Genomic DNA, 51,331 nt, shown 5'->3' with positions numbered 1-51,331 from the left:
AGTGGTTAAACCAACTGCGTGAAATCTATTAAAGATATCTGGTAAATCTTCAATTCTGATCCCCCGTAATTGGATATTCTGTCTCGTAGTAATATCAGCGCAGCCATCATCCCCCTTAATCCGAAGATTCTCCATCCCTGCGCCCAAGTTCATAAATGCCAGCGCCCATACAAGCTAATATACCTGTACTAATTCCCCAACTCTCACCTAAACTAATTTCCAGAACCCAGTTACATAAAGCACCAATTACCAAAAAAGGCACAATGCTAAATAATGAAGCGTAGAAGGAGTTTTGGGATTCTCTGGCTTTACGAGTCTTTTCAAATTCTGACTGGCTGGTATAAAGCGATCGCTCGGCAAAGTTAAACCAGCGATTGAGTTGCTCGATTACCCATTCATTGACTCTTGATAAAGCTAGATATAGCGCCAATGACCACAAACTCGCTCCAGCGATTGCGATCGTGTCTAACTCAAAGGAAAAAGGCAAAATTTCAGTCAGCATTGCTTATGGGAGTCCTGCAAAGGGTTGACTTTAGCTTTTAGTAGATGCTAAATAAACCTCTTGTGCAATTTTAAGCATAAAGGTTGACAAGATTTCAACTAGTTGACAGATATCCTACTCCTTTTTATTGTCCAAGCGAAGATCCTAGCTTCTTGACTGATGCCTATTGTGTTATTTCAGCAGGTGGCGCACCTTTGGAGATAATGAGCCAAATAATTGATGTTGTCCGGAGGCGGAGCGTCTCCGGCTCCGCAAAAACTCAACTAACTGTTTACTTGTATAAGAAGCGGTAAAATTTAGTAACAGAGCGTTTCGTTTTTGACTCGCTTACATCCCCTCTTTGCCTTGTCTACGACACGCTGCGCGAACGGCTGAGGAAGGGGAATTACGCGATTAGGTTAAAAATTAACTTTTGCTTTCACGTTTCGGTGTTTCGCGCAGTCTGTAGCAGCTTCCGTCTTGACTGTAGTAACTTCTGCCTTCACGTTTCGGTGTTTCGCGCAGTCTGTAGCAGCTTCCGCCTTGACTGTAGTAACTTCTGCCTTCACGTTTCGGTGTTTCGCGCAGTCTGTAGCAGCTTCCGCCTTGACTGTAGTAACTTCTGCCTTCACGTTTCGGTGTTTCGCGCAGTCTGTAGCAGCTTCCGTCTTTCCTGTAGTAACTTCTGCCTTCACGTTTCGGTGTTTCGCGCAGTCTGTAGCAGCTTCTGCCTTGAAGATAGCTACGAGTATCAGATGGTTGGAGGTATTCGTAAAAGCGATGTCTACGACGGGCTACGCCTACGCAAACACAGGTTCCAAAAAATATAAGTAAGTGGGCTTTGCTAACCAAAATCACCTTATATTAATTCGCTATGAAGATGCACTTAATTATTAAAAAATACATACAAGGATCTTGAAAAGCCGTCGTAGAACGACGGGGTTTTAAACCCATTTTTTCGATAACAATTTATGGACTGTTATCGATTTTGGTGCTATTTTCGCTACCTCAACACGCAATGCATCGGTCTGCATTGTTAAAGAAATGCGGTATCTCAATCCAGATTTTGCAGCCCCATCGCAATTTTACTATGCTTCTCAATTTGCCCCATCACTTGTTTTGCTCGTTGAATAACTACGGCTGGTAAACCCGCCAATCTTCCCGCCTCAATTCCATAAGACTTATCAGCGCCTCCCGGTTGGACTTGGTGCAAAAAGATAATTTGGTCGGGTAATTCTTTGACTGTTACCTGATAGTTAGCCACATTCGGCAGAATGCTAGCCAGTTCGTTCAATTCATGATAATGAGTAGCAAAAATCGTTCGCGCCCGAATATCCACTGCTATATATTCCGCCACCGCCCAAGCTATGGAAAGACCATCAAATGTTGCTGTTCCGCGACCAATTTCATCTAACAGTACCAGCGACCTAGATGTGGCATGGTTGAGAATATTCGCCGTTTCATTCATCTCCACCATGAAGGTAGATTGACCAGTTGCAAGATCATCTACTGCACCTACACGGGTGAAAATGCGATCGCATATTCCCAATCTGGCAAACCTAGCTGGTACAAAACTACCAATCTGCGCCATTAACTGAATCAATCCCACCTGACGCAAATAACAACTTTTGCCACTCGCATTTGGCCCGGTGAGGATGATCAAATCGGGATTGTCATTTGTCATTTGTCCTACCCTGCGGGAAGCCGCTGGCGCGTCTATGTCACTTGTTATTTGTCCTTGGTCATCTCCCAATGACAAATGACTAATGACTAATGACTCTTCTCCCAATTGAGTCGAATTCGGCACAAAGAAACCCGCAGGTAAAGACTGTTCCACCACCGGATGACGCCCATCAACTATGTTTATTTCCCTTCCTGACAACATTTCTGGACGACAGTAACCTTGATGCACCGCCAACTCAGCCAAACCACACAACACATCCGCCGCCGCCACTGCACGAGACAAATTGCGAATCACTTCCGCCTCTTGTGCTACCTCTTCCCGCAACGCCGTAAAAATCTCATACTCCAACTGATTTAAATCATCCCGCGCTGTGAGAATCCGGGCTTCCCGTTCCTTCAAATCTGGGGTGATGTAACGTTCCTCATTGGTCAGGGTTTGCTTGCGGATATAATTAGCGGGTACTTGGTCAGCTTTGGTGCGGGAAATACTGATATAATAACCAAAAGTTTTGTTAAATCCTACCTTCAGAGTGGAAATACCCGTTTTAGCTCTCTCATCAACTTCTAAATTGGCAATCCATTGCTGATCTGCTTCTACAGTCGCCTTTCTCTCATCTAACAGGGGATTTACACTAGGGCGAATCAATCCGCCTTCTTTGATTAGTATGGGTGGCGACTCTACAAGATGTGCATGTAACTTTTGTGCTAATTCTTCCAACACAGTTGGGACTTTCTGCAAAGCTTTGAGGAATGGAGAACGCGCTTGGGTTACTAAGCTGGATAATTCTGGTAAGCGTGAGAGAGAATCTGCCAAAGCTACTAAATCTCTAGCATTAGCTGTACCAGAACCTGCCCTTCCCGTCAAGCGTTCTAGGTCATAAATTTGGCGTAACAACTGCCGCAAATCTTGACGCAGGGGCGTATTTTCCATCAATTCTTGGATGGTATCTTGCCGGGCCCGAATGCCTTTAATATCGAGTAGGGGTTGCAACAACCACCGCCGCAAGGCACGCCCACCCATCGCTGTACTAGTTTTATCTAATGCCCAAAGTAGAGAACCGTGAAAAGTGCCATCCCGGACAGTTTGGGTAATTTCCAGGTTACGGCGGGTTTGATTGTCAACAATTAGGTAGTCGGTGACAGTGTAGCTGCGGAGTCTTTGAAGGGTGACAGGGTTTTCTTTTTGAGTATCTTCCAAGTATTCCAGAAGACCGCCAGCTGCACGAACGGCGAGGGGAAGATGATCGCAACCGAGTCCTTCGAGCGATCGCACCTTAAATTTCTGCAATAATCTAGGTCTAGCTTCAGCTTGGGAAAAGGGAACTTGCGATCGCAAGCTATAGCAAAATGATGGTGGTAAACACTGGGGGAGATGGGGCGAAGTTTCTCCTGGACGTAGCAAACTACCTAAATCGGGCGCATTTGTTGGAACTAGCACCTCGGAAGGTTGCAAGCGCATTAATTCCTGTGTCAGATGTTCTAAATCACTACCTTGAGTTGTGAGAAATTCGCCTGTGGATATGTCTGCATAGGCTAAACCCCAATGATTTGCGGCAATTACTACTGCTGCTAGGTAATTATTGCGACTTGATTTGAGCATTCCCTCTTCCAGCAAAGTGCCAGGAGTCAGGATGCGCGTTACCTCGCGTCGCACCAATCTACCAGCAGCTTCAGAAGCATCTTCTACTTGGTCGCAAATTACGACTGCATAGCCTTTTTCTACTAGCAGCGTCGCGTAGCGTTCCCAAGCGTGGTGCGGAACACCAGACATCGCTACTCGTCCCTGTTCGCCAGCTTGTTTGCTAGTGAGAACTAATTCCAATTCTTGCGCTAGTTTTACAGCATCTTGGAAATAGCATTCAAAGAAATCTCCTACCCGATACAGCAATACCGCGTGAGGATATTTATCCTTCGTCTCGACATAGTGCAGGTACATTTGACTTAGCTTACTCCGATCCACCTGTTGATGGTCAGAAATAAAAGTACTTGCATCCGGCTTGGTAGATGGAGTTTCAGAGTGAGAGGCGGTCATAGATGCTATCGAGTTACGCACGGAAATTCCACAATATTTGATGATAACGTGATGTGAAAGTTGAATGGCGATGCCTGCGGCGGGCTTCGCCTACGCTCAAGGATATTTTACCTTTTTGTTCGACTGCTACGACGTGTAGGTGCTGGGGTAGCTGGTTCATAAGCCTTGAGTCCCCCATCGCCCGTAAAAATTTCTACTTGAAATGTGTTACTGGTTTTGGCATAATATTCAGCCACAGTCTTAATTGTCGCATCTCCGATAGAAATTTTTCTAGATGCTAGAGTAGGCCATTCAGCAGCCAACTGTTTCAATTGCTCTGAATTCCAAAGTTCACCTACTTGAGTTTCAAAAACTCCCCAAGGTATGACTCCATCCGCTACTTTCACTAAAATATCACCGAAAGCTTGAGCAATTTCATATCGCTTAGAGTTAGCTTGTGCAATGTGATTACCAGTTTCTATAATTGTTGCTATTGGTAGTATAAACTTTGCACCTTGTTTTTCTTCTTCGTGAAAACGGGTTTCAACTCTTTTTCTATCCCATTTATCATTATCATAACCACAAGTCTCTTTGCCAGGGACACCTAAGTAGACGCCAAGTATTGATGTGTCAATAATCAAAACCTTTCTCATATTTAACTTTGCTTATTATCAGAAAGGCTCTTTTCAATTGCGCCTTTAGTTGCTAGTCTGCCTAAACTTCCCGATGCTAACAAAAGAGGAAGATTTTCAATATCTTCTAAAAGGGTAAGTTTGCTTTCTCCAGTTTCTCGATCGCGGTGTGCGACAACCACAAAAGGAACTATCTCTGGGCCTAAAGCATCAAGTAAAGCTGGGTTATGCGTAGTCAGTAAAATATCAATTTTTCTTTTACTGCCAATTTCCCGCAGTATTCTTACAAGTAATTCCGCACGCGAGGGATGAAGACCATTATCTATTTCTTCAATTACTAGTTGACTTCCTTCTGGTCGAGTAAGTAATGCTGTAATAATTGCTATAAAACGGAGAGTTCCATCTGACATAGTTTTAGCATCTATTAGTGTCATCTCTCCAGGTTTCCATTCTTCTTCACAGTAGAGCATTGCATCAGTTTTCAGTCTCCCAACTGGCTCTGCAAATACTCTCTTAATATCACCTTCTGGAAAATCCTTAATGTAGGCTGATAGAGTTGATTCGACTTCTGATTTTTGTTCACTATCTAATGCTGCTAGTACACCGGCAATATTTGAACCGTCGCTTTCTAAAGTATCAGAAAGAGAGGAATACTCTCGCATTTTTGATGGAATAGGATTTATAAGTAAAATTCTGTTGATACTCAAAGCAATCCTATCTTTGATTCGATTTTTTAAAGGTAAATAGTTTTTATTTAGTTCTGTAACTAACTCATTGATATTAATATTATTTAATTTAGAAGATATTTCTTCCAGTAATTTAGGCGGCATTCCTGATATATCGATAATAGATTCTGCTCTTTTTAAATTACTTTTATTATCTGATCTATCTAATAAAGTAGGTGGCGAAAATAATTGAAATTTTTCTATGTAACTAGTAGAAAAATCTCCTTTAACTCTCTGGGATTGTATATATTCTTCACTAACTTTTACTTCAGGTAGTGTTTGTATTCTAATAGCATATAAATAATCCGTTTTCTCATCCTCACCTGCAACTAGTATTTTTAATATAAACTCTGTTTCTGGTTTAAGTGCAGCCCACTCTACACCACCTCGAATAGATGGAAAAATTTTATCACCTACTAAAGCTGTTTCAATTTTTTCACCTCTAGCAACTCTTTGTAAAAATTCCAAAGCCTCAACAACATTAGATTTACCACTTGCATTTGTCCCAATAAGAACAGTCAACGGGTCAAGTGGAAGCTCCGCATAACGGAAACTTTTCCAATTCTCAAGAATGAGTTGCTTAAGCATGACCAACTCCAAAAATGCTAAAATTTTATTTTTACTAATACTTTTGATAGCAACTTAGGGTGCAAATTGCAGAGTTTAATACACCTTTAAAGTTTCACTCACCTAACCATTTTTCACGAGAAACTCCAGCTTGTCGTAATAGCCGCGATCATAGACCCACACTAATATCACCCTCATAAGGATTGGTAATAATTACAGTAACATCACCTCGCCGCATTTGTGGATGCTTTCCTCCGGCATAGGGGCCTTCAAAACCCAACTCTTGCAGACGTTTTACTAAATCCCGCCAAGAAACAGGGGTTAATCTAGACATTTTTATACAGGTTTGGTCAGTTCATTGAGGTTGATACCAGCGATTACCGGAATCGTTAACCCCAAATGTAACCGTAGCGCTAGCCAATCACTTAAAGCCTCTCTTAATTCCCGCCTACATCCTTCTAGAGTTTGATGATTTGCCCAGACTCCTTGTAAGCTTGGAATTTCACCCCAATAAGTTTGCTCATCTTCAATGATCTCATAAACCGCTAGTTCCATCGCTTGGTCAATGTAGCTTGCCAGCATAATAATTAAACAATCCAGTATCTATCTAAATTTAGCTCCTAACAGTGGCGTAGGCAAAGCCCGCCGCAGGCATCGCACAAGTTTTTCATCATTCAACATCTCACCAAAAACAACAAAGCCAGCAGAAAAAGTAAAAAATTGCGTAATTACTCTATCTAACTGGCTATATTTCGCTAAGTTTTTGATGTTTATTTTTCCGGCGGTAAATCTACACTGTAAACGATTTTTCCTACCAAGTTACGCAGTGTTACCGTCATCACTTTTGTATTTCCATCAATTTTAACTCCTCCAAAGAATTGCAAACCTTCACTTGGGGGTCGATTTGCTTTCGTACCTGGAGGAAGACTTTGAAATACCAATTGTGGGCCAAAGGTATTTTCCAATTGATTGGGGCCAAATGTGCCAGAGTTAAGAGGCCCAGCAACGAACTCCCAAAAAGGCTTAAAGTCGGTAAACTGTGCTTTAGCGGGGTCGTAATAGTGGGCTGCTGCATAATGTACATCAGCAGTTAACCAAACAACATTCTGGATATTTTTATTTTTGATAAATCGTAGTAAATCAGCAATTTCTAATTCTCTTCCTAAAGCTGGGCCATCTCCATTAGCCCAAGCTTCAAAGTCCGTGCTACCGTCTCGAATTATCAGTCCCAGAGGCATATCACTAGCAATCACTTTCCATGTTGCTTTTGATGATAACAATTGCCTTTTTAGCCATTGTATTTGTGTTCTGCCCAGCATTTCTGTTTCTTTACTTGGTACTGGCTGACGATTAGGCGTGTTTGGCCCCCGGTAAGTGCGTTCATCCAGCATGAAAATGTCTAATAATGAGCCATGCTTAAAAGAGCGATAAATTTTCGCTTTATCTAGAGCATTTGTTTCATACCCAATAGGCAGATATTCTAAAAACGCTTGCCTTGCCCTTTTTGCTAACAAGTTAACATCCTTAACTGTGTAGCGCTCATCGTTCAGGAGAAATTCTCCAGGATACCAGTTATTTGTGGTTTCGTGGTCGTCCCACTGTGCCAATATGGGAACTTCAGCGTTGAAACGCTTGATGTTGTCATCCAGCAAATTATAAATATAGTTGCCACGATATTCTGTGAGAGTTTCTGCTACTTTGGATTTTTCTGGTGTAGTAATGTTTTTCCAAATAGTGCCATCGTCTAAAGTGACTTCTGATTGAATGGGGCCATCGGCGTAAATATTATCGCCAGAATGAATAAAAAAGTCGGGATGAAGTTGGCGCATAGTTTCGTAAATTTTCATCCCACCGAAATCAGGATTAATCCCCCATCCCTGACCGGCGGTGTCACCACCCCACACAAAGAATACATCTCGCCCAGATTTGGGGGGAGTGCGGAAAGTGCCTTTGACAGGAGCGCTGTAAGTGCTTTTATAATCTAAATCTTGGAAGATTACCCGATAAAATAATTGTTGGTCTGGTGGCAAGTTCTTCAGATAAAGTCGTGCTGTAAAGTCGCTATTTTGTAAAGCGTTAGGCCCCACAACTCGCTGCACATTTCTAAAAGATTCGCTGGTAGAGTATTCTACGATCATTTTGGCGGGGCGATCGCTGCGACTCCAAATCACAATGCTATCTTTGGAAATATCTCCGCTAGCTACACCATAAGGTATAGCAGGACGCATTTTGTCAGAGGTGATAATTGCAGGCGCTTGGGCAAAAACTTGTGATTTCGATACAAGATTTGTGGCAATAATTCCACCTGCGGTGATAGTTGAACGCAGCAAAAACTGGCGACGGTTTAGTTGCAATGGGCGATTAGATTCCATGATAAATAATGGCAAGCTTAAGAAGTATTACAAAATAAGTGTTTAGCACATTCTCTTATCCAACAAGTAAAGATTGGGTTATTCAAGGGTTAATAGACCTCTTGCATAAATCAAAAATAAGAACCCCACCCCTTACTCCCCTTCCGGATGCTTTGGCTACGGTGTAGACACAAGTCGGAAAAACTTCATCTACCAAAGATTTGCAGTTCGTTACGCTGGCGTGACAAAGCTAAATTCTTGCAATCATGGCGAACGCATTTGTTATATCGCAATACAGTTCAGTTAAGCATTTCTTTCTTCTCTTCCTTTGCGTTCTTTGCGTCCTTTGCGGTTCGTTAAAAAAATTGACTTTGACTAATATTTAAGCCTTAACTGAACCGTATTGTGTTATATCGGCGAACGCATTTATTATTTCGGCGACCGCATTTATTATTTCGGCGACCGCATTTGTTATTTCGGCGACCGCATTTGTTACTTCGGCGACCGCATTTGTTACTTCGGCGACCGCATTTGTTACTTCGGCGACCGCATTTGTTATTTCGGCGACCGCATTTGTTACTTCGGCGAACGCATTTGTTACTTCGGCGAACGCATTTGTTATTTCGGCGAACGCATTTGTTATTTCGGCGAACGCATTTGTTATTTCGGCGTGTCCATAACGCACCCTACGAAACTACTAGAATTGAAACCTATGCTGGTCATACTTGTGTGTACACCGTAGGATGCTAAGGGGAGGGGTTGGGGGTAGGGTGTTAGGAACTTTTACAAGAGGTCTAATAAAAAACTAAAACTTTATTTAAAATTACAATTATTATAAATTAACTTATCCCGATTACTTGTGAGGTTGCACTAAGCGAGTCAAGGAAATCATTCTTTCCTCAATAAATTTTTATCGTCTCGAGTGGCTCGGGAATTCCACAAACTTACCAAAACCAATTGTTTGACCCCTTTTTCAGCACTAAACCAGTTGGCAAATGAACTGGATTAGGTCTATCTATCAGCTATCAAATTGTTGTAGAAAAACACGGTGGTCAAAATAATTCGTAATTTATAATTCGTAATTCGTAATTATTACCTCACGACTGAAGTCGCTTGCTCTAAAATAAGTAATAAATTTATTTGTCTCCATAAACTTTAGTTATATCATGTCCGCTTGATTACTTATTAAACCCGAAGAACCCCACCCCGCCAAAGCTATGCTTTGTCTCCCCTCCCCGCAAGCGGGGAGGGGTTGGGGGTGGGGTGCAATGACTGTGGGAATCATAACTATTTATCCGGACATGATATTAGTTGCTCTGTACCTTTAATTACGAATTACGTTAGCGTAGCGGTAGCGAGGAACGAGCGTCATTACGAATTAGTAATTATTTGGTCAACTGCAATGCATATCGGCTTTTGGCGAAGGGACTGAGTTTATTATTAAAATTACCGATCCACTTAATTCTTAACAAATTCAGGAGAGCTTACCGTAAAACTTTAGAGTAAAAAACAAGCAATAAGCAAAGGATAGTCAATATTGTCAATTCCCCTTAACTTACATATTTATTTTTAACTATAAGTTCCTGCTGTCTCACTTGTAATCTTTATAGGTTCTGCCACGATATCATCTATCTTGTTAAACTCTCCAGCCCGCCAGCTATCTGTTATATCTTTGATAAAACTGGCAATAGGAATCGCAATTAACAAACCCAGAACTCCTCCCAACTTTGCCCCCAACAGCAAAGAAATTACTACCCACACGGGATTTAGCCCAGTCAAATTGCCGAGAATTCTCGGTGCTATAAAATTAGAATTAACTTGGTCGATCGCAACAGCTACACCTAAGACTTCAACTCCTAACCAAAAGTTTTGCAGCGCTACCAACAAACTTACTATAGCGATACCTACTCCTGTACCAAAGGGGAAGAGAGAAAATAAACCAATACCAATGCCAAAAAGTAGAGCTAAGGGAACTTGCAGCGCCAAAAACGCCAGTGTAATTGTCACCCCTAAGACAGCTCCTAATGTTGCTTGACCGATGAAGTAATTGTGGAAATCCTCTCGGAGTAATTCCCGCACTCTTAACCCAATACTAGGGGGAAGCCACTGAAAAACTCCGTCCCAAAGACGTTCACCGTTCAATATTAGGTAGATAGTCAGTACTACCGCCAGCAGCACGTTCAGCACAATACCAATGGTATCGACAGCAAAACCAAGAATTCTACCAGTGAAGGACTGAAGCTGGTTAGATAATCGCTCAAGAACTTGGGTAAATAAACCACTTAAATTAATCGGAAGTTGTTGTTGGCTTAACGCCCAATCTTGGAAAGTTTGCAACTGTTGAGTCCCAGAATCAATCCAACTGGGCAATATATTAGCTAGCTCAACGAGCTGTTGGATAATCAGGGGAACCAAGGTGATGCCTAAAGCCACTAAAACCACTAGAGTCAAAAGTAACACCCCTGCGATCGCCAGGTTGCGTTTTACCCCTTGTTCCTGAAGAAACTGGATTGGATAGTTCAAGACAAAAGCTAGTAGGATGGCGGCGGCGATAATGCTGACCAAGGGTTGAAAATACTGTACAACCTGGAGCAATAGCCAGCCATTGAGAATAATAATCGGAAATGCCAATCCTATAGTTAACCATCGCGGTAGTTTATTTGCTGATTGCATTAGTGATCACTCCACAAGAGTTCTAACTTTATTTTGGCTTCGATTTTGATTTATGAAAAAGCATATAATCATTTAGGAGATCATGCTGCAATTGCAATATACGCAAGCAGGGATAAACTAGTACAGAACGAAGTAAATAGAGCAACCATTTAAAATCCCTAAAAAGCTTATTCGATAATACTTTTGAATGCGTGACTTCTGCCTTGCGGCACTAGGTTTGTTGGTTTGTCTGAATAAAATCCAACATAATTTTTTGATGCACATTCCCCAAAGGTCGCACTTCTCTAGCGTTTTGGGAATAACAGCTACCTTGGTAAATATTTTCTGTGGTCAATAATCCCATATCCCAGCCTTCATTCAAAACCAGTTGATTTAATTCCACCGAGAGTGGTGCATGAAAGACATGACGAACAACTCTTTCGTCGGGATAACACCCAAATTCAACAAAGGGTGGTATAGTATAGCCGATTTCTTCTAAAATTTCTCGCTTCAGTGTTACCTCTGGCGTTTCCCCAGGTTCGATATGACCGCCAAATAGCGCCCAGTAACCAGGGTAGAGAATACCGGGGATGTTATCTCGCAGTTGCATAAGAAACTTGTTTTTTTGGTAGAGAATTGCGATCGCTACATGTATCGGTTGATTGTTCATGTCTTATTTTTAATTGCTAATTATTCTTCTAGATAAACTTCCCCCAATTCTTTACCAGCTAAGGGGATACTTCGGTAGCGAATTTTACCTTTAATAACCACTTGTGCCCCCTCGCCTAGATTCTTTTGATTGGTGACAACCCAAATTTTGCCAGTCGAGTCACTAATTTGATAAGCCCACTGCTTCATCAAAGGAGCTTTCTTTTCCACCTTACCTTGGATGTAAACTGTAGCCTTATTGTCTTGTTCTGGTTTAATTTCTCGAATTGGAGTGACATTAGTACCAATTGTAAAATTAGTCCCATTCAAACCAGACGAGGTTAAACTACCACAGCTACAAAGTCCCACCACCAATAAAAAAATCAACCCCAGGCGGTAGGGAACAATACTGTGCCCGTACAAGAGACCTCTTGCATAAATCAAAAATAAGAACCCCAAAGAGCCAAAGCTACGCTTTGTCTCTCCTCCCCTTGCTAAGGGGAGGGGTTGGGGGTGGGGTATTGGGGACTTTTGCAAGAGGTCTAAGAACGAAAGGGACATTCTCGTTTGTTGCATGAAAGCCACCGATTGAGCAAATTTTTGCTTCACTGCTTGCTTTGTCGCCAGTTTCATCAGGTCTGTTCCCATCTATACTATTCTCTCCACTTTCAGAAACACACTCTTAACTGAGCAAAAAATGTTCTGAATTTCATCCTTAATTCTTTATTCTTCAGATAACGCCATTAATCTGAGAAAATAAAGATTATGGATTCACTGTGAGAAAAACGCTACGACACCAATTAAGAGGCAGGGGGCAGGGGGAAAGACTTGTTGCAAGTGTTTTGACAAAAGGCGAATATAGCTGGGAATTCTCATGGAAACAAAAACTGCCAAACTCCTTGATGGTAAAACAATAGCTGCAAAAATTCAGCAAGAACTTTCTGTTGCCATTACACAATTACAACCAAAAATTGGGCGATCGCCTGGTTTAGCAGTGCTGATGGTTGGCGATAATCCAGCCTCAGCAGCTTATGTTCGTAATAAAGAAAAAGCTTGCGCTAAAGTTGGGATCGCCTCTTTTGGTAAGCATTTTCCCGCCCAAACTACCTTTGAAGAGTTAGAAGAGGTCATAGCTGCACTAAACCACGATGAACGGGTGGATGGAATTCTTGTGCAGCTGCCCTTACCTAACCACTTGGATGCTGTGGCTCTGCTACATCAAATTGATCCCGATAAAGATGCTGATGGACTGCACCCAGTTAACTTGGGGCGACTAGTACGGGGAGAAAGCGGTTTACGCAGCTGCACCCCAGCGGGTGTGATGCGGCTTTTAGAAGAATATGAGATTCCTTTGCAGGGAAAACAGGCAGTAGTGGTGGGACGCAGTATTTTGGTGGGTAAGCCAATGGCACTGATGCTACTAGAAGCTGATGCCACAGTCACGATCGCTCACTCGCGATCGCATGACCTCAAAACCATCACCCAAAATGCTGATATTCTAATTGCAGCAGTAGGTCGTCCCGGACTGATCACTGCTGACATGGTAAAACCGGGCGCTGTTGTGGTAGATGTGGGAATGAATCGTGTCACTGATGCTAGTGGCAAAAGTCGCTTAATCGGCGATGTCCACTTTGAATCAACATCTGCTGTAGCAGAATTTATCACCCCCGTTCCTGGTGGTGTTGGCCCTATGACTGTCGCTGTATTGTTGCAAAATACATTTGCCAGCTATTCCAAGGCGGCAAGAGAAGAAAAAGAGTGAGGAGTGAGGAATGATGAGTTAAAAGTTAAGAGTTATTAATCCTAATTCCTGTACAGACGCGATTAATCGCGTCTCTCCTAATTCTTCATTTTTTCAGCGCCATAGCACCTTAAAATTGTGACGTATAAGACAAAAATCCCAAAATGTCAGGAATTTAAGAATGGTAGCAACTGATAACGTTCAAAAGACACCACCAGAGGAAGCCACGTTTAACTTAGCAGCTTATCTAAAAGAGCGCCAAAAGCTTTGTGATACTGTTTTAGATCAGGCTATCCCCATCATTTATCCAGAAAAGATTTATGAGGCGATGCGCTACTCGTTATTAGCTGGAGGCAAGCGTGTACGTCCCATTCTTTGCCTTGCTACCTGTGAAATGATTGGTGGAACCATCGAAATGGCCATGCCAACGGCTTGTGCTGTGGAGATGATGCACACAATGTCGTTGATTCATGACGACCTACCGGCGATGGATAATGACGATTATCGTCGTGGGAAGCTGACGAATCATAAAGTTTATGGCGAAGATGTGGCGATTTTGGCTGGGGATGGCTTGTTGGCTCTCGCTTTTGAGTTTGTTGCCATTCAAACCCCCCAAAGTGTTAACAGAGAGCTAGTCTTGCAGGTTATTGCCCGTCTTGGTCGGGCGCTGGGGGCAGCTGGTTTGGTCGGCGGTCAAGTTGTCGATTTAGAGTCGGAAGGTAAATCAGATATTTCCCTAGAAACGCTAAATTTCATCCATCAACACAAAACAGCCGCGCTTTTGGAAGCTTGCGTAGTTTGTGGCGGGATCATAGCTGGGGCATCATCTGAAGATGTGCAACGACTGACCCGTTATGCTCAAAATATTGGGCTAGCATTCCAAATCATAGATGATATTCTGGATATCACTTCTACCCAAGAGCAATTAGGCAAAACTGCGGGTAAAGACCAAAAAGCGCAGAAAGTGACCTATCCTAGCCTTTGGGGACTTGAAGAATCTCGCTCAAAAGCCCAAGAGTTAGTTAAAGCAGCTTGTGCGGAATTAGAACCATTTGGAGAGAGAGCCAAATCACTCCAAGCGATCGCTCATTTTATCATCAGCCGCAATAACTAGTAACGCTTTAGGTAATTCGTAATTCGTAATTCGTAATTCGTAATTCGTAATTCTTATACCGCAAGCGTTTCATTGATTTGGAATGGGTGGTTTATTTACGCCATGCTATACTACACCGCCCAGCGAAATTCAAAATTCACTCATATCAAAATCCAAAAAGCTGATTAAGTACGCTTTTGGGTGAATTTGAATAGTTGGTCTGTTTCCACCGTGATGTACTAGGTTAATTTTGGATTTTGGGTTGAATCTAGATGTTTCCTCAACCAACAACTGCTGCTAATATTTACTAACCTAACCAAAATACCATGCAGGACATAGGCAACATTTTAGACAACCGGGTGCTGCTGGTTGCTTTGATAGCTTGTTTAATTGCTCAAGCCCTAAAGCTCGTAGTCGAGATCGTCAAAAATCGCAAACTGAATGTGCGTGTTTTGGTGACAACCGGAGGTATGCCCAGTGCCCATTCAGCTTTAGTTACAGCTCTAGCCGCCGGTGTAGGGCAAACACTCGGTTGGGCATCTCCTGATTTTGCCGTTGCAATGATTTTTGCCATCATCGTGATGTATGATGCAGCCGGAGTTCGCCAAGCGGCTGGTAAGCAAGCTCGTATCCTGAATCAAATGATTGATGAATTATTTCATGAAAAACCAGACTTTAGCCAAGACCGTCTCAAAGAATTACTCGGACATACACCAGTTCAGGTAATAGCTGGGTCGGCTTTGGGCATAACGATCTATTGGTTAGCTAGGTCTGCTTATTAGTCAATAGTCTACAGTCTACAGTCTACAGTTTATTAACGAATGACTAATGACCAATGACTAATGACTAATGACTAATGACTAATGATTACAACCGTACAGTTGAGCGCAGCAGAATTACCTTACGACTATCTACTATGCTGGCAACAAAACCGCCATTGTTCAGCTTCTGCAAGGTATTATATGCTTCAGTTTGGTTAGTCGTATAAACTGCCAACAAGTAAGGGCGTTGTCCATAAGAAACAAAACCTACGTTCCCTCCCACTACTTGTTGCACACTATTTACTAGTTCTGGACGGTTGTAATAATCTACCAGAACTGCATAACCTTCTCCTAATGCTTGAGGATTATAAACTGTCTGCTGAGGTTGCTGTATTGGTGCCTGTTGCTGTGGCTGCACATCTGGCGTTGTTGGTCGAGTGGTGATGATAGCAGACAAGCCAACAATATTGCTGACATACCTTGCCCATCGATTGGCATCATCAATTTTATTAAAGCCCCCTATCCGGGTCACAGTTTCGTTGAGATATTTGCAGTTAATCGTCTTCAGTTCTGGCGGTAAGGCACTACGCAACTGCTTTTGATTATCTGCTGTGGGACTGACTACTAATAAAAGATACTCACCTGCATTTGGTGGTTGACAAAGGGGAATAGCTTGTTGGGCAAAAACAGGACTCATGCCACCAATCAACCCTGCGTAAGCGAAGCTCATCGTAGACATCGCTAATCCTAAAACACTTGGTAAAGTCTGAAATCTATGCACAAAAGTTAGATTATGTAAATCAAGGTGTCTTAGAAGATTTTATAAGAAAAAAGCTGAAAACCCAGTTACTTCAGTATGGGGATAAAATGAGTGTCAAAAAATATATTTTTTTACTCAAAAATAAAATTAGGGAGTGGGGAGTGGGGAGTGGGGAATAGGAAGCAGGGGCAGCAGGGGGAGTAGAGGAGAATAATAAATAACCAATGCCCAATGCCCCATGCCCAATGCCCCATGCCTAAGAGACGGCAGCTAACGATGCCAAGGCATCTGGTATTGTCTCAGAAGGAGCCTGGAATTCACCAGTACTGACGTACTCTAAACGCAGCTTTAACCAAGTAATAAATTGGGGATTAGTAGAAATAATTGCTACTGCTGGTTGGGGACACTTCGCCTTTAGCTCTGTAAACTGCGGTGTTTCCAAGAAAGCTGGTTGCGGAACCAACCAGAAATCTATTTGTTTTTCTTGTTCGTGGTAGTGACGAGTGCGCTCTTTGAGAACTTCGTGTGTCGGTTCTTCTTCAAGAAGAAATTTTTGACTAGCCAAAACGTAATAATATGTTTGCATTTTCATCCTTTGGTTGCTATGTGAATAATTTAAGGGCACAGTGCTGCACTCTGTACCCCTAAACACTAACTCTTGTGCAATTTCTTGAACCAAGAACTGAACGGACAAGCACTTCCCTGCTTTTGGGCATTTATCTGTTTGCCACCAGATGTTAGCTTTTCCAAGAACAGATTATTGTCGAAGTAGTGTTCCAAGGAAATAACCTTCAAGTCATCGGTAACTTTTGCAATGCTCATGCCGATAATTTCTACTGTCTCTCCAGTAGGTGCATGGCCTTTGTATTCTCCTTTAAAATGTCCCCAATGCCGCCATTTGAATGTGACATTTGGTGGCCCTGAGAAAACTTCCAGCACTTCCCAAGGAAATCCTTGGGGAAATGTTGTGTGGAAGACTTTTGCGGATGATTCAAAGCTTTCTTCTGAAGACTTGTAATGTTCTGAATCAGCCATAAATAAATTGTAAGTACCTTGGGCTGATAAATCTGCTGCTGTGTACTCGACTCCGCCATTGGTACTTACACGAAACTTGTCATTCACAATAGATAACCACTGTTGCGGGTTAACTTTGAAGGATACCTCCATCTCGAAGGTTCGCACCAAGTTTTGCACGATCGCTTCCAGTGTACCTTCAAGGTGATTATAAGTACTTTCTTGAGCCAGATTCTCTTTGGAACGGGAATAATCAGGCGGTGTCTGATAGCGCCACTCGACATCAGTGCTTTCTGCTATCACCTTATCCCGATCCTGTACCCAAAGCGGCAGGTTGTTAGACTGTGTTGCGCTCATAGAAGTTTTTGCTGAAGGTTTGCTCTCAATTTCTAGATTTCGCAGTAGACAACCCCTCTTTTAAGATGTGGGGAGTGGGGAGTGGGGAGTGGGGAGTGGGGGGAGCAGGGGAGGCAGGGGAGGCAGGGGGAGTAGAGGAGAATATTTAATAATCAATTCCCTATTCCCTATTCCCTACTCCCTATTCCCTATTCCCTACTCCCTACTCCCTACTCCCTATTCCCTCTTATAGCTTGTTTCATCTCCCGGACTGCCCTTTCCATACCTACTAATGCTGCCCGACTGATGATGGTATGACCAATATTCAGTTCTTCCATACCTGGAAGCGCAGCTACCGGATAGACGTTCCAGTAGGTGAGTCCATGACCAGCGTTGACTCGCAATCCAGCTTGAATCGCTTGTTCACACCCTTTAGCTAATATGGCTAATTCTCGCTGGCGATTTGTTTCATCCTTAGCCTCAGCATATTGTCCGGTGTGCAATTCAATAAATCGCGCCTGCACCTTGACAGATGCTTCGATTTGTGGTGGTTCGGCGTCGATAAATAAACTAACTGGAATGCTAGCGCTTTGCAATTTATCGACTATCTCACCTATTCTAGCAATTTGCCCGATAATATCTAATCCGCCTTCTGTTGTGACTTCTTCGCGCTTTTCGGGGACTAAAGTTACATAATCTGGTTTGATATCGAGAGCGATCGCTAGCATTTCATCTGTAGCGGCCATTTCTAAATTAAGATGCGATCGCACTGTTTCTCGCAATATACGCACATCCCTGTCTTGGATATGCCGCCGATCTTCCCGCAGATGTACCGTAATCCCATCAGCACCCGCTAATTCTGCCAGCACCGCCGCCGCCACGGGGTCTGGTTCCACTGTCCGCCGTGCTTGCCGGATGGTGGCGATGTGGTCAATGTTAACGCCAAGTGTAGGCACCCCAAATTTCTCCCAAATCCACAGTCCTCAGAATTTGATTTTACCGGAAATACTGGTCTTGCGTAGCGAAGTAGTCAAAGTAAAGATTAAATATAGCAGGAGGCACAGGAGTGGAATTATGATCTGCGTTTGCTAAGTATGAAAGGCTTATTAACGGAATTCTAATAAGACTTAAACACGACTTGGAACAATGTCTGCATCAGTGGGAGAATTCCGGGATGATCGCACCTCTACAATGCACAAATTTACTCACTTTTGTGTTGAACATTATTAGTACATATTATTACTAGATTCTTTTTTTACTTTGTACACTGTATAAATGCTAGAATCCTCAAGTAGACAGTTAGGATACTTAGATGCCAGTTGTAGCTAACTCAATCAAGTTTGGTACAGACGGCTGGCGGGGCGTTATTGGTGACGAGTTCACCTTTGAACGCCTAGCCCTGGTCGCGCCAGTTGCCGCAAAAGTATTATATGATACATATTTTTCTACAGTGGGTAGCCGGACAATAATTGTCGGTTACGATCGCCGATTCATGGCAGAAGATTTTGCTCGTGCTGTTGCTGATACTGTCACTGCTGTCGGATTTGATGTGCTACTGAGCGAAACTTATGCCCCAACCCCAGCTTATAGTTGGGCAGCAAAACAACTCAATGCTTTAGGGGCGCTGGTAATTACAGCCAGCCATAATCCTGGAACATATTTGGGTTTAAAAGTCAAGGGTTGTTTTGGTGGGTCGGTACCGCCAGAAGTCACAAAAGAGATAGAAGCGCAGTTGTCGGTTGGAGTAACATTAGCAGCTACTCCAGGGAAGCAAGAGAAATTTGATCCTTGGCCTAGCTATACAGAAGCACTAGAAGGTAAAGTTGATATTGCCAAAATTCGAGAAGCGATCGCATCTGGCGAATTGACATTATTTGTCGATGTTATGCATGGCGCGGCGGCTGGCGGATTGGCGAAGCTACTAGGTAATCAAGTCAAAGAAATCAACTCAGAACGCGACCCCCTATTTGGTGGAGGTGCGCCGGAACCCTTGCCAAAATACCTTTCAAAGCTATTTGAAGTCATCAAAACTCACCGAGAAACAGATAAATCAGGTTTAACGGTGGGGTTGGTATTTGATGGAGACTGCGATCGCATTGCAGCAGTTGATGGAGAAGCCAACTTCCTAAGTTCCCAAGTATTAATTCCAATATTAATCGACCACTTAACCCTGCGGCGTGGCTTTAGTGGTGAAATAGTCAAAACTGTTAGTGGTTCCGACTTAATGCCCCTTGTAGCAGCACTACATAACCTGTCGGTATTTGAAACAGCAGTTGGTTATAAATACATCGCTGATAGAATGTTAGTAGCAAAAGTGTTGCTGGGCGGTGAAGAGTCGGGCGGAATTGGCTATGGCAGCCATATTCCCGAACGCGATGCACTGCTGTCAGCATTATACGTCCTAGAGGCGATTGTAGAATCTGGTTTGGATTTAGGTGAGTATTATCGCTACTTGCAGAAACAAACAGGGTTTATTTCAGCTTATGATCGCATTGATTTACCCTTAGCAAGTATGGAAGTGCGATCGCGTCTTTTGCAACAACTGCAAACTCAACCCTTAACAGAAATTGCAGGGTTAGCAGTAATTGATTGCCAAACAATTGACGGCTACAAGTATCGCCTCGCTGATAAAAGCTGGCTAATGATTCGGTTTAGCGGTACTGAGCCAGTTTTACGCCTCTACTGCGAAGCCCCGACAATTGAGCAAGTGCATCAAACTCTTGCTTGGGCGAAACACTGGGCGGAGTAAAATTAGTGAGGAGTTGAGAGTTAGGAGTTAGGAATTAATTAACTCATAACTCATCACTCCTAACTCCTAACTAATAATTTGTAATTCATGACACTACTTGTAGTAGCTACAGGAAATCCAGGTAAGTTGCGGGAAATGCAAGCTTATCTGGAAAGTTCTGGTTGGGAATTAACCCTCAAACCTGAAGAATTGGAAATTGAAGAGACAGGCGAAACCTTTGCCGCCAACGCTTGTCTAAAAGCGTCACAAATTGCTAAAGCTACAGGAAACTGGGCAATTGCTGATGATTCGGGCTTGCAAGTAGATGCCCTAAATGGCGCACCAGGGGTCTATTCTGCACGTTACGCCAAAACCGACTCAGAGCGCATTGCTAGGCTATTGAGAGAATTAGATAACGAAGTCAATCGACAAGCTCAATTTGTTTGTGCAGTAGCGATCGCTCGTCCTGATGGTGCGATCGTATTACAATCTGAAGGTATTTGTCGTGGCGAAATTCTCCATGCACCGCGTGGTAATGGTGGTTTCGGCTACGATCCAATTTTTTATGTGCAAGAGTTGCAATTGACCTTTGCTGAGATGACACAAGAGTTGAAAGGATCAATTAGCCATCGAGGCAAGGCTTTTGCAGCTTTACTCCCTCAACTGGAGAGAGTTAGGAGTTAGGAGTTTGGAGTTTGGAGTTTGGAGTTAGGAATTGGGAGTTAAGAGTTTGGATTTATGAATTTTGCTAAATCTTTACTCATTTAGTCTTGACTCACAGATCATAACTCTTAACTCATAACTCTTAACTCATAACTTTTTTAAACTGCTTCTGTGTTCTTTTCGCCGGTGCGAATCCGAATCACTTGCTCAACAGGCGAGATGAAAATTTTACCATCGCCGATTTCACCAGTGCGGGCAGCAGCAATAATTTTGTCCACCACCATATCAACTTGATTGTCATCAACTACGATTTCCACTTTGAGTTTTTGTAGAAACTCAACAGTGTACTCAGAACCGCGATACCGTTCAGTTTGGCCTTTCTGCCGTCCGAACCCCCGGACTTCAGAAACCGTCATGCCGACAATACCAGCGTTAACCAAGGCAATTTTTACCTCATCTAGCTTAAATGGGCGGATAATAGCTTCTACTTTTTTCATCTTTTTGACTCCTGACTTCTACTAGCTTCGTTTATATATCTAACCAGATCCGTTGTCTGAAGCTGTAACTAGCAGTGCTTTTCCTAAAATATATGTAATAATTACCACTTTTTTAAGTGTAGATGCTCTGCCTGAGGGTTTGGGACATAAAAAGCGGCAAGGATTTATTAATTGGATAATCTTTGAGGTTCTAACATAAAGAAGTTGCTGTCAATTTAGCATTTTATGTAGCTTTTATAACCTAAAAATAAATAAATTCCGCCATTTAGCAGATATGCTCAAATATTTTAGAGAGTGATTACAGAGAAATTGCTCGGTAGCTCGAAAGCTCGTTGCTGCTGACTGTGGGAGTGTCAACTAACGTTTCTGATGTTCAAACAAGGGACGCACAACAAAATATCCAGCACTAAAGGCAGTAAGCATGATTAACAATATCGTGATAATTAACCACCAACCATTGATTCCCTTGGGATCTGGCTCAGTAGTGGAATAATAACTTACTTGTTGCTCTTCTATAAAAACTGGTTCTGGGATGGGGAAATTCATTTCCATTACAGGTGGAGAAAAGTCTTGGCGGCGGCTTTTTTCGGGTGGCGTCTTGGGGATAACGGGTGGATGCGAACCAGAAACCTGCTGACGTGAACGCCCTTGTGTTACTGGCACTTTAGCGGCATTTTTAACATCACTAGAAGCTTGGGGGACTTGGTGATAACTAGGCGTAGTATGGGAATCCACAAAATTTTGCAAGTGAGACAAAGACTCAACAACTTTGGTAATTTCTTGGCGTAGTAGTTGATTTTCTTGTGCTAGTTGCTGATTTTTAGTGGTAAGTGCATGTAGCTTCGCCTGCGCTGCTTGCAACTCTGTTGACAATTCCCTATATACAGATAATGGTACAGAGGGAGGGTAGGCTTGAGTAGTCGGTGTTGGCGAATTGCTGTGAACAGAACCTATGGTTGTTCGCATCGGGGGCTTGGTATTAAAAATCAAAGTAAGTAAGTCGTACAGAGATGCTAACAGAGATAGTCAGCCCTGAAACTATGCCCAAGAATAATAGAAAAATGGCGAAAGGGCAAAGATTTATTATTGGGTATTGGGCATGGGGCATGGGGCATGGGGCATGGGGCATGGGGCATGGGGCATTAGTTATTCTTTCTCCCCCTGCTTCCCCTGCTTCCCCTGCCTCCCCACTCCCCTTGATAAGATTAATTTCGTAACAACGGGAAGAAATGTCCTACTGGGCCTTGCCCTTCACCAATATCTAGGGCGTAAGTGAGTGCAGTAGTCACATACTCCTTTGCCTCTTGCACTGCTTGCCACAAGTGTTTTCCCTTGGCCAGATTAGCAGCGATCGCAGCCGAGAGTGTACAACCAGTACCGTGGGTATTTTTTGTCTCTACTTGCTGGCAAGTCAAAACTTCCAACTTGTCCCCATCAAACCAGATATCAACACCACGTAAATCTCCCTGCATACCTCCGCCCTTGACTAAGACAGCCTTCGTCCGTAAAGTCTTGTGAATAATTTCAGCAGCAGCTTGCATATCCTCCAAAGAGTTAATTTGTAAACCGCTTAAAATCTGGGCTTCGTAGCGATTCGGCGTGATTACAACCGCCTTGGGAATCAGGGCATGGCATAGAGTCTTCACAGCATCATCATCAATCAATTGTGCCCCTGTACGTGACACCATTACTGGATCAACTACTAAATTATCGATTTGTAAAGCTTCCACCTGCTGGGCAACAGCAAAGATAATTTCCTGATTAAGCAACATTCCCGTTTTGACAGCTTGTACGCCAATATCCTCTACTACTGCCTGAATTTGCGCCACAACAGCCTCTGTTGGCATGGCATCAACCCTATTCACTCCTAAAGTGTTTTGTGCCGTGATGCAGGTTATAGCGCTAGTACCGTGGACACAGTGAAAAGCAAAGGTACGTAAATCAGCTTGAATTCCTGCACCGCCACCGCTATCTGAACCACCAATGGTTAAAGCAACGGGTATTCTAAAGTTTATTTCAGTGTTCATATTATGAAGATTAAGCAAGTTGGCATCATCAAACCAAACTATCTCAAAGATTGATGATCTAGGCTAAAACCCTCTTCCTTCCAGCCTCCTTTCTGATCGCAACCACAAAAATTTACGACAACCTGACTTGAAAGTGCTGTTAGCGGTAGCGGGGCGTTTGGTAAAGAAGGCATCGCTTCTTTAAAAATTTTTAGAGAAATTTCATCAAATCCTCGCGCAAAGCGCTCTCCACTCCCATATCACTTTGGAAATTAACAGGACTCACCACGACATCTCCATAATTTTTTTGCTTTTGTTGTAAAAAAAATAACTATATTCAGAATATTTACGGATTTATATCTCCTATACAAAAGTTAGTTTTAATACATGAGTTCACAAGGCTCAGTTACACCGCGTACAACAGGTTCGACTAAGTTGTTACATTAGTTCCCTTAAGTTAAAGGGTAAATCTACTAAAGTTTCAACCAATTCAACTTTGACCACTCAAAAAACGCAGAGATGACAGGAAACGTCTTTGGCTTTGCACTGCCTTGTCTGCGTGCAAATTGTCCGATCACCCTCAATAAAACACTGACGATTGACGGTATCGACATCCCTACTTTAACCATCAACGGTTAATAGAAGAAAAATTTTAAGTTTTACAAAAGTTTTTCTACAAACGACGCAATTTAAAGTTGCGATCGCACAACTGCGACTGTCTTAAAAAGTCCAGATAAATGACCCATTCAAATAACTACTTAGCAACATAGTTTATTGCTGAGAACGTACTACCAATTCACCTTATAAACATTAGGAGTTAATCTCATGGCTGGCAAAACATATTACGTTTCTGGAACAGGCAGTGATAAAAATGATGGCTTAAACGAAGGAGCCGCATTTCGCACCCTCCAAAAAGCCGGGGACTTGGTAGCCGCAGGTGATACCGTCTACGTCATGAATGGTACTTACACAAATACTTACCCTAATATCCTGAGTATTTCAGATAAGCATGGTACCGCTAATGCGCCGATCACATTTACTGCTTATCCTGGACACACACCTGTTTTAGAAGCTCGCATTAACAATTGGAATGCTATCTCAATTACAGGCTCTTCTTATGTAGTAATTGAAGGGCTGACGCTGCTGGGAGCACGAGATGAAATTACATTAGAATATGCGCTCCAGCAAAAAAATAATTTGAGTAATCCAGCAACATCTGGAAATGGTATTAACGTTACATATATCGATGACAACGAAAATCAGCATTCACATCACATCACAATTAGCAATAACAAGGTTTCTAACTTTTCAGGAGGTGGGATTACAGCAATAGAAGCAGACTACATTACAGTAGAAAACAATGTCGTTTCTGGGAATGGTTGGTATTCTCCCTTTGGAGTCCAAGGGATTACAATGCTGAACCTCTGGAATTCTGATGATAATCTCACAGATTACAAAGTAATTATTCGTGGCAATACTTCCTTTGATAACAAGCAGTTAGTACCTACTGATTCAACGGGAAAAATACAGGAAGGCCATGGGATTATGCTTGATAGAAGCTACATTGGCACTGAATATTATGCAGGCAAAGCCTTAATTACCAACAACCTAGTCTACAACAATGGTGGCGCAGGTATTCAAATTTTCAAAGGAGAAAACCCTGTAGACATTGTGAATAATACAACTTACCAAAACTCACAAGAAATCTCAGCTGGAGAAATTTTCCTTAATAGTTATAAAAATGTTCATGTTTCTAATAATATTATGTATGCAAGTGACGGAAATGCAGCTAGTGCTATTCCTAATTCTAGTAATGTTTCATTTGACAATAACCTTGCTTACAACGGAGTTTTTAAAGGTACAGGAACAGGAAATGTTTTGAACAAAGACCCGTTGTTTGTTGATGCAGCGAATCATGACTTTAGGCTCAAACCTGGAAGTCCTGCAATCGATGCTGGCTCCAATGCTTTCAATAGCATCACTAAGAACGTTCCCCTAGATGGCGATGGCAACGGCAGTGTATTTATTGATGCTGGTGTATACGAAGCCCCCACCAATAATACTCCTACCCCCGAAATTCAAGTTCTCGATGGCACAGTTGATATTGTAGATGACAGCACTACCGCGATTAACTTTGGCGACACCATTGTTGGCAGCACCCTGACCAAAACTTTTACCATTAATAACACAGGTATAGCTGCACTCAACCTGAGTAATCTCAAACTACCTGACGGCTTTAGTTTGGTAGGAACTCTTCCAGCTACTTTGGCTGCCAAGACTTCGGCGAATATAACGGTGGCACTAAATACGACCACTGCTGGAACCTACACTGGCAACTTCAGTTTAAGCAACAACGATAGTAACGAAAGCCCCTTTGACTTTGCTATTAGTGGTAAAGTTAATGCTCCCGAAATTCAAGTTCTCAATGGCAAAGTTGACATTGTAGATGGCAGTACCACTGCCATTGACTTTGGCAACGCCGCTTTCGGCAGCACCGTTACCAAAACTTTCACCATCAAGAACACAGGTAAAGCTGTACTCAACCTGAGTAATCTCGAACTCCCCGACGGCTTTAGTTTGGTAGGAACTCTTCCAGCTACCTTGGCTATCAATAATTGGGCGAATATAAAGGTGGCACTCAACACGAAAACACCTGGAACCTATGCTGGCAGATTCAGTTTGAGCAACAACGATACTGACGAAAGCCCCTTTGACTTTGCCATTAGCGGTAAAGTTAAGCCCGCTCCTGCCCCCGAAATTCAAGTTCTCAATGGCACAGTTGACATTGCAGATGGCAGCACCACTGCGATTAACTTTGGCAACGTCGCTTTCGGCAGCACCGTAACCAAAACTTTCACCATCAACAACACAGGTACAGCTGCGCTAAAGCTAAGTAATCTCAAACTCCCCGACGGCTTTAGTTTGGTAGGAACTCGTCCATATAGCTTGGCTGCCAAGGGTTCGACGAATATAACAGTGGCACTCAATACAAATATACCTACACCTGGAACATATTCTGGCAGTTTCAGTTTGAGCAACAACGATAGTGACGAAAGCCCCTTTGACTTTGCCATCAGTGGCACAGTTAAACCCCCTCTTGCTAACGAAATTTATCTTCTCAATGGCACTGATAGTTCTGAGTACTTAAAAGGCAATGCCCCAGCCAACAAGATTTATGGGTTTGGGGGTCAAGACAACATCGTAGGTAATCTAGGAAATGACCAACTTTTCGGAGGCGACGGAAACGATACTCTCCGGGGAAATGATGGTAATGACCTGCTCTATGGCGATAGCGGTAATGACAAGCTTTGGGGTGATAGCGGTAACGATACGCTATTTGGTGGTATCGGAGATGACCAACTATTAGGGGGCGCAGGCAATGACTGGCTTTATGGGGGCAATGGCAAAGATGTACTTACAGGGGGGAATGGCACTGATACTTTTGTGTTGGCTTTAGGTGAGGGCACGGACTCCATTACTGACTTTGAAGTTGGTAAGGACAAGCTTGCGTTGTCAGGTAGTCTCCAGTTTGGTCGATTGTTGATACAACAACAAGGAAGTCAAACCTTCATTATGGATAGTTCTGATAATCAAGTGTTGGCGAAGTTGGATAATGTCACTGCAAGTATACTTGTTGCTCAACCTTCCAATTTCATCACTATTTAGTTGTGTGTTTTGATACTAAGTCTCTTATGTACGAGAGGCTGCGCCAACGGAGCAGGTGTAGAGGAATAACTAGACAAAGAAGATTTAATATTGAGCAACTAAATTCTTTACTGGGCTTCTCTACACCCTATGACTGTAAGGGGTTGGGTTTAAAAACTAGCATTAGTCTGGTAAAAGTACAAAAAAGGGGAATATTTTGCAACACCAAAAAATAGACCTCACGGCCAGTGTTCAACTTCACTACGCGATCGCTCTCATTCATACTTTAACTGGTTTGGGTCATAGCACAGCTAATCTGCTGATTACATCTTTGACTTTCCTCTATCTTCAATTAAATATTTTGATTATGATACCTACTGCCATAAATAATTAGCCAGACTTGATATAACTACTGATTCGCTTGCGATCGCAAACTTTCTAACGCCCTCTGCAAAAACTTACCCCATTCTGCTGCCAAAGGGATTTCTGTAAACGGAACCCGAACTGAATCAGTAGATTCGGAAAATAGAAATTCTAACTCTATAGAACGACCTTTTTCTGGTAGATTTTCTAAATCTACTTTTTTGTCATCTACTAAAAGATATATTTCCCTAACATCAAGCAAAGAGAATGTTTCTAGTTTAATAGGCCCTTTAGGCGTGGGTTTTCCCCAAGTTAGATTGTTACCTTTTTGACCCAATACTGAATAAATATCGTACTTAGCCCGTTCAAATTGCTCTGCCCAAGCGCGATAGGCTTCAACTTTTTGATACTCCTTCGAGCCTTGCCAAGCCAACCAGAAAAACATTACTAATAAGGGCAACCACAAAAGACCACGTTCCATCGTTTAAAAAAGTCCTGAGTGAAACTTGTAACTAAAAGTGCAAAATCCACCACTAAAGGATGGAGATAAGTTATGGTAGTGAGCAAACTGGCAAAAAGCGGTGATGAGTTAATATGAGAAAACTTATATTATTGTGCTTGTTTGTCATTGGGCTGGGATCTGCCATATTTGGTTTCCTGAATTTCCAGGGATTGGCAGCTAAAGGAGAGTTTGAGACGATTTTGCTTGATTTTCGGGAAGATATTCCATCACTTGTGGTGGAACAGGATCTGCAAGCGATCGCCAAACAATACAACGTTACACCCCAATTAGACAACAAGTTTTCCAAAAAAGATAATGTCTATATTATCAAGGGCGATCGCCAACGGCTCAAAGAACTGAAAAAATCTCAGTTTGCCCAAGCTACAGAATTCATTGAACCAAACTATATCTACAGCAAAATTCCACAACCCGGTCAAGCAGCAAGGCTTGGAGAATTTTTGAGACCCCAAGAAGATGATGATCAGACAACCCCCTCATTAACTGGCCCCAATGACCAGTATTACAGCAAGCAGTGGAACTTGCACAAAATTGGTATTGAAGGCGCATGGAGTCAAACCAAAGGCAGTGGCATCACAGTTGCAGTAATTGACACCGGTATTACCAAGGTGCGCGACTTGTATGAGACAAAATTCGTCAAAGGCTATGATTTTGTTAACGACCGAGAAGAAGCCAAAGACGATAATGGTCACGGTACCCATGTTGCCGGAACTATTGCCCAAGCCACAAATAACAAATATGGCGTAGCTGGAATTGCTTACCAAGCCAGTTTAATGCCGCTCAAGGTACTCAGTTCGTATGGTGGCGGTACTGTTGCCGATATTGCCGAAGCGATTAAATTTGCTGCTGATAAAGGCGCAGATGTGATTAATATGAGCTTAGGCGGTGGCGGTGAAAGCAAGTTGATGAAAGAAGCGATCGAGTATGCCCATAGAAAAGGCGTAGTTATCATTGCCGCAGCCGGAAATGAAAACGCCAATGGGGCAAGCTATCCAGCCCGCTATCCGTATGTAATCGGCGTTTCCGCAATTGGCCCAGATGGTGAAAGAGCGCCCTATTCTAACTTTGGTGCTGGGGTAGATATCTCTGCTCCTGGTGGTAGCGAAGCTGGTAAGATTCTGCAAGAAACTATTGACGAAAAGGGCGAAGGGGTATTTCTGGGTTTCCAGGGTACAAGTATGGCTTCTCCCCACGTTGCTGGTGTTGCGGCATTAATCAAAGCTGCTGGCATCAAAGAACCAGATGAAATTTTAAAAGTCCTTAAACAGTCGGCGCGAGTTATCCAGGATGATGGTTTGAACTATTATGGCGCTGGACAACTCAATGCAGAAGCAGCAGTCAAACTAGCCTTTAGCGGACAAATCAGTTTTCCAGATTTCTTTCGATGGTTACGGGATAACGGCTATCTTAACCCCGGCTTTTGGATTGATGGTGGTGCGGTAGCACTGTTACCCAAAGTTTTAATGGTAGTTGGTTCCTATCTGCTGGCTTGGTTTTTACGGGTTTACTTCCCCTTCACTTGGAGTTGGTCTTTATTTAGTGGACTAATCGCTGGTAGTTCCGGGTTATTCTTCCTCAAGGGAATCTATATTTTTGATCTTCCCCAATGGCCTTTCCGGGTTTTGGGCAGTTCAATTCCCGAGCTAGGCAATACTCTCCAGGGAACCGATGCATTGAATCCCCTATTTGCTAGCGTACTGATTCCCATCGTGTTAATGGCATTGCTGCTGGGACATCCTAGTTGGAAATGGTTTGCCATTGGTTCAACATTAGGTGTCGCAGCCTGCCTGACGGTAAGTGCATTTTTAGATCCAGCAGTTTTGGGTTTGGGAAGTGGTCACATCGCACGCCTCTTCCTGATCGCCAATGCCCTAATCTGTTATGGACTTGCTCGTTTAGCATTGAAAAATGAAGAAAAAATAGCATAAATGGAGAATTGGGAATTGGGAATGGGGCATTGGGCATGGGGAATAAATTTTTATAACTCCCAACTCCTAACTCCCAACTCCCAACTCCCAACTCCTAACTCCCAACTCCCAACTCCCAACTCCCAACTCCTAACTCCCCCACTCAGCACTATTTATGAGCATTACACTTACAGGTACGATCGAACACCGTGATATTGGCACAGGCGCATGGGCGTTAGTCACAGAAGAGGGCGTTACTTACGAAATCCTCAGAGGGGCTGACAAAAACTTACTCAAAGCCGGACAAAAAGCAAAAGTAAAAGGACAGGTGCGTGAAGATATCATGACTACTGCCATGATTGGCCCTGTCCTAGAGGTCAAATCTTTTGAGGTAATTTAGTTCTGACTAGCTGGGGAATTCAGAACTTCTTGAAGACGGCTTCTAAACTCCCCTTTGGGATGACCTCCTTTTACTTCACCCACAATCTCAAATTCCCCTTCTGGAGAATTGCAGATGATGTAAGTAGGCCATCCCATTTCTGATTTATCGGGATACTGAGTTAATAAAATCTTGCGATACTTGCGGTAAGCAGCCGTATCCTGCATTTTTACATCGATAAATTCTAAACCCAGTTCTTCAGCCACTTTTTTGTCATAAAAAGACATTTTGTGGCAAATGCCGCACTCTTCTGAAGAGAACTTAATTACAGCTAAACTCATGGGTTGGGGACTCTTTGATTCTAGGCAAAGTTTTTTAGCATAACGCCATAAAATATTACCATATAGCTGGTCATTCTTGGCAACTTAATAGTGAAACCCTAAACCAGTAACTTTTTCTCCTTCCCTGCTTTTAGTAGGGAGGGCGATTTTTTGGGAGTAAGGGTCAAAATGTAGAAAAAAAATTAAGAATTATGATTAAATATCATAGCAATCATTTTGCTATGGCATCTCTAGCTCATAATAAAAAGAAAGCGATTCAGGGATGGCGTGATCGGGTTATGCTTTATCCTGGCAACAGAAGCATACTCAAGGTCTACCAGCAATAACAACAAGTATAGTGATGCACTCCAGTTATGTGGGCGATGTCTAACGACAAGCCGCTACGCGTCTAAGCCAAAAAAACCCCCAGTGGGTGTTAGCCAACCAGGGGAGTTAGTTATCAGGGTGCATCTACCAATTAAATGTTCTCAGGTTGAACACCATACTCCGGATAAATTTGTACAAAGGTCAGTTATTTTTTAAAATAAAAAAACCCCAGTTGGTGTTAACCTAACTAGGGGAGTGAGTTATCAGGGTGCATCTACCAGTAATCTTTTCTAGGGGCTACCAGTATTTTCCGGAGAAAATCGTCAAAATGGGGGTTGATGGCAATTTCTACGACGGGCTACGCCGAAGCAAGTAAAAAAAACCCCAGTGGGTGTTAGCCAACTAGGGGAGTGAGTTATCAGGGTGCATCTACCAATAATCTTTTCTAAACAGGACTTACGCAAACAATAGCTGAAACCCTTATTTTCACGTAGGGGCAATTCATGAATTGCCCCTACAGCGTGTACTTTTGCGTAAGTCCTACTAAAGTAAATGGGTCGCTACCGGATAAATTAGCATTGAAGTTGTTAGTGTTTGTTTATCAGAGAAAAACCTCAGAGGGGTTAGTTATCAGGATTAATTTGCCAATTAAATGACTGGTGCGCTGCCTTAAATAATGGGTGTGTCAAGCATGATTGCTGCTTTAGGGCTTATGCACAAGAGATCCCCCAAACCCCTGAAAAAGTTGGCTCTTAAAGTTCCCCCTTTTTCAGGGGAGCCAGTAGTCATTGGTGTCAACAAAAGCCTAGAAATGGCAAAACTTTCGGCTTGACTCACCCGCCTTGAACTAAAGTTCTTTGGCTTTTAGCTAAAGTCTACTGAAGTAGACTAAAGATTTTTGGTTATATTTAGTCAGCTTCAGATGACTTTTGCTATTAGCAAAGAACTGAAGTTCCTTGCGGGGCATGACTTTTACGTTAAGTTGACACGTATGGCCAGTAGTTTGCTCTTAGCGTAACGGTAGCAACGTAGGAATGCGTAGGGTAGGAACTACTCAAAGGGTTCCCCGACTCTTAAAGCTTGCTAGCAAGAGCGTCTTTGAACAGCAAAAGCAACTGGCGTGGGTTTATTCAGATATAGGTTTCAAGCTTTTAGTGCGTAAGTTTTGTGCTTACTTCCTTCATAAAAAAACCCCCAGTGGGCCTTAGCCAACCAGGGGAGCTAGTTATCAGGGTGCATCTACCAATTAAATGTTCTAGGTTTAACCACCATGCTCCGGATAAATTTCTGAGAAAATTGATTCTTCTTTTGTGTCAAAAAAACAAGAGTGGATATGAACTGATTAAGGGAGTTAAAAATCAAGGAACATCCCATCTACTAATCAAGTATTCTAGGGTTAAGCACTATTTTCTGGTAGAGAATATCTGCGTCAGAAGTTGCTGTTGTTTGCCAAAATTGAAAAAAACCCCCAGTGGGTTTTAGCCAACTAGGGGAGTTGAAGATCAAGGTGCATCTACCAATTAAGTGTTCTAGTCGCAAGTAATCCGATCCGGATAAAGTTGTAAAGGCAGAAAAAGCAAAACAACTAGAATCAGAAACATTCAGGGGTGGGATGCATCTAAGTTATCAGAGGGAGCGAAGAATCGACTTGAAACTTTCGCGTTTCAAACCAGATTTAGGAGGCGGACAGGAGAAACTGTGACCCAGGAATTCCACATTTCGGTAACTCCTGTAGGGCAAAATGACTACTTGGTGCGGACGGAACAAGTCGCGCCTGGGGTACCATTGGCAGAAGAATTGGTGAGTTGGCCTGTAGCTGATTGGTTGATGGCTGCTGGGCATTTGATGAATGATCCGTTGAAGTCAGTGTTGCAAGGAGATCCATTCGCCTCTGCTGGGCAGGAAAGCAATATCGCCAGAAACTCTGTTAATTTGGTGGCGTTGGGTCAACAATTTTATAACGCCCTATTTCAAGGCACTCTCAGGGATAGTTGGATTACTGCTCAAGGTATTGCCCAGAACCATCAACAAGTACTACGCTTACGCTTGGGGCTAAAAGACACGAGGCTAGCTCGTCTGCCTTGGGAAGTGATGCACGCAGGCGATCGCCCTTTGGCTACCGGGCCTTATGTTGCTTTTTCTCGCTTCCAAAGTGGAATTTTGGGGGCTTCCCCTTTGCGATCCCTGCGGGGGGCTACGCCTACGCAAAATATGCCCACACCACTACAACAAGGTGGTGTAAAAGTATTGATGGTAATCGCTTCCCCCTCAGATCAAGTCCGCCTTGACTTACAGAAACAGGAAGCTATCAAACTGCAAGCGGAACTTCACCGCGTACCACGAATTGCTGAAAATAGCAATCGTTTTCCAGAAATTGAACTCACTGTATTAGATCAACCAGGGCGGGAAGAACTGACGCAAGCTCTAGAACAAGGCAGATACCATGTTCTCCACTACTCTGGTCATAGTAACTTAGGTTCCAATGGCGGAGAAATTTATCTTGCTAGTCGCAGAACTGGCTTAACGGAAATCTTGACTGGGGACGATCTGGCTGGTTTGCTCGTCAACAATAACATCCAAATGGCAGTGTTTAACTCCTGCTTAGGGGCATACACAGCTGCATCCGATCTCTCTGGAGATACTGGCGAACGAAACCTGGCAGAAAGTCTGGTGAAGCGCGGAATTAGAAGCGTTTTGGCGATGTCAGAACGGATTCCTGATGAAGTGGCGTTGACGCTCACACAATTGTTTTACCGCAACTTGAGTCAGGGATATCCAGTAGATTTGTGCGTCAGTCGGGTACGCCAAGGATTAATTTCTGCCTATGGTTCTCACCAGATGTACTGGGCATTACCGATTTTGTATCTCCAGCCAGAATTTGACGGTTTTCTGAGTCAGGAAACTGAGTTATCAGAAAGCGCAAAGTCCAACCAGTATAATTCGCCTTTAGGGGCAACTTCTACGATGTACTCTGCTATGGCAGATGATAGCGAGATGCCTTTAGGAATGGAGGATATGATTCCTTCTGGTTTGGCGCGTGATTCTGGGTTGGACTGGCTAGGTGAAGATACTTGGGGCGATCTTGTTGATGAAATTGAGTATGATGACCCAAGCTATGCAGAAGATTGTGCTATGGTTTCGGATTTATTTCGTCAGCTAGATAACCAAAAAGCTCCAACTGAACTGGATCAACAAATTTCAGAAAATAGTCTTCAGCAAAGCCAGGTTTCAGAAGAAATGACTTCTTCGCAAGAGGAAGCAGATTTGTGGGGAGAAGCCCCAACACCGCTACCTCAAACTCCTGGAAACTTGGAAGGAAATTGGCAAAATTCTGCTGATTTTTTGCGTAGGCGGCCGCAGGCATCGCAACCAGCCCCCCCAAGACCTCGTACCCGTCGCCGCAAGCTGTGGCCAATTGTGGGTATTATGGGGATCAGTGCCTTAGCTGCTGCGATCGGCTTAAATTGGTGGTGGCATCGACCCCAGCAGCCATATTTGCCTAATATACCAGTAATTCCCACCCAGTCTTTACCCATTAAAAAACAGCAAAATCACGACTTACAGACAGCAGAGACTGGAATTGTCACCGCCACGGCTACGGAAAAATTGAGCCAGGGCGACTTGCGAAGTGGGTTATTGGCTGTAGAAGAACTACTCAATCGTGGCGCACTGACTGCGGCTGAAACTGCCCTGAAACTAATTCCCAATAAACAAGCTGATGATCCATCTGTCAACTTTTACAAGGGACGATTAGCGTGGCAGTCTATCCAAACGGGAGACAAAAACTATAGTGTCGATGATGCCCGCCGTTACTGGGAAACTGCTGCAAAAGCTAACCCAGAATCGCTTTTGTATAATAACGCTTTGGGATTTGCTTACTACACTGAAGGCGATTTAAATCGAGGTAATGATTCTTGGTTTAAGGCTTTGAATTTAGCTCTTAAAAAGCAGAACACAGACTCAACATCTACAAAGACAGCAGTGCCTCAAGATGCTTTAACTTCTTATGCTGGTTTAGCTCTGGGACTGTATAAATCTGCACTGAGTCAATCTAATGGTAAGCAGACACAATATCTGAATGAAGCGATCAAGTTGCGGCAAATGGTTCTCAAGTCTGATCCAGTAAATTTCCAGGTAGATAAATTAGCTAAAAATTGGCTGTGGACAGAGAAGGCGATTGAAGATTGGCGATCGCTCCTTCAGGAGAAAGGTGAAGAATAGTAGAAGGAGTTAGGAGTTAGGAGTTAGGAGTTAGGAGTTAGGAGTTAAAATTCCAAATTAACTGGTTAGTAAAGGGTAATTTGTTTTATAAATTATTACCCAAGTAACTATTTAATTCCTTCAAAATAGCCGAGGAAAGTTGCTGTGTACTCTGGATAAATCAAGATATATTCAGGTATCCATAAAGCCCTTGGTGGCTGCTATGACAATGCTGACAGCAGGATGATCAACTGCTTTTTCCAGAGCTTCTGATCCTGCTTCTTTCAAGGCATTGATAATTCGAGCTTTCAATTTTGGCTTCTGTTCTATTTCCTCTACTGCTTTGACACCAACAATCGCAGTATTAGAATATTCCTGTGACAGTTGATCTAAAAGTTCTTTAATATCTTTTGCAGCTTGTGCCAAGTTTTGCGAGTTGTTAATTTGAGTGCCGATTTTATCACGCATGACTTTATCACCACCAACGTTATCCCCAGAGCCGGAGTGATTGAATGTTGACATTGAATTATTTTCCTTTTGACGAATTTGATTTTTTTGTTCTTGAACTTGATTTAGGTTGATATTTATATTAGATGATATTTGCGGAGATTGAGGAGGATTCGGTTCAACCCCTAACTGCTCTCCAAAAAACCTCTCTTTACCCCCCTTTATCACATCATCAATTAAGCCTGACACCTTAACCATTTGATAGCTTTTTTGACATTGAATGCCTGCTTGGTTATCAGCTACAAACTGTCGCAATATCTCAAAGGGGTAAAAGTGTGGTTCTTGGCTATCTTTGCAGATGGTGTAGCAATTACAGGGGATTAACTTGTTGTACTTCAGTCGCTTATACAAGGTATGAATTTTATCGAGTTCATGTGTAACTATGGTCATCAAATCTCTTTTGTAATGACCTGAGAATCGAATCTTAATCTCCCGCTTGCTGTAATATTCAATTACCTCTGCTTTCGTCTGGTCTTTGCTGAGAACAACCCCACTTTTCCAAACACATTTTTGTTCATTAATCAACTCATGCATGGCGACGATGAATTGTGTAATGATGCCTTTGGGCATGAACTCGTAGGTGTAACGCAGAATCAGGTTGTTGCTTTCATTCCAATCATAGGAGGGTTGATTAGCAGATAGCAATTGTGGCGCAATATACTTTCCTTGGCTTCTAGGAATTTCGTAGCACAGTTTGAAGTTGATCATCAGGCGCAAGAGTTCATCATGCATCGTGGTGTATTCGTCTTCACACCAGATGTTTGCCAAATCAGACCGGGTAAAACTGCCCAGGTTACGAATCACCTTTTCATTATCCAGCACTTTGTAGACTGCATCAGTTCCCCACTTGGGTTTGAGGATGACGGTTTTGTTCAAAAGTGGGTCTTCTTGGAAATGCAAGCATACTCCAAAATCGTGCAGATAGCTGCTTAACTGCAACTTGTAATTTCTTTGGGTGAACCCATTTTGTTGGCAGATGTTCAGGTATTCATCCAAGCTGATGTAATTGCGTGCGTCACTCTCCAAAGCTTCCCGGACTCTAACCCAGGTTTTTGGAAGAGGATTGCCAATATGGGGCAGGTTTTTAATATAATGCTTGATTTGTTCTAAAACTTGTTCTAAACCTTTATTGTCAGCAAGGTTTGTTGGTAAAGTCTCCTTCAAATTAGTAAACTGTCCCCGTAACTCACGTTCATTGATTTCTCGGTGGCGGTTTTGCTTCTCATTTTTAATGATTAGCAGTGGACTGTTATCACTTAACAGTTCCACCACATTCAACCAGTAATGAAAATCAGTGTCTTCCTTGCGCGTATCTGCCACTAAAACGTAGAGGGAACGCTTGGTGAGGAAAAACTGGTGAGTCGCATGATAAATCTCTTGCCCACCAAAATCCCAGATATTGACTCGAAATTCTCGCCTATTTTCCATTGGGAAATGCCACTGGATTACCTCAATTCCCTTCGTAGAGTCTTCCTCTCGGAGTTTATAATTTTGGTTTTCAATTTTCTTTGCCAGTGTTGTCTTCCCTGCTCCTCCTTCGCCGACAATTAGTAACTTTGCTTCGCACAGATAATCTGTACCTTCTACTTGTATTTGTCGGAGATAATCCTTAATCGCCTTAATACCTTTTTCAACAACTTCTTGCGGTGGCTTCTCGATGGGATTGTAGTTTAAATTCAGGGAAGTGAGTTGTTGCAGACTGGTAATCGCTTCTGGCAGCATCGTCAATTTGTTGCCGTTTAAATCCAGGGAAGTAAGTTGTTGCAGGCGGGCGATCATTTCTGGCAGTGTCGTTAATTGGTTGAAGCTTAAATCCAAGGAAGTGAGTTGTTGCAGGCGGGTGATGGCTTCTGGCAGTGTTGTTAATCGGTTGCGGCTTAAATCCAGGGAAGTGAGTTGTTCTAGGCGGGTGATGGCTTCTGGCAGTGTTGTTAATCGGTTGCGGCTTAAATCCAGGGTGATGAGTTGTTGCAGGCGGGCGATCGCTTCTGGCAGTGTTGTTAATTTGTTGCGGCTTAAATCCAGGGTGATGAGTTGTTGCAGACTGGTAATCGCTTCTGGCAGCATCGTTAATTTGTTGCCGTTTAAATCCAGGGAAGTAAGTTGTTGCAGGTGGGCGATCACTTCTGGCAGCGTCGTTAGTTGGTTGTCCCTTAAATTCAGAGAAGTGAGTTGTTGCAGGTGGGCGATCGCTTCTGGCAGCGTCGCTAATTGGCTGTCCCTTAAATTCAGAGAAGTGAGTTGTTGCAGGTGGGTGATCGCTTCTGGCAGCGTTGTTAATTCGTTGAAGCTTAAATCCAGGGAAGTGAGTTGTTGCAGGTGGGCGATCGCTTCTGGCAGCGTCGTTAATTTGTTGCCCCTTAAATCCAGGGAAGTGAGTTGTTGCAGGTGGGCGATCGCTTCTGGCAGCGTTGTTAATCGGTTGTCCCTTAAATGCAGGGTAGTAAGTTGTTGCAGGCGGGCGATTGCTTCTGGCAGTGTCGTTAATTCGTTGCCGATTAAATTCAGGGAAGTGAGTTGTTGCAGGCGGGCGATCGCTTCTGGCAGTGTCGTTAATTCGTTGAAGCTTAAATTGAAAACCTCCAACCATTCCAGTTCAAACACCTCAGCAGGAATCTCTGTTAATTTTTCCTTGGCATCAGTATTCCAATCATTGCTTAAATCTAATTCTTTAAGCCGTTTCTCTTTCGCTTCTCGGATTTTTTCAAATAAATGTTGACACCTGTTTGCCATACTGAAGTTCACCTGTTAACGAAAATTCTATGTAATGCCCCTGATTCGCTGGACAATTTCGCAACCACTAATATTTTGCACTAATCCCAACAAGCGCCATAGGTTAGAAACTTATGGCTTATAGCAAAAGTCCTCTTAAGAGGACTAAATTCTTTCCAGACTTAGGTTTTAGTCCACTGAGTGGCTTTGGCTATTGGTTCCTAAAACTCCGAGTTTCAGGCGATCGCGGCTACTAATTAAGAATGCTACAAGATATCAAAGCAATCTACTATCCTGTGTAACACGACACGAGCGCTAATAATTTTTACTGAATCTAAAAATAATTTATCATTACCAATAGCTTAGATTGGCTTGTAAACGAGTCTTCAATACTCGTGAATGAGTCTTTGATACTCGTGAATGAGTCTTTGATACTCGTGGACGAGTCTTTGATACTCGTGGACGAGTCTTTGATACTCGTGAATGAGTCTTTGATACTCGTGAATGAGTCTTTGATACTCGTGAATGAGTCTTTGATACTCGTGAATGAGTCTTTGATACTCGTGAATGAGTCTTTGATACTCGTGAACGAGTCTTTGATACTCGTGAATGAGTCTTTGATGACTCTTTTACTTTTTTAGCCCTTGTTTAAGCGACTTCTCCAGCTTGAAAAATCTGTGCAGCAGTTAAATTCAACTCTGGGAACGCTAGCGACTGAATGCGTTCATTTCCCCTAAATTGCCTAACCTGATACTCGCCTTCAATTAGTTGGTAAATCGAGATAGTTGGTTGTTTAGGATTGCCAATAAAGCGCCTACCACCTAAACCTAGATAATCTACAATCCAATATTCAGGAATGCCCAAAGACTCGTAATCTTCTAGCTTCAAAGCATAATCATCACTCCAGTTGGTTGAAACAACTTCTACAACCAACTTGACGGAACTACCCCGCGTAATGATAGATTCTTTTTTCCAACGAGGTTCATCTCTAACAGCTTGTCTATCAAGAACGATTACATCTGGTTCATAACCTGAATCAGTGTTAAGTGACTTGATGACGCATTCTTTAGGGATAAAACAAGGGATAGACAAACGGGTGATTTCAATAAATAAAGAACCATTGATAAACCCGGCTATCTCTGAGTGCTTCCCTGTTGGCTTAGGCATTTCAACAATTACCCCATCATGTAGTTCATAATGCCTGTCTGAAGATTCAGGATACCAGGCGATAAATTCATCAAATGTTAATTGTTTGGTTAAGGCTTGAGTCATGCTTTGCCCTTTGTTAATTTAAAATAAAAAGCAGAGTCTCCTGAATTGCGTTACTTGTCAAATCCAGGAAACGAAAAATTATATAATTTCCTGGGGGTAAAAATGGAAACAAAAAAATTGCGATCGCATATTGGGACAGATGGGATATTGCATATTCAGACATCCACTGATTATAAAGATACATCTGTAGAAGTAGTGGTAGTTGTGCAGCCGTTAGATAAAACACACCTTGCACCATGCGATGACACTGTACTGCAATATAACGCTTGGGGAAAGCCGACGACAAAAAAATCCATTCAAGAAGCAATTGCCAGAATGCAACAACTGCGGCAAGAAGTAGCCTTAAATAAAACCTCAATCCGCGAAATGCTTGAAGAGGGACGAAGATTTTAATGCAGTTTGTTTTGGATTGTTCTGTAGCAATTAGCTGGTGTTTGGTAGATGAAAACGATGATTATGCTAATGCCATACTCGCAATGATGCCAGATTCTGAAGCTTTTGTACCAGGAATTTGGTCGTTGGAGATTGCTAATACCCTTGTCGTGGCTGAACGACGTAACCGTATGACTAAAAAACAATCTGAGCAAGCTATTGCTTTGTTACAGTCACTGTTAATTCAGGTTGATTTAGTTACGGATGCAAAGGCGTTGGATACAACCTTGAAGCTAGCACGACAGGAAAGTTTAGCAGCTTATGACGCAGCTTATTTAGAACTGGCGTTGCGGTTACAATTGCCGTTAGCAACTCTTGATACTCGGTTAGCAGAGGCGGCGACTCGTTGCAGTGTGGGGTTTGTCGTTGTTGACAAGGAAACATGAACTCAAGGCTGAGTTTGGGGCGTTTGTCACCCCTTCCCATGCGAAACCTGGGAATTGCGTTCCCTGTGAAAGTCAGGGAACGAGAAAAAAACGAAAATTTAAACTTTAGCCGCAGCAGGTAAACTGACTTTCAAGCGCTTAAACATCGCTTCTCGTGCTTGGACAGCGAGGCTGTCGTCAAAAGGTTCTAAAATAATTTCCTGCTGATACTTTAGCCGCAGTGCTGTTTGAATTAACCAATCGGCGACAAAGGGATTTTTCGGTAATAAAGGGCCGTGAGAATAAGTAGCGATCGCATTCTGATAAAATGCTCCTTCTGTCCCATCCTCTCCATTATTTCCCAAACCGTACACCACTCGCCCCAATGCTTCCACTTTCCCCAGCTTGGTACGTCCACCGTGATTTTCAAAGCCTACCAAATATGGTGTACTACCCGTCATCTCTTTTAAATCTTGCGCTAGGCGTGAAGCTGTCACTTCAATTACCAAGTTACCAATACAGCGCTTAGTATTTTCACCAGGATGCACGGAAACTAAATCGAGTATTCCTAAACCATCAATCCGTTGTCCAAAGCCTGGTTCATAATAATGTCCCAGTAATTGGGGGGAACCACAAGTAAATACTCCTGGTGTTCCATTTTCGATTTTCTCGCGCATCGCGTCGGCTTTTGCACCTTGCAAATCACGCATGACAATTTCTTGCTGACGATCTTGTGCGCCACCACCAACAATTACATCTACAGTTTTAATATCTGCGGCTGTAGCATTTTGATCTAGGGGTAACACTTTAACATCGTATCCCCGCCACTCGGCGCGACGTTCTATAGTAATTACATTACCGCGATCGCCATAAGTACTCATCAGCGTCGGATAAAGCCAACCTATTGTTAATTCCAAATTTTGAGAACTCATAAATTTAGGGAATGGGGAATGGGGAATAAGGAATGGGGAATGGGGAGATGAGGGAGATGAGGGAGATGAGGGGGATGAGGAAAATAACCAATGCCCAATGCCCCATGCCCCATGCCCCATGCCCAATACCCAATGACAAATTTAAAGAATTTTACGACCAGTCAGGACTTCTCGCACTTCTAGCATGGCTGAATAGGTGGGCAGAATGTGCAGAGTTTCATTCTCTGGTGTATGCTCTAATGCAGTTGCGATCGCTTGTCGCAAATCTTCTTCGACAATTAAATTTAAGTTACTCTCAGGGGACTTTTGGCTGTAACGTAAACGTAGTGCCATATCGTAGACGCGATCGCCACTCACTACTAAAGTCCCGCCGCGTTCGACTAATTTCTCGGTATCCACGTCCCAAATCCAGGATACATCAGTACCATCGGGCGTGCGATCGTTCAAGACTAGCAGTGTGGTTTTATCTGTGCTTTGAGTAACTACGCGAATAGTTTCATTCGTTCCTACAGGATTTTTTGATAACAATATCCGCACCCGTTTACCGTTAATTACTAAATCTTCCGCACGACCAAAGGCAGCTTGAAAGGTATTAATAGTATCTCTGATTGTTACTTCATCAACTCCCAAGTCAATAGCCGCAGTAGCAGCAGCTAAAGTATTATATTTGTTGTACAAACCAACAAGAATTTGCGACCATTCACTACTTTCTAGAGCCGGTTTACTTTTACTAAAACCACAATTGGGACAAGTAAAATCTCCCAAATGAGACAAATAAACACCTTTGTAATCTAGAGAGTGTCCACATTTAGGACAATAAATAGAATCGACAGCGTGAGGAATAGCTTCTAAATAATGTTCTGGTTCATTCAAGCCAAAGAATAACACCCGTTGGGGTAACTGCTGACCGAGGTTAGATAAAGTTGGGTCATCAGCATTGGGAATTACCACTGTTTCTGGTGGTAGGGTAGAAATAACTTTTGTCCAACGCTTACTAATTGTATCTACTTCCCCGTACCTATCGAGTTGGTCACGGAACAAGTTTAAACAGAGAATAATTCGCGGCTGGAGTGGTGTTAATACTCTTGGTACAATATTTTCGTCAACTTCCAAAATGGCGTAATCAGCATTTAGCGTACCTAGTAAGTTGGTGCTTTCTAACAGCGCCGTCATCAAGCCATTTTCCAGATTTGCACCTGTAGAATTATGAGTGATGCGAAAACCCTTGCGTTCTAATATTGTGCATAAAAGCAGCGCTGTAGTAGTTTTGCCGTTTGTACCAGCAATTAAAATCACCCCGTTTTTAACTTGCTGACTCAATAATTGTAAAAGTCGGGGTTCAATGCGACGAGCAATCGAGCCTGGTAATACACTAGCAGCACCCAGACGGAGTGATCGTACTATAAAGGTTACACTCTTTGCCACTGACACCGCGAAACCCAATCGCAGCCTATCTATGAATTGTATTTTGTTTCCCACATCGGTATCCTAGTCGAATGGCAGTTGCTAATTGAAAGTATTTAATTGCAAATTTAATATGCGTGAGTTTAGCGAATCCTGACTGAAAAAGCCAGCTTTGACATCAAGTTAGAGATTCTGCCTCCAGTCATAACAACAACCCTTTTTCCTCCTTTGCCTTGTACAGACGCGATTAATCGCGTCTCTCCCAACTCCCCCTTCCGAGAGATAATCTCAGTAGGCGTTATCTTAAAAAGTAGTGTGTGGGCGTAATTACATATCCAGCCCAGTTTGCCGAATTCAGCACAAACTCACGACAAGTAGTAGCTTGCAAGGTTCCTTTTGATGAATAGCACAAAGTTTCTTTTTTTACATAAACAAATTACTGGCTGGCAAAGGTGGTTGTCCAAATGCCTGTTGTTGCTTGCAAGTCTTCTCATTATAAGTATGCAACCTGCATCTGCTGGTCTTAATAATGATTTATATGATGGCAACATCTTTGTCGTTTATGCTGGCAATGGTTCATTAGTTCCTCCCAGACAGACATTAGCACAGGCTTTAGCGGAACATAAACCCATCTTTTTGGCCTTTTATTTGGATGACAGCAGCGATTCCAAAAGATATGCCATTTCCATTTCACGGGTACAGGAATTCTATGGTCGGGTAGCAGAAATTATGCCTATTAGTGTAGATGGTATCCCGCTTAAACAGACTTACAATCCTACAGAAGCAGGATATTACTATTCTGGGGCTGTTCCTCAAGTCGTGGTATTTAATAAATCTGGTGAGGTAGTTTTAAATAAAAAAGGTCAAGTACCTTTTGAAGAGATAGACGATCAATTTCGTAAAATCTTTGATTTAGTACCACGCACTGAAACAGCACAGCTAAAACGGCGAGCCTTTAATGAGTTTAGTAGTGAGTTAGCTAAGTAACTTCTGGGGTAGACCAAATTGGTCTGCCCTCATTTTTGGTGATATCTGTTACTACATTGCCGTCGATGTCAAAGCATAATATTGAAATATCTGTGTTAACAGATTAGAAAGTTAATTCATAGTCTATAGTCCAATACGGTTCAGTTAAGGCTTAAATATTAGTCAAAGTCAATTTTTTTAACGAACCGCAAAGGACGCAAAGAACGCAAAGGAAGAGAAGAAAGAAATGCTTAACTGAACTGTATTGGTCTATAGTCCATAACAAATGACTAATGACTAATGACTAATGACTAATGACTAATGACTAATGACTAATGACTAATGACTAACTAGAGTGTATTCTAATGTCAAAGGTTTACACGACCCAGGAGCTAATTCAAATTTTGGCAGCCGAACGCCAAGCCTGCCTTAAGGGAAAACGCCTAAAATTAGAAATACCAGTCTCTGGCAATCCTGTAATTGACCAGTTTCTCATGACTGATGGGCTGCAACAGTTCACTGCTTATCAAGATTTCAAAGCTGCAATTCATGAATATCAGAGGGAAAATCAAGTTTCAGGTATTATTTGGCGGGAGGTAACAGTTAAAGGTAAAAATTTGAGCTATCCCGAAGTAGACAGTGAGTTAATAGCCCTCACCAGTGACTTAGAAATATTAAAAGCTGCTAAAAATTCTATTGTAGAATTTTGGTATGAAGTCTCTATGGGGATGGATTTATACTTGAGTTTCAATAATAATAAACAGTACCAAAAAATTGTCACATCTGATGTAGAGAGAATTGTTCAAATAACAGAATGGGCAAGTTTGTGCAAGTGGGAAAATTCTAGCTTTTTGGAAATGATTTTGCAGCTAGGATGGGGTAAACCAGAAGAAGCTTGTTATAAACGAGGAAGACCGCAATCGGGTAGTGAATATATTCATGCAGTCAATCCTGGTAATCGGCCTATTGGTTGAGTGAAGAGGCAGGGGGCAGGGGGCAATACTGCTCGGTTAAGCCTAAAAAAGCACTCCGGGGTAGGTTGGGTTGAGGAACGAAACCCAACATTTTCAGGGCTTTGTTGGGTAACACTTAAGTTCAACCCAACCTACGAATGCCCCATTTCCTCTTCTTTGAACAAACCCTCCTGCCTGCTTCAAGGTTGATTCTGTCCGATGAGATTAACGATCGCACTAGCTAAATCTGCCGGATCGACGGGTTTCGGTAGGTGTTTTTGGAATCCTGCTGCCATTGCTTGGTTGTAGTTAATTTCTCCAGCATAAGCTGTCAATGCGATCGCGGGAATTTGCCCGCCTTGCTCTGGTGGTAATTTTCTCACCTCGCGCAGCAGCATATAGCCATCCATTACAGGCATTCCAATATCACTTAACAAAATATCTGGCTTTGATTGCACTAGTATTTCCAGCGCTTCACTTGCTGATTCAGCTAGTGTTACAGTTGCGCCATATTGTTCTAGCGCAAAGCTAAAAAACTCTCGCACATCTGCTTGATCGTCCACAAGCAGGATTTGCACTCCAGCAAGTAATGTGTCGTCAGTACTAACTTCTGCTTGAGAAGCTTCACCACTCTCAACTCGCAACTCAGAATTTTTCAGCAAAGGTAGTCTGACTGTAAAGGTAGCCCCTTGTCCTTCTCCTAGACTCTCTGCCTGAACTGTACCACCGTGAAGTTCTACCAAATGACGCACAATTGCTAGTCCCAATCCCAGCCCGCCAAATATCCTGGTTGTCTTGGCATCTGCTTGTCGGAAGTAATCAAATACGTAAGGCAAAAATTCCAGCATGATTCCCTTACCTGTATCAATCACCTGGATTTGGGCTTCTAACCCAACTTGCTCTAGACGTACTTCTACTCGTCCTTCTGTGGGTGTGAATTTAACGGCATTGGAGAGGAGATTCCACATCACTTGTTGCAAGCGATCGCCATCACCCAAAACTTTGCCGATATCATGACTTAGCACCGTTTTTATTTCAATTGATTTGGCTTCGGCTGCTAAACGCACTGTTTCTAGTGCAGCTGCGATCGCTACTTTCAAATCCACTGCATAAAGATTTAACCTAACTTTACCTTGTAAAATCCGCGAAACATCAAGTAAATCTCCAATCAGTTGGGTTTGTAATTTGGCATTACGCTCGATTGTTTCCAATGCCCGGATTCTCGTGGCTTCGTCAAACTTGCGGGTTCTGAGTAACTTCGCCCACCCTAAAATTGGATTCAGGGGAGTTCTAAGTTCATGGGAAAGAACAGCGAGGAATTCATCTTTAATGCGGTTGGCTGTCTCGGCTTGCGCCCTTGCAGTTTTTTCGGCTTCGTAAAGTTGAGCGCGGGCGATCGCTTGGGCACACTGCTGTCCTAGTGTCAACATAAATCCCCGGTCTTCTTCATTAAATATTTGTCCAATAGTAAAGCTTAATCCCAAAGCCCCAATTACTTTACCTTCTGCTATCAAGGGAATAGAAGCCCAGGCATTATTCGCTATAACAGTCACAACATCTGCTAAGTCGGGATATCTAGCAATCATGGCTGCTAAATTTTCTAAAAAAACCGGCTGCCCAGTTCTGACTGTTTCTGCTATTTGGTTAGGTGCTGTGATGGGAAAAGTTGCCCAAGTATTTATAAGTGTTTGCGGATAGCCAATTGCTTGCACAACTTTTAGGGTAGTATCTCCCTCAGTAAGTAAGACAACGGAACCACCAGTAGCTTCCAAGGCGGCAATGCCTTGGTTCACCACTACATCGGCTACCTGTTGGGGAGTTAAGGCTTCCGAGAGGGCGGCAGTTATTCTTTGTAAAAGTATGGTGCGATTGACAGACCGTTCAGTTTCCTGATAGAGTCTGGCGTTGTCAATGGCTGTCGCCGCCCGACGAGCAATATCTTCTGCTAAAGCCAAGTCTGTTTGTTGGTAGTGCCGACCTGACTCGGCTGTAAAAAAAGAGATTGCTCCAAATAATTGCCCACGGGAACGAACTGGAATCACCATTAGAGAACTAATACCCAGGCTTCGCAGCAATTGCAGATGTTCCTCATTTTGAGCCATCTGTACAAGATTAGAGTCAGATAATTCGGGATAAAAGATAGAGATTCCCAATCCTAGCTGCTCTACAAGCTGTTTTGTTTTGGTTTTGGGTGGATAACGCCGTCGGATTTCCTCTAAAGTATTTTGTTTTGTGGGATCGGCAATTGCGATCGCAATTTGTTTACTTGACCAATCTTTCTGGAAAACATCTACAATACACCAGTCAGCTAGGGTAGGAACTGCTAGATTAGCCACACTTTCCAAGGCGATTTCATAATCTAATGAGGCAGCTAATAAGGTGCTGGCTTCGACTAGAAACTTTTGTGTGGCTTCAACTTGTTTGCGAGCGCTAATATCCTCAAGAATACCTAATGCATACTTTGGTTGTCCGTTAGTATCCCAAACTACTGATGAAGTTAGGTTTACCCAAACAATGGAACCATCTTTGCGGATGTAGCGCTTCTCTAGGGAATAACCACTAATTTCTTTTGCTAAAACTTGCCGACCATTTTCCCAATCAATTTCTAAATCGTCAGGGTGGGTAATTTCCTGAAAGTTTAGTTGGATTAACTCTTCATGGCTGTATCCAGTAATCTCACATAAAGCAGGATTAATTTGCAGAAATTGTCCATCCAACGCTACCAGAGCAATGCCGACAGTTGCCTGGTTGAACATTGCCCGGAACCTTTCTTCGCTTTCTCGTAAGGCAACTTCTGTTTGCTTTGCTGCTGTCACATCTGCCAAAATAATTCCAATCCCTATCCTTTCTCCCATTGGGTTGTTCACCGGGTAATAGTTGCCCAGCCAGTAGCCGTAACGTTCTGATTGTTCCCTTGTCTTACCATTGATTTCTACATTCAGCAGGGGTTCTCCAGTATTCAACACGCGCTGTAACTGTAGCTCCAAATCAACCGCCATCGCTGGCAACACTTCCCCAAATTTGCGTCCTAGATGTTCTTCGATGGTCAAACCGTTAATGTCAGCGAAAACTTGATTAATTCGGATATATCGCAGTTCCCGATCCAAAAAGCATACGGCAACGGGAGCAGCTTCTAAGAGCGCATCTAGAAGAGATAGAGATTCGGCATAATGGACTAAAGTCTGGTGAATATCTCGATAAAGTCGCGCATTTTCCACTGCTAAGGCAGCACGATGGCTAATATCTGTTGCTAAAGTTAGGTCAGTGCGATCGTAGCGACGGTTTGATTGGGTGCTGACAAAGCTAATAGTGCCGAGGACTCGCCCTTGTGCGATTAACGGCACAATCATCACAGACTTCATTCCCAATTGTCGAACAAGTTCTAAGTGTTCCTGATTCTGAGTACTTGCTACTAATAGCGAGTCAGATATCTCTGAGATTAATTCACTTTGCCCAGTTTGGAGTACTTTAGTAATTGCACTTGCACCTTTGTAATCGGGAGCATACTCCTGAAGTTTACGCGCTAACTCCGCTTTAGATGGGTCTGCATGGGCAATGGGTAGGCGGCGAATAGAACCATCTTCATTTAAAATATCAACGCTACACCAATCAGCTAGCTGGAGAACTGAGATTTTGGCGATCTGTTCTAAGGTTTCTTCGTAATCTAGCGAAGTAGAGAGTAAACTACTAATTTGGGCGATATAGCGGAGTCTTTCTTCAGCCTGCTTGCGCTCTGTAATATTCACACCTGCACAGGTAATGCCCTGAATGCTATTGTCTACATCCCTTAGCGGTTCAACCAGCAAATCGTAGTAACAATTTTCTTCACCAATTGTCAGATAAACCTCTTCATGGGTTGAAACACCAGTCTCTAGTACCTTCTGCTTAATTGCCCTCAATTGCTCTGCTACTAAGGCTGGAAATAATTCATAGTCAGACTTACCCAGCATTTCCTCAGCAGTGCTTAGACCTTGAGGATTATGAATCCACTGATATCGCAAATCGCGATCCTGCTGAAAGATCACGATATCTGAACTACTTAACGCTAATCGAAATCGTTCCTCACTAACTCTCAGCTTTTGGAGATTTCCATCAGCCCGACTTTTAGCAGTCTTTAATACCTCACATAAGATACTAAAGAGCAATCCTTGTAATGCAAACAACCCAATTCGCAGAAAATTGGATAAGTCAAAACTCAGATCATAAGCTGGAGGGAGAAAGAAGTAATCGCTCAATAACGCAGACAAGCCGGTTGCTAACAGCCCTGAATTCAAACCACCATACCAACCACTCACCATTACAGCGCTAAAAAACAGCAAGAAAGGAGTTCCACTCATGCTTAACCAGGGGTCTAGCATCAACATCAGCACTAATGCAAGTGCGACGATTAATACAACAATGCCATAACGCAGTAACTGGGAATAACAAATATGGGGCATGAAAATGTTTTGGAACAACCAATACTTATTGCAAAGGCTCTATACACCCTAAGCTAGTTTGCAATTTTTAGTAATTTATCTCCAGATAGATTTTTATTTATTTAGAAAACTTCTTTTGTGAGAGGTTAATTACCCGGTAATATAGTATCCAAAGCCAGAATTTATTATTAACATTTTTGAGGGGTCTAAGTCCCTCGCTTCTAACAAGCGACAAGTTTTGCGGTGAGGTTAAAATCCCCATTGCAAAACTTAATTACGAATTACGAATTACGAATTACGAATTATTTTAATCTTCTATATCCATAACATGGGTTTGCTGCTCATAATATCATGTCCGCATAATTAGTTATGATTCCCATAGTCATTGCACCCCACCTCCAGCCCCTCCCCGCAAGCAGGAGGGGAGACAAAGCGACGATTGGCGGGGTGGGGTTCTTCGGGTTTAATAAGTAATCAAGCGAACATGATATAAGTACTCAATTCCAAGAAATGCAGTGACCCAAATTTATAACAAATACCAAAATAAAGATGATTTTAAGTCTCCGATATGTCTTCTAGTTTCAATAAATCGCAATCAACCAGAGACTGTTATTTGACCAAAAAATAATTTGGATGCAGAGTATAGCGGTTCCCATTCAGATGCGGTACAACATTACATCACGAGGTGTAGGGGCTTGTCTTTGCCCATAGGTGTCAACTTAAGCTCAAACGCTTATCCCACAGGCGTTTTACCCCACCCCGCCAAAGCTATGCTTTGTCTCCCCTCCCCGCCTGCGGGGAGGGGATTAAGGGGTGGGGTTCCGACGACTTAATTAGTAATTGAGTAGGCTTGATATAACGTCATTGCGAGGGTTTCACGTTAAGTTGACACCAATGGGCAGTGCCGTGCCCCTACGGGTGTACCTCACGTAAACGAGAACCGCTATAACTAAATTCATTTATGGAGAGTGAGAAAGAAAAAAATGTATTTCGAGATGCATAGCGCAAGAAATACGGCGTCATAGATTAATGTTTAAATTTAAAAGTATTTTATTTTAGCGTCTTTTAATTATGAATTACTAATTATGAATTATGAATTATGTTAACATCCTTCAGCACTGCTACCAATTTTTCAATATGTGCTGCTTCATGAGTTGCCATTAAAGATATTCTAATCCGACTTGTAGGCACTGTGGGGGGGCGAATTGCTGGGGCAAAAATGCCAGCATCTCTTAGCTGTTTTCCAGCTTTGAGGGCATCTGTCGCATTGGACAATTGAAAACATAATATAGGTGATTCCGAAGGCAGTAATTTTAGATTAGCTAAGTGTTGTTGCAGCAAATTTTTCAAGTTATGTACATTTTGCCACAATTGGGTACGGCGTTGCGGTTCTTGTTGCACTATCTTGATTGCTGCTAAGGCCGCGGCTGTATCAGCAGGTGAAAGTCCAGTTGTGTAAATCCAAGTGGGTGCGCGGTTTTGCAAAAAGTCAATTAAGGCGCTACTTCCTGCTACATACCCGCCTAAACTACCCAAAGCTTTACTCAAAGTCCCAACTTGAATTAACGGCTTTCCTGTACATCCAAAATGTTCCACACACCCAGCGCCAGTTTTTCCTAGTACCCCAGTGGCATGAGCTTCATCAACTAGCAGCATACAGTTAAATTCATCGGCGAGATCCAACAGTGCTGGCAACGCACATAAATCGCCATCCATACTGAAGACGCTATCAGTAAGAATCAAACAGCGTCGGTAGTTTTGTCGCTGTTGACTCAACTGAGTTTTTAAGACTGCTATATCACAGTGCGGATATTGCACAAATACTGCACCACTGAGAATCGCTCCATTTTTCAGGCTGGAATGATTGTACTGGTCAGATAAAATTAAATCACGCTTGCCAACGAGGGCGGTAATGACACCCAAATTTGCTAGATACCCTGAACTAAATATCAAGGCATCTTCTGTTTGTTTGGTAGATGCGATCGCCTCCTCTAATTCCCTGTGTAATTCCCTATGTCCACTGAGTAATCTAGAACCAGTACTACCAGTTCCAAATTCTGCGATCGCAGCAGTTGCGGCTGCCATTAATCGCTCATCCCCAGCCAATCCTAAATAGTCATTGCTGGCAAAATTAATTACCTCTTGCCCAGCTAAAACCACCGTTGCACCCGGACGACCCTTGATAGGTTGTACTGAACGATACCAGTCAGCCCGATGAATCGTTGCTAAGGAATGTTCTAGCCAGGCATAAGGGTCAGTGGGCATGGGGGGATGAGGGGGATGGGGGGGATGGGGGGGATGAGGGGGATGGGGGGGATGAGGGGGATGGGGGAGATGGGGGAGATGAGGGAGATGGGGGA

General features: G+C 42.8%; 43 protein-coding genes and 2 pseudogenes. 17 read left to right on the top strand and 28 right to left on the bottom strand.

Going from position 1 to position 51,331, the window contains the following annotated elements:
• From LC586_RS26450 to LC586_RS26405, 10 genes and pseudogenes are all read right to left on the bottom strand, one after another.
• Window positions 1–114: pseudogene (locus LC586_RS26450) on the bottom strand (ferredoxin-like domain-containing protein); the annotation flags it as partial.
• Window position 115: 1 nt separating this feature from the next.
• Complete coding sequence (locus LC586_RS26445) at window positions 116–502, bottom strand: hypothetical protein (RefSeq protein ID WP_229488208.1); 387 nt, start codon at window positions 500–502, stop codon at window positions 116–118.
• A gap of 398 nt (window positions 503–900) precedes the next feature.
• Window positions 901–1,176: a hypothetical protein gene (locus LC586_RS26440; RefSeq protein ID WP_229488207.1), complete on the bottom strand. Its 276-nt coding sequence runs from the start codon at window positions 1,174–1,176 to the stop codon at window positions 901–903.
• 359 nt (window positions 1,177–1,535) lie between these two features.
• Window positions 1,536–4,196, bottom strand: a complete 2,661-nt coding sequence (gene mutS / locus LC586_RS26435; protein ID WP_229488206.1) for a DNA mismatch repair protein MutS — start codon at window positions 4,194–4,196, stop codon at window positions 1,536–1,538.
• A gap of 107 nt (window positions 4,197–4,303) precedes the next feature.
• Window positions 4,304–4,828, bottom strand: coding sequence for a hypothetical protein (locus tag LC586_RS26430; protein WP_229488205.1), 525 nt, complete (start codon window positions 4,826–4,828; stop codon window positions 4,304–4,306).
• Window positions 4,829–4,830: 2 nt separating this feature from the next.
• A complete protein-coding gene (locus LC586_RS26425) occupies window positions 4,831–6,120 on the bottom strand; it encodes an AAA family ATPase (protein WP_229488204.1) in 1,290 nt (429 codons plus the stop codon).
• 148 nt (window positions 6,121–6,268) lie between these two features.
• Complete coding sequence (locus LC586_RS26420) at window positions 6,269–6,433, bottom strand: type II toxin-antitoxin system HicA family toxin (protein WP_229488203.1); 165 nt, start codon at window positions 6,431–6,433, stop codon at window positions 6,269–6,271.
• Between the two features lie 2 nt (window positions 6,434–6,435).
• Window positions 6,436–6,681, bottom strand: coding sequence for a type II toxin-antitoxin system HicB family antitoxin (locus LC586_RS26415; protein WP_229488202.1), 246 nt, complete (start codon window positions 6,679–6,681; stop codon window positions 6,436–6,438).
• Between the two features lie 188 nt (window positions 6,682–6,869).
• Window positions 6,870–8,471 (bottom strand): alkaline phosphatase D family protein, encoded by a 1,602-nt coding sequence (locus LC586_RS26410; protein ID WP_229488201.1) that lies wholly within the window; start codon window positions 8,469–8,471, stop codon window positions 6,870–6,872.
• A gap of 361 nt (window positions 8,472–8,832) precedes the next feature.
• Window positions 8,833–9,135 (bottom strand): hypothetical protein, encoded by a 303-nt coding sequence (locus LC586_RS26405; RefSeq protein WP_229488200.1) that lies wholly within the window; start codon window positions 9,133–9,135, stop codon window positions 8,833–8,835.
• 236 nt (window positions 9,136–9,371) lie between these two features.
• Here LC586_RS26405 and LC586_RS42765 point away from each other — a divergent pair.
• Window positions 9,372–9,518 (top strand): annotated as a pseudogene (locus tag LC586_RS42765) (ATP-binding protein); the annotation flags it as partial.
• Window positions 9,519–10,019: 501 nt separating this feature from the next.
• Here LC586_RS42765 and LC586_RS26400 read toward each other — a convergent pair.
• The 3 genes from LC586_RS26400 to LC586_RS42760 form a co-directional block, all read right to left on the bottom strand.
• On the bottom strand, window positions 10,020–11,123 hold the full coding sequence (locus tag LC586_RS26400) for an AI-2E family transporter (protein ID WP_229488199.1): 1,104 nt from the start codon (window positions 11,121–11,123) through the stop codon (window positions 10,020–10,022).
• A gap of 211 nt (window positions 11,124–11,334) precedes the next feature.
• Window positions 11,335–11,772, bottom strand: coding sequence for an NUDIX hydrolase (locus LC586_RS26395; RefSeq protein ID WP_229488198.1), 438 nt, complete (start codon window positions 11,770–11,772; stop codon window positions 11,335–11,337).
• A gap of 20 nt (window positions 11,773–11,792) precedes the next feature.
• Window positions 11,793–12,398 (bottom strand): hypothetical protein, encoded by a 606-nt coding sequence (locus LC586_RS42760; protein ID WP_438822932.1) that lies wholly within the window; start codon window positions 12,396–12,398, stop codon window positions 11,793–11,795.
• 226 nt (window positions 12,399–12,624) lie between these two features.
• Here LC586_RS42760 and folD point away from each other — a divergent pair, with 226 nt between their 5' ends.
• From folD to LC586_RS26375, 3 genes are all read left to right on the top strand, one after another.
• The gene (gene folD, locus LC586_RS26385) at window positions 12,625–13,512 is read left to right on the top strand and encodes a bifunctional methylenetetrahydrofolate dehydrogenase/methenyltetrahydrofolate cyclohydrolase FolD (protein ID WP_229488197.1); all 888 of its coding nucleotides are present in this window, start codon (window positions 12,625–12,627) and stop codon (window positions 13,510–13,512) included.
• A gap of 160 nt (window positions 13,513–13,672) precedes the next feature.
• Window positions 13,673–14,605: a geranylgeranyl diphosphate synthase CrtE gene (crtE, locus tag LC586_RS26380; RefSeq protein WP_229488196.1), complete on the top strand. Its 933-nt coding sequence runs from the start codon at window positions 13,673–13,675 to the stop codon at window positions 14,603–14,605.
• A gap of 305 nt (window positions 14,606–14,910) precedes the next feature.
• Entirely contained in the window at window positions 14,911–15,366 is a 456-nt protein-coding gene (locus tag LC586_RS26375; RefSeq protein WP_118170665.1) for a divergent PAP2 family protein, read from the top strand.
• A gap of 85 nt (window positions 15,367–15,451) precedes the next feature.
• On the opposite strand, the gene LC586_RS26370 is transcribed toward LC586_RS26375, so the two are convergent.
• From LC586_RS26370 to LC586_RS26355, 4 genes are all read right to left on the bottom strand, one after another.
• A complete protein-coding gene (locus tag LC586_RS26370) occupies window positions 15,452–16,126 on the bottom strand; it encodes a hypothetical protein (protein ID WP_229488195.1) in 675 nt (224 codons plus the stop codon).
• A gap of 235 nt (window positions 16,127–16,361) precedes the next feature.
• Window positions 16,362–16,691, bottom strand: a complete 330-nt coding sequence (locus tag LC586_RS26365) for an MgPME-cyclase complex family protein (RefSeq protein ID WP_229488194.1) — start codon at window positions 16,689–16,691, stop codon at window positions 16,362–16,364.
• Between the two features lie 65 nt (window positions 16,692–16,756).
• Complete coding sequence (locus LC586_RS26360; protein ID WP_229488193.1) at window positions 16,757–17,476, bottom strand: nuclear transport factor 2 family protein; 720 nt, start codon at window positions 17,474–17,476, stop codon at window positions 16,757–16,759.
• Window positions 17,477–17,685: 209 nt separating this feature from the next.
• On the bottom strand, window positions 17,686–18,411 hold the full coding sequence (locus tag LC586_RS26355) for a pyridoxine 5'-phosphate synthase (RefSeq protein ID WP_229488192.1): 726 nt from the start codon (window positions 18,409–18,411) through the stop codon (window positions 17,686–17,688).
• Window positions 18,412–18,767: 356 nt separating this feature from the next.
• Here LC586_RS26355 and LC586_RS26350 point away from each other — a divergent pair, with 356 nt between their 5' ends.
• Both LC586_RS26350 and rdgB read left to right on the top strand, forming a co-directional pair.
• Window positions 18,768–20,204 carry a phosphoglucomutase/phosphomannomutase family protein gene (locus tag LC586_RS26350; RefSeq protein ID WP_229488191.1) on the top strand — a complete coding sequence of 479 codons (1,437 nt, stop codon included), beginning with the start codon at window positions 18,768–18,770 and terminating at the stop codon, window positions 20,202–20,204.
• A gap of 87 nt (window positions 20,205–20,291) precedes the next feature.
• Window positions 20,292–20,867, top strand: a complete 576-nt coding sequence (gene rdgB / locus LC586_RS26345) for an RdgB/HAM1 family non-canonical purine NTP pyrophosphatase (RefSeq protein WP_229488190.1) — start codon at window positions 20,292–20,294, stop codon at window positions 20,865–20,867.
• Window positions 20,868–21,004: 137 nt separating this feature from the next.
• Here rdgB and LC586_RS26340 read toward each other — a convergent pair whose 3' ends face one another.
• The 3 genes from LC586_RS26340 to thiD all read right to left on the bottom strand — a co-directional run bounded on the left by LC586_RS26340 (window position 21,005) and on the right by thiD (window position 23,370).
• Complete coding sequence (locus tag LC586_RS26340) at window positions 21,005–21,343, bottom strand: P-II family nitrogen regulator (protein ID WP_012410794.1); 339 nt, start codon at window positions 21,341–21,343, stop codon at window positions 21,005–21,007.
• A 357-nt stretch (window positions 21,344–21,700) separates the two neighbouring features.
• Window positions 21,701–22,309 carry a cell division protein ZapB gene (locus LC586_RS26335; protein WP_229488189.1) on the bottom strand — a complete coding sequence of 203 codons (609 nt, stop codon included), beginning with the start codon at window positions 22,307–22,309 and terminating at the stop codon, window positions 21,701–21,703.
• A gap of 239 nt (window positions 22,310–22,548) precedes the next feature.
• A complete protein-coding gene (gene thiD / locus LC586_RS26330) occupies window positions 22,549–23,370 on the bottom strand; it encodes a bifunctional hydroxymethylpyrimidine kinase/phosphomethylpyrimidine kinase (RefSeq protein ID WP_229488188.1) in 822 nt (273 codons plus the stop codon).
• An 804-nt stretch (window positions 23,371–24,174) separates the two neighbouring features.
• Between thiD and LC586_RS26325 the strand changes: the two genes are divergently transcribed.
• On the top strand, window positions 24,175–27,015 hold the full coding sequence (locus tag LC586_RS26325; protein WP_229488187.1) for a choice-of-anchor D domain-containing protein: 2,841 nt from the start codon (window positions 24,175–24,177) through the stop codon (window positions 27,013–27,015).
• 196 nt (window positions 27,016–27,211) lie between these two features.
• Window positions 27,212–27,388 carry a hypothetical protein gene (locus tag LC586_RS26320; protein ID WP_229488186.1) on the top strand — a complete coding sequence of 59 codons (177 nt, stop codon included), beginning with the start codon at window positions 27,212–27,214 and terminating at the stop codon, window positions 27,386–27,388.
• Between the two features lie 15 nt (window positions 27,389–27,403).
• Here the strand turns inward: LC586_RS26320 and LC586_RS26315 are convergent, their stop codons facing one another.
• Window positions 27,404–27,838, bottom strand: a complete 435-nt coding sequence (locus LC586_RS26315) for a hypothetical protein (protein WP_229488185.1) — start codon at window positions 27,836–27,838, stop codon at window positions 27,404–27,406.
• A gap of 113 nt (window positions 27,839–27,951) precedes the next feature.
• On the opposite strand from LC586_RS26315, the gene LC586_RS26310 reads away from it, so the two are divergent.
• Window positions 27,952–29,805, top strand: a complete 1,854-nt coding sequence (locus LC586_RS26310) for a S8 family peptidase (protein WP_229488184.1) — start codon at window positions 27,952–27,954, stop codon at window positions 29,803–29,805.
• Window positions 29,806–29,959: 154 nt separating this feature from the next.
• Window positions 29,960–30,184, top strand: a complete 225-nt coding sequence (locus LC586_RS26305) for a hypothetical protein (protein WP_229488183.1) — start codon at window positions 29,960–29,962, stop codon at window positions 30,182–30,184.
• Here the strand turns inward: LC586_RS26305 and LC586_RS26300 are convergent.
• The gene (locus tag LC586_RS26300; RefSeq protein WP_229488182.1) at window positions 30,181–30,504 is read right to left on the bottom strand and encodes a thioredoxin family protein; all 324 of its coding nucleotides are present in this window, start codon (window positions 30,502–30,504) and stop codon (window positions 30,181–30,183) included. The genes LC586_RS26305 and LC586_RS26300 overlap by 4 nt on opposite strands.
• 2,004 nt (window positions 30,505–32,508) lie before the next feature.
• On the opposite strand from LC586_RS26300, the gene hetF reads away from it, so the two are divergent.
• Window positions 32,509–35,031, top strand: a complete 2,523-nt coding sequence (gene hetF, locus LC586_RS26295) for a cell division protein HetF (RefSeq protein ID WP_229488181.1) — start codon at window positions 32,509–32,511, stop codon at window positions 35,029–35,031.
• A gap of 171 nt (window positions 35,032–35,202) precedes the next feature.
• Here hetF and LC586_RS26290 read toward each other — a convergent pair whose 3' ends face one another.
• The gene (locus LC586_RS26290) at window positions 35,203–38,250 is read right to left on the bottom strand and encodes a COR domain-containing protein (RefSeq protein ID WP_229488180.1); all 3,048 of its coding nucleotides are present in this window, start codon (window positions 38,248–38,250) and stop codon (window positions 35,203–35,205) included.
• Window positions 38,251–38,363: 113 nt separating this feature from the next.
• On the opposite strand from LC586_RS26290, the gene LC586_RS40835 reads away from it, so the two are divergent.
• Window positions 38,364–38,486 (top strand): hypothetical protein, encoded by a 123-nt coding sequence (locus LC586_RS40835; protein WP_267921731.1) that lies wholly within the window; start codon window positions 38,364–38,366, stop codon window positions 38,484–38,486.
• Between the two features lie 138 nt (window positions 38,487–38,624).
• Window positions 38,625–38,870, top strand: a complete 246-nt coding sequence (locus LC586_RS26285) for a hypothetical protein (RefSeq protein WP_229488179.1) — start codon at window positions 38,625–38,627, stop codon at window positions 38,868–38,870.
• A gap of 7 nt (window positions 38,871–38,877) precedes the next feature.
• Here LC586_RS26285 and LC586_RS26280 read toward each other — a convergent pair whose 3' ends face one another.
• Complete coding sequence (locus tag LC586_RS26280) at window positions 38,878–39,501, bottom strand: Uma2 family endonuclease (protein WP_229488178.1); 624 nt, start codon at window positions 39,499–39,501, stop codon at window positions 38,878–38,880.
• A 102-nt stretch (window positions 39,502–39,603) separates the two neighbouring features.
• Between LC586_RS26280 and LC586_RS26275 the strand changes: the two genes are divergently transcribed.
• Window positions 39,604–39,894 (top strand): hypothetical protein, encoded by a 291-nt coding sequence (locus tag LC586_RS26275; RefSeq protein ID WP_229488177.1) that lies wholly within the window; start codon window positions 39,604–39,606, stop codon window positions 39,892–39,894.
• Window positions 39,894–40,319 carry a type II toxin-antitoxin system VapC family toxin gene (locus tag LC586_RS26270; protein WP_229488176.1) on the top strand — a complete coding sequence of 142 codons (426 nt, stop codon included), beginning with the start codon at window positions 39,894–39,896 and terminating at the stop codon, window positions 40,317–40,319. The genes LC586_RS26275 and LC586_RS26270 overlap by 1 nt, the downstream gene beginning before the upstream one ends.
• Before the next feature lie 98 nt (window positions 40,320–40,417).
• Here the strand turns inward: LC586_RS26270 and LC586_RS26265 are convergent, their stop codons facing one another.
• Both LC586_RS26265 and LC586_RS26260 read right to left on the bottom strand, forming a co-directional pair.
• Window positions 40,418–41,230, bottom strand: a complete 813-nt coding sequence (locus tag LC586_RS26265; protein ID WP_229488209.1) for a type 1 glutamine amidotransferase — start codon at window positions 41,228–41,230, stop codon at window positions 40,418–40,420.
• Between the two features lie 141 nt (window positions 41,231–41,371).
• Window positions 41,372–42,709 carry a Mur ligase family protein gene (locus LC586_RS26260; RefSeq protein ID WP_229488175.1) on the bottom strand — a complete coding sequence of 446 codons (1,338 nt, stop codon included), beginning with the start codon at window positions 42,707–42,709 and terminating at the stop codon, window positions 41,372–41,374.
• A gap of 324 nt (window positions 42,710–43,033) precedes the next feature.
• On the opposite strand from LC586_RS26260, the gene LC586_RS26255 reads away from it, so the two are divergent.
• Window positions 43,034–43,621 (top strand): thylakoid membrane photosystem I accumulation factor, encoded by a 588-nt coding sequence (locus LC586_RS26255; RefSeq protein ID WP_229488174.1) that lies wholly within the window; start codon window positions 43,034–43,036, stop codon window positions 43,619–43,621.
• Window positions 43,622–43,965: 344 nt separating this feature from the next.
• Window positions 43,966–44,574: a hypothetical protein gene (locus LC586_RS26250; protein WP_229488173.1), complete on the top strand. Its 609-nt coding sequence runs from the start codon at window positions 43,966–43,968 to the stop codon at window positions 44,572–44,574.
• A gap of 179 nt (window positions 44,575–44,753) precedes the next feature.
• Here the strand turns inward: LC586_RS26250 and LC586_RS26245 are convergent, their stop codons facing one another.
• Both LC586_RS26245 and bioF read right to left on the bottom strand, forming a co-directional pair.
• Window positions 44,754–48,992, bottom strand: a complete 4,239-nt coding sequence (locus LC586_RS26245) for a PAS domain S-box protein (RefSeq protein ID WP_229488172.1) — start codon at window positions 48,990–48,992, stop codon at window positions 44,754–44,756.
• Between the two features lie 1,062 nt (window positions 48,993–50,054).
• Complete coding sequence (gene bioF / locus LC586_RS26240) at window positions 50,055–51,236, bottom strand: 8-amino-7-oxononanoate synthase (RefSeq protein ID WP_229488171.1); 1,182 nt, start codon at window positions 51,234–51,236, stop codon at window positions 50,055–50,057.
• Between the last annotated feature and the right edge of the window lie 95 nt (window positions 51,237–51,331).

Origin of the sequence: Nostoc favosum CHAB5714 (assembly GCF_020829495.1) — a bacterium.
Classification (GTDB): Bacteria; Cyanobacteriota; Cyanobacteriia; order Cyanobacteriales; family Nostocaceae; genus Nostoc; species Nostoc favosum.
The sequence above is the reverse complement of the archived record's forward strand: the minus strand, read 5'-3'. Positions and strand labels throughout refer to the sequence as shown.

Bases quoted from the DNA above. Each gene is read 5' to 3' on its own strand.
- LC586_RS26445 (WP_229488208.1), bottom strand. From the start codon at position 502: ATGCTGACTGAAATTTTGCCTTTTTCCTTTGAGTTAGACACGATCGCA.
- mutS (WP_229488206.1), bottom strand. From the start codon at position 4,196: ATGACCGCCTCTCACTCTGAAACTCCATCTACCAAGCCGGATGCAAGT.
- LC586_RS26430 (WP_229488205.1), bottom strand. From the start codon at position 4,828: ATGAGAAAGGTTTTGATTATTGACACATCAATACTTGGCGTCTACTTA.
- LC586_RS26425 (WP_229488204.1), bottom strand. From the start codon at position 6,120: ATGCTTAAGCAACTCATTCTTGAGAATTGGAAAAGTTTCCGTTATGCG.
- LC586_RS26420 (WP_229488203.1), bottom strand. From the start codon at position 6,433: ATGTCTAGATTAACCCCTGTTTCTTGGCGGGATTTAGTAAAACGTCTG.
- LC586_RS26415 (WP_229488202.1), bottom strand. From the start codon at position 6,681: ATGCTGGCAAGCTACATTGACCAAGCGATGGAACTAGCGGTTTATGAG.
- LC586_RS26410 (WP_229488201.1), bottom strand. From the start codon at position 8,471: ATGGAATCTAATCGCCCATTGCAACTAAACCGTCGCCAGTTTTTGCTG.
- LC586_RS26400 (WP_229488199.1), bottom strand. From the start codon at position 11,123: ATGCAATCAGCAAATAAACTACCGCGATGGTTAACTATAGGATTGGCA.
- LC586_RS26395 (WP_229488198.1), bottom strand. From the start codon at position 11,772: ATGAACAATCAACCGATACATGTAGCGATCGCAATTCTCTACCAAAAA.
- LC586_RS42760 (WP_438822932.1), bottom strand. From the start codon at position 12,398: ATGGGAACAGACCTGATGAAACTGGCGACAAAGCAAGCAGTGAAGCAA.
- folD (WP_229488197.1), top strand. From the start codon at position 12,625: ATGGAAACAAAAACTGCCAAACTCCTTGATGGTAAAACAATAGCTGCA.
- crtE (WP_229488196.1), top strand. From the start codon at position 13,673: ATGGTAGCAACTGATAACGTTCAAAAGACACCACCAGAGGAAGCCACG.
- LC586_RS26375 (WP_118170665.1), top strand. From the start codon at position 14,911: ATGCAGGACATAGGCAACATTTTAGACAACCGGGTGCTGCTGGTTGCT.
- LC586_RS26365 (WP_229488194.1), bottom strand. From the start codon at position 16,691: ATGCAAACATATTATTACGTTTTGGCTAGTCAAAAATTTCTTCTTGAA.
- LC586_RS26360 (WP_229488193.1), bottom strand. From the start codon at position 17,476: ATGAGCGCAACACAGTCTAACAACCTGCCGCTTTGGGTACAGGATCGG.
- LC586_RS26350 (WP_229488191.1), top strand. From the start codon at position 18,768: ATGCCAGTTGTAGCTAACTCAATCAAGTTTGGTACAGACGGCTGGCGG.
- rdgB (WP_229488190.1), top strand. From the start codon at position 20,292: ATGACACTACTTGTAGTAGCTACAGGAAATCCAGGTAAGTTGCGGGAA.
- LC586_RS26340 (WP_012410794.1), bottom strand. From the start codon at position 21,343: ATGAAAAAAGTAGAAGCTATTATCCGCCCATTTAAGCTAGATGAGGTA.
- LC586_RS26335 (WP_229488189.1), bottom strand. From the start codon at position 22,309: ATGCGAACAACCATAGGTTCTGTTCACAGCAATTCGCCAACACCGACT.
- thiD (WP_229488188.1), bottom strand. From the start codon at position 23,370: ATGAACACTGAAATAAACTTTAGAATACCCGTTGCTTTAACCATTGGT.
- LC586_RS26325 (WP_229488187.1), top strand. From the start codon at position 24,175: ATGGCTGGCAAAACATATTACGTTTCTGGAACAGGCAGTGATAAAAAT.
- LC586_RS26315 (WP_229488185.1), bottom strand. From the start codon at position 27,838: ATGGAACGTGGTCTTTTGTGGTTGCCCTTATTAGTAATGTTTTTCTGG.
- LC586_RS26310 (WP_229488184.1), top strand. From the start codon at position 27,952: ATGAGAAAACTTATATTATTGTGCTTGTTTGTCATTGGGCTGGGATCT.
- LC586_RS26305 (WP_229488183.1), top strand. From the start codon at position 29,960: ATGAGCATTACACTTACAGGTACGATCGAACACCGTGATATTGGCACA.
- LC586_RS26300 (WP_229488182.1), bottom strand. From the start codon at position 30,504: ATGAGTTTAGCTGTAATTAAGTTCTCTTCAGAAGAGTGCGGCATTTGC.
- LC586_RS26290 (WP_229488180.1), bottom strand. From the start codon at position 38,250: ATGGCAAACAGGTGTCAACATTTATTTGAAAAAATCCGAGAAGCGAAA.
- LC586_RS40835 (WP_267921731.1), top strand. From the start codon at position 38,364: ATGGCTTATAGCAAAAGTCCTCTTAAGAGGACTAAATTCTTTCCAGAC.
- LC586_RS26280 (WP_229488178.1), bottom strand. From the start codon at position 39,501: ATGACTCAAGCCTTAACCAAACAATTAACATTTGATGAATTTATCGCC.
- LC586_RS26275 (WP_229488177.1), top strand. From the start codon at position 39,604: ATGGAAACAAAAAAATTGCGATCGCATATTGGGACAGATGGGATATTG.
- LC586_RS26270 (WP_229488176.1), top strand. From the start codon at position 39,894: ATGCAGTTTGTTTTGGATTGTTCTGTAGCAATTAGCTGGTGTTTGGTA.
- LC586_RS26265 (WP_229488209.1), bottom strand. From the start codon at position 41,230: ATGAGTTCTCAAAATTTGGAATTAACAATAGGTTGGCTTTATCCGACG.
- LC586_RS26255 (WP_229488174.1), top strand. From the start codon at position 43,034: ATGAATAGCACAAAGTTTCTTTTTTTACATAAACAAATTACTGGCTGG.
- LC586_RS26250 (WP_229488173.1), top strand. From the start codon at position 43,966: ATGTCAAAGGTTTACACGACCCAGGAGCTAATTCAAATTTTGGCAGCC.
- LC586_RS26245 (WP_229488172.1), bottom strand. From the start codon at position 48,992: ATGCCCCATATTTGTTATTCCCAGTTACTGCGTTATGGCATTGTTGTA.
- bioF (WP_229488171.1), bottom strand. From the start codon at position 51,236: ATGCCCACTGACCCTTATGCCTGGCTAGAACATTCCTTAGCAACGATT.